Annotated in this window: 54 protein-coding genes and 1 pseudogene (1 of these 55 running past the window's edge); 23 read left to right on the top strand and 32 right to left on the bottom strand. The window is 69.6% G+C overall.

Going from position 1 to position 55043, the window contains the following annotated elements; translation table 11 throughout:
* The 6 genes in view from GT007_RS05420 to GT007_RS05395 are tightly spaced (at most 48 nt apart) and all read right to left on the bottom strand, a layout consistent with a single transcriptional unit that may run on beyond the window.
* Positions 1-546, bottom strand: partial view of an SDR family NAD(P)-dependent oxidoreductase gene (locus tag GT007_RS05420; protein WP_160120565.1) — the 5' portion only. It extends 207 nt beyond the left edge of the window; 546 of the gene's 753 nt are visible here — the first part of the coding sequence; its start codon is at positions 544-546; its stop codon lies beyond the left edge, outside the window.
* Positions 543-1892, bottom strand: a complete 1350-nt coding sequence (locus GT007_RS05415; protein WP_160120564.1) for a formimidoylglutamate deiminase — start codon at positions 1890-1892, stop codon at positions 543-545. Before GT007_RS05415 ends, GT007_RS05420 begins: the two co-directional genes overlap by 4 nt.
* Positions 1889-2620, bottom strand: coding sequence for an amino acid ABC transporter ATP-binding protein (locus GT007_RS05410; protein WP_160120563.1), 732 nt, complete (start codon positions 2618-2620; stop codon positions 1889-1891). The genes GT007_RS05415 and GT007_RS05410 overlap by 4 nt, the downstream gene beginning before the upstream one ends.
* A complete protein-coding gene (locus tag GT007_RS05405) occupies positions 2617-3267 on the bottom strand; it encodes an amino acid ABC transporter permease (RefSeq protein ID WP_160120562.1) in 651 nt (216 codons plus the stop codon). Before GT007_RS05405 ends, GT007_RS05410 begins: the two co-directional genes overlap by 4 nt.
* Positions 3267-3887, bottom strand: coding sequence for an amino acid ABC transporter permease (locus tag GT007_RS05400; protein ID WP_236571518.1), 621 nt, complete (start codon positions 3885-3887; stop codon positions 3267-3269). Before GT007_RS05400 ends, GT007_RS05405 begins: the two co-directional genes overlap by 1 nt.
* A 48-nt stretch (positions 3888-3935) precedes the next feature.
* A complete protein-coding gene (locus GT007_RS05395; RefSeq protein ID WP_160120561.1) occupies positions 3936-4766 on the bottom strand; it encodes a transporter substrate-binding domain-containing protein in 831 nt (276 codons plus the stop codon).
* 168 nt (positions 4767-4934) lie between these two features.
* Here GT007_RS05395 and GT007_RS05390 point away from each other — a divergent pair, with 168 nt between their 5' ends.
* The 8 genes from GT007_RS05390 to GT007_RS05355 all read left to right on the top strand — a co-directional run bounded on the left by GT007_RS05390 (position 4935) and on the right by GT007_RS05355 (position 13248).
* Entirely contained in the window at positions 4935-5897 is a 963-nt protein-coding gene (locus tag GT007_RS05390) for an isopenicillin N synthase family dioxygenase (protein WP_160120560.1), read from the top strand.
* On the top strand, positions 5897-6628 hold the full coding sequence (locus GT007_RS05385) for a UTRA domain-containing protein (RefSeq protein ID WP_160120559.1): 732 nt from the start codon (positions 5897-5899) through the stop codon (positions 6626-6628). Before GT007_RS05390 ends, GT007_RS05385 begins: the two co-directional genes overlap by 1 nt.
* Entirely contained in the window at positions 6625-8295 is a 1671-nt protein-coding gene (gene hutU / locus GT007_RS05380; RefSeq protein ID WP_160120558.1) for a urocanate hydratase, read from the top strand. Before GT007_RS05385 ends, hutU begins: the two co-directional genes overlap by 4 nt.
* A gap of 15 nt (positions 8296-8310) precedes the next feature.
* The gene (gene hutH, locus GT007_RS05375) at positions 8311-9804 is read left to right on the top strand and encodes a histidine ammonia-lyase (RefSeq protein WP_160120557.1); all 1494 of its coding nucleotides are present in this window, start codon (positions 8311-8313) and stop codon (positions 9802-9804) included.
* A 1-nt stretch (position 9805) separates the two neighbouring features.
* Positions 9806-11002: an imidazolonepropionase gene (gene hutI, locus GT007_RS05370; RefSeq protein WP_160120556.1), complete on the top strand. Its 1197-nt coding sequence runs from the start codon at positions 9806-9808 to the stop codon at positions 11000-11002.
* Entirely contained in the window at positions 11002-11430 is a 429-nt protein-coding gene (locus tag GT007_RS05365; protein ID WP_236571530.1) for a PaaI family thioesterase, read from the top strand. The genes hutI and GT007_RS05365 overlap by 1 nt, the downstream gene beginning before the upstream one ends.
* 47 nt (positions 11431-11477) lie before the next feature.
* Entirely contained in the window at positions 11478-12395 is a 918-nt protein-coding gene (locus GT007_RS05360) for a class I fructose-bisphosphate aldolase (protein WP_160120554.1), read from the top strand.
* A 94-nt stretch (positions 12396-12489) separates the two neighbouring features.
* On the top strand, positions 12490-13248 hold the full coding sequence (locus tag GT007_RS05355; RefSeq protein ID WP_160120553.1) for a 5-oxoprolinase subunit PxpA: 759 nt from the start codon (positions 12490-12492) through the stop codon (positions 13246-13248).
* On the opposite strand, the gene ybaL is transcribed toward GT007_RS05355, so the two are convergent.
* Together ybaL and GT007_RS05345 are read right to left on the bottom strand one after the other, a co-directional pair.
* Entirely contained in the window at positions 13245-14954 is a 1710-nt protein-coding gene (ybaL, locus tag GT007_RS05350; RefSeq protein ID WP_160120552.1) for a cation:proton antiporter domain-containing protein, read from the bottom strand. The genes GT007_RS05355 and ybaL overlap by 4 nt on opposite strands.
* Before the next feature lie 150 nt (positions 14955-15104).
* On the bottom strand, positions 15105-16463 hold the full coding sequence (locus tag GT007_RS05345; RefSeq protein WP_160120551.1) for an amidase: 1359 nt from the start codon (positions 16461-16463) through the stop codon (positions 15105-15107).
* 61 nt (positions 16464-16524) lie between these two features.
* On the opposite strand from GT007_RS05345, the gene GT007_RS05340 reads away from it, so the two are divergent.
* A complete protein-coding gene (locus tag GT007_RS05340; protein ID WP_160120550.1) occupies positions 16525-17358 on the top strand; it encodes a serine hydrolase in 834 nt (277 codons plus the stop codon).
* Here GT007_RS05340 and GT007_RS05335 read toward each other — a convergent pair.
* The gene (locus GT007_RS05335; protein WP_160120549.1) at positions 17355-18062 is read right to left on the bottom strand and encodes a hypothetical protein; all 708 of its coding nucleotides are present in this window, start codon (positions 18060-18062) and stop codon (positions 17355-17357) included. The genes GT007_RS05340 and GT007_RS05335 overlap by 4 nt on opposite strands.
* Positions 18063-18114: 52 nt before the next feature.
* A complete protein-coding gene (locus tag GT007_RS05330) occupies positions 18115-19518 on the bottom strand; it encodes an FAD-binding oxidoreductase (protein ID WP_160120548.1) in 1404 nt (467 codons plus the stop codon).
* 113 nt (positions 19519-19631) lie between these two features.
* On the opposite strand from GT007_RS05330, the gene GT007_RS05325 reads away from it, so the two are divergent.
* From GT007_RS05325 to GT007_RS05315, 3 genes are read left to right on the top strand one after another with little or no spacing between them, the layout of a single operon-like run.
* A complete protein-coding gene (locus GT007_RS05325; RefSeq protein WP_160120547.1) occupies positions 19632-21221 on the top strand; it encodes a GMC family oxidoreductase in 1590 nt (529 codons plus the stop codon).
* A gap of 11 nt (positions 21222-21232) precedes the next feature.
* Positions 21233-22399, top strand: a complete 1167-nt coding sequence (locus GT007_RS05320; RefSeq protein ID WP_160120546.1) for an acyl-CoA dehydrogenase family protein — start codon at positions 21233-21235, stop codon at positions 22397-22399.
* Between the two features lie 31 nt (positions 22400-22430).
* Positions 22431-23783 (top strand): ferredoxin reductase family protein, encoded by a 1353-nt coding sequence (locus GT007_RS05315; protein WP_160120545.1) that lies wholly within the window; start codon positions 22431-22433, stop codon positions 23781-23783.
* Positions 23784-23789: 6 nt separating this feature from the next.
* Here the strand turns inward: GT007_RS05315 and GT007_RS05310 are convergent, their stop codons facing one another.
* On the bottom strand, positions 23790-23993 hold the full coding sequence (locus GT007_RS05310; RefSeq protein ID WP_160120544.1) for a hypothetical protein: 204 nt from the start codon (positions 23991-23993) through the stop codon (positions 23790-23792).
* 137 nt (positions 23994-24130) lie between these two features.
* Here GT007_RS05310 and GT007_RS05305 point away from each other — a divergent pair, with 137 nt between their 5' ends.
* Positions 24131-25111, top strand: coding sequence for a TIM44-like domain-containing protein (locus GT007_RS05305; RefSeq protein ID WP_160120543.1), 981 nt, complete (start codon positions 24131-24133; stop codon positions 25109-25111).
* Between the two features lie 32 nt (positions 25112-25143).
* Positions 25144-26463, top strand: coding sequence for an aspartate aminotransferase family protein (locus GT007_RS05300; RefSeq protein WP_160120542.1), 1320 nt, complete (start codon positions 25144-25146; stop codon positions 26461-26463).
* Positions 26464-26470: 7 nt separating this feature from the next.
* Here GT007_RS05300 and GT007_RS05295 read toward each other — a convergent pair whose 3' ends face one another.
* From GT007_RS05295 to GT007_RS05285, 3 genes are all read right to left on the bottom strand, one after another.
* Complete coding sequence (locus GT007_RS05295; RefSeq protein ID WP_160120541.1) at positions 26471-26656, bottom strand: hypothetical protein; 186 nt, start codon at positions 26654-26656, stop codon at positions 26471-26473.
* Positions 26657-26899: 243 nt separating this feature from the next.
* On the bottom strand, positions 26900-28231 hold the full coding sequence (locus GT007_RS05290; protein WP_160120540.1) for an MATE family efflux transporter: 1332 nt from the start codon (positions 28229-28231) through the stop codon (positions 26900-26902).
* A complete protein-coding gene (locus GT007_RS05285) occupies positions 28228-29481 on the bottom strand; it encodes an NAD(P)/FAD-dependent oxidoreductase (protein ID WP_160120539.1) in 1254 nt (417 codons plus the stop codon). Before GT007_RS05285 ends, GT007_RS05290 begins: the two co-directional genes overlap by 4 nt.
* Before the next feature lie 123 nt (positions 29482-29604).
* On the opposite strand from GT007_RS05285, the gene GT007_RS05280 reads away from it, so the two are divergent.
* Positions 29605-30768 (top strand): Ldh family oxidoreductase, encoded by a 1164-nt coding sequence (locus GT007_RS05280; protein WP_201451800.1) that lies wholly within the window; start codon positions 29605-29607, stop codon positions 30766-30768.
* A 7-nt stretch (positions 30769-30775) separates the two neighbouring features.
* On the opposite strand, the gene argB is transcribed toward GT007_RS05280, so the two are convergent.
* From argB to rpmH, 6 genes are all read right to left on the bottom strand, one after another.
* Positions 30776-31660: an acetylglutamate kinase gene (argB, locus tag GT007_RS05275; protein ID WP_201451799.1), complete on the bottom strand. Its 885-nt coding sequence runs from the start codon at positions 31658-31660 to the stop codon at positions 30776-30778.
* 86 nt (positions 31661-31746) lie between these two features.
* On the bottom strand, positions 31747-32409 hold the full coding sequence (yihA, locus tag GT007_RS05270; protein ID WP_160120741.1) for a ribosome biogenesis GTP-binding protein YihA/YsxC: 663 nt from the start codon (positions 32407-32409) through the stop codon (positions 31747-31749).
* Between the two features lie 26 nt (positions 32410-32435).
* Positions 32436-34169, bottom strand: a complete 1734-nt coding sequence (gene yidC / locus GT007_RS05265) for a membrane protein insertase YidC (protein ID WP_160120537.1) — start codon at positions 34167-34169, stop codon at positions 32436-32438.
* Between the two features lie 8 nt (positions 34170-34177).
* Positions 34178-34438, bottom strand: coding sequence for a membrane protein insertion efficiency factor YidD (gene yidD, locus GT007_RS05260; protein WP_160120536.1), 261 nt, complete (start codon positions 34436-34438; stop codon positions 34178-34180).
* A complete protein-coding gene (gene rnpA / locus GT007_RS05255; protein ID WP_160120535.1) occupies positions 34435-34803 on the bottom strand; it encodes a ribonuclease P protein component in 369 nt (122 codons plus the stop codon). The genes yidD and rnpA overlap by 4 nt, the downstream gene beginning before the upstream one ends.
* A gap of 5 nt (positions 34804-34808) precedes the next feature.
* Entirely contained in the window at positions 34809-34943 is a 135-nt protein-coding gene (gene rpmH, locus GT007_RS05250; RefSeq protein WP_160120534.1) for a 50S ribosomal protein L34, read from the bottom strand.
* Between the two features lie 212 nt (positions 34944-35155).
* On the opposite strand from rpmH, the gene GT007_RS05245 reads away from it, so the two are divergent.
* Entirely contained in the window at positions 35156-35953 is a 798-nt protein-coding gene (locus tag GT007_RS05245) for a 3-hydroxybutyrate dehydrogenase (RefSeq protein WP_160120533.1), read from the top strand.
* A complete protein-coding gene (locus GT007_RS05240; RefSeq protein ID WP_201451798.1) occupies positions 35953-37017 on the top strand; it encodes a patatin-like phospholipase family protein in 1065 nt (354 codons plus the stop codon). The genes GT007_RS05245 and GT007_RS05240 overlap by 1 nt, the downstream gene beginning before the upstream one ends.
* Here the strand turns inward: GT007_RS05240 and GT007_RS05235 are convergent.
* The gene (locus tag GT007_RS05235; RefSeq protein WP_160120532.1) at positions 37014-37412 is read right to left on the bottom strand and encodes a winged helix-turn-helix transcriptional regulator; all 399 of its coding nucleotides are present in this window, start codon (positions 37410-37412) and stop codon (positions 37014-37016) included. The genes GT007_RS05240 and GT007_RS05235 overlap by 4 nt on opposite strands.
* 83 nt (positions 37413-37495) lie before the next feature.
* Here GT007_RS05235 and GT007_RS05230 point away from each other — a divergent pair, with 83 nt between their 5' ends.
* The 6 genes from GT007_RS05230 to GT007_RS05205 all read left to right on the top strand — a co-directional run bounded on the left by GT007_RS05230 (position 37496) and on the right by GT007_RS05205 (position 45343).
* Positions 37496-38266: an SDR family oxidoreductase gene (locus GT007_RS05230; RefSeq protein WP_160120531.1), complete on the top strand. Its 771-nt coding sequence runs from the start codon at positions 37496-37498 to the stop codon at positions 38264-38266.
* Positions 38267-38323: 57 nt separating this feature from the next.
* On the top strand, positions 38324-39835 hold the full coding sequence (locus tag GT007_RS05225; RefSeq protein WP_160120530.1) for an aldehyde dehydrogenase family protein: 1512 nt from the start codon (positions 38324-38326) through the stop codon (positions 39833-39835).
* 117 nt (positions 39836-39952) lie between these two features.
* Positions 39953-40834 (top strand): glycosyltransferase family 2 protein, encoded by an 882-nt coding sequence (locus GT007_RS05220; protein ID WP_160120529.1) that lies wholly within the window; start codon positions 39953-39955, stop codon positions 40832-40834.
* 35 nt (positions 40835-40869) lie between these two features.
* Positions 40870-41829 carry a Bug family tripartite tricarboxylate transporter substrate binding protein gene (locus GT007_RS05215; RefSeq protein WP_160120528.1) on the top strand — a complete coding sequence of 320 codons (960 nt, stop codon included), beginning with the start codon at positions 40870-40872 and terminating at the stop codon, positions 41827-41829.
* A gap of 62 nt (positions 41830-41891) precedes the next feature.
* Positions 41892-44207: a penicillin acylase family protein gene (locus GT007_RS05210; protein ID WP_160120527.1), complete on the top strand. Its 2316-nt coding sequence runs from the start codon at positions 41892-41894 to the stop codon at positions 44205-44207.
* The gene (locus tag GT007_RS05205) at positions 44204-45343 is read left to right on the top strand and encodes a benzoate/H(+) symporter BenE family transporter (RefSeq protein WP_160120526.1); all 1140 of its coding nucleotides are present in this window, start codon (positions 44204-44206) and stop codon (positions 45341-45343) included. Before GT007_RS05210 ends, GT007_RS05205 begins: the two co-directional genes overlap by 4 nt.
* A gap of 7 nt (positions 45344-45350) precedes the next feature.
* Here the strand turns inward: GT007_RS05205 and serS are convergent, their stop codons facing one another.
* From serS to glyA, 11 genes and pseudogenes are all read right to left on the bottom strand, one after another.
* Entirely contained in the window at positions 45351-46598 is a 1248-nt protein-coding gene (serS, locus tag GT007_RS05200) for a serine--tRNA ligase (RefSeq protein ID WP_160120525.1), read from the bottom strand.
* A 1-nt stretch (position 46599) separates the two neighbouring features.
* Entirely contained in the window at positions 46600-47364 is a 765-nt protein-coding gene (gene tatC / locus GT007_RS05195; protein ID WP_160120739.1) for a twin-arginine translocase subunit TatC, read from the bottom strand.
* Between the two features lie 54 nt (positions 47365-47418).
* Complete coding sequence (gene tatB / locus GT007_RS05190) at positions 47419-48042, bottom strand: Sec-independent protein translocase protein TatB (RefSeq protein WP_160120524.1); 624 nt, start codon at positions 48040-48042, stop codon at positions 47419-47421.
* An 89-nt stretch (positions 48043-48131) separates the two neighbouring features.
* Positions 48132-49184 (bottom strand): ABC transporter ATP-binding protein, encoded by a 1053-nt coding sequence (locus tag GT007_RS05185; protein WP_160120523.1) that lies wholly within the window; start codon positions 49182-49184, stop codon positions 48132-48134.
* Positions 49185-49231: 47 nt separating this feature from the next.
* Positions 49232-50443, bottom strand: a complete 1212-nt coding sequence (acdA, locus tag GT007_RS05180) for a 3-sulfinopropanoyl-CoA desulfinase (RefSeq protein WP_160120522.1) — start codon at positions 50441-50443, stop codon at positions 49232-49234.
* A 101-nt stretch (positions 50444-50544) separates the two neighbouring features.
* Positions 50545-50835, bottom strand: coding sequence for a hypothetical protein (locus GT007_RS05175; protein WP_160120521.1), 291 nt, complete (start codon positions 50833-50835; stop codon positions 50545-50547).
* A gap of 353 nt (positions 50836-51188) precedes the next feature.
* Positions 51189-52310 carry a 3,4-dihydroxy-2-butanone-4-phosphate synthase gene (gene ribB, locus GT007_RS05170; protein WP_160120520.1) on the bottom strand — a complete coding sequence of 374 codons (1122 nt, stop codon included), beginning with the start codon at positions 52308-52310 and terminating at the stop codon, positions 51189-51191.
* A complete protein-coding gene (locus GT007_RS05165; protein ID WP_160120519.1) occupies positions 52307-52915 on the bottom strand; it encodes a riboflavin synthase in 609 nt (202 codons plus the stop codon). The genes ribB and GT007_RS05165 overlap by 4 nt, the downstream gene beginning before the upstream one ends.
* On the bottom strand, positions 52915-53970 hold the full coding sequence (gene ribD, locus GT007_RS05160; protein WP_236571517.1) for a bifunctional diaminohydroxyphosphoribosylaminopyrimidine deaminase/5-amino-6-(5-phosphoribosylamino)uracil reductase RibD: 1056 nt from the start codon (positions 53968-53970) through the stop codon (positions 52915-52917). The genes GT007_RS05165 and ribD overlap by 1 nt, the downstream gene beginning before the upstream one ends.
* A gap of 51 nt (positions 53971-54021) precedes the next feature.
* The gene (gene nrdR / locus GT007_RS05155; RefSeq protein ID WP_160120518.1) at positions 54022-54474 is read right to left on the bottom strand and encodes a transcriptional regulator NrdR; all 453 of its coding nucleotides are present in this window, start codon (positions 54472-54474) and stop codon (positions 54022-54024) included.
* A gap of 12 nt (positions 54475-54486) precedes the next feature.
* Positions 54487-55043: pseudogene (gene glyA / locus GT007_RS05150) on the bottom strand (serine hydroxymethyltransferase); the annotation flags it as partial.

The following is a 55043-nucleotide window of genomic DNA, read 5'->3' as shown; positions in this document are numbered from 1 at the left end:
CACCAGCACGCCCTTGGGCGTCGCCTCATAGGCCAGGGCGCGGGTCATGCCGACGATGGCGGCCTTGGCCATGGCATAGGGCACGACCATGGGCGCGCCCTTCAACGCGATCTGGGAGGCGACATTGATGATCCGCCCAGCCCCGCGCGCCACCATGCCCGGATAGACCGCCTGGGCCATCAGAAACATGCCGCGCGCGTGCACGTTCATCACGCGCTCGTATTCCTCCTGGGAGAAATCCTCGAAGGGATGGCGGATGTTGATACCGGCGTTGTTGACCAGGATGTCGGGCGCGCCGATGGCCGCCGTCGCGGCCTCGACGAAAGCCTGGATGACCGGCGCATCCGCGCCCATGTCGCAGCTGGCGTGGAAAGCGCGGCGGCCCATCGCACGGATCGCCTCGGCCACCTTCTCGGCCTCGGCATCGTCCTCATAGTGGTTGAAGGCGATGTCCGCGCCGTTCTCGGCGAACAGCAGTGCGGTCGCCCGCCCGATGCCGCGGCTGCCGCCGGTGATGAACGCGATTTTCCCCGCCAACTGGCTCATGCCCAGATATCCCTCATCGCCTTGGTGTAGTCCGCGCGGATGGCGGGCATGGCGATGTGCCGTCCCTCCTCCACCAGCACGCGGCCCGCGACGGCGGTGGTCTTCACCACGCCACGCCCGGGGCCGAACACCCAGGCATCGAGCGCGGCATCGGCCGAGAGGTCAATCAGGTCTGGGTGGTCCGAATCCAGCTCGACCAGGTCGCAGCGCAAACCGGGGGCAATGGCGCCGATGGGCGCGCCCGCCGCGCGGGCACCGCCCGCCAGCGCGCGGCGATACAGCAGGCCGGCCGGGTGCGGCTCGGCATCCGTGGCCGCGACGCTGCGCTGTTCCAGCGCCAGGCGCTGGCTGGTTTCCAGCTGCCGCAGCTCCTGCGCCGGGTCCAGGCAGACCTGGCTGTCGCTGCCCACCCCCAGCGCGCCGCCCACGCCCAGCCATTCCGGCAGGCGGAAGGTGCCGTCGCCGAGCGAGGCTTCGGTGTGCGGGCACAGCCCGGCGATGGAGCCGGACTGGCCGAGGGCCACCACCTCCGCATCGTCCAGGTGCGTCGCGTGGATGAACACCCAGCGCGGGCCCACCAGCCCGTTTTCCAGCACCCATTCGGCGGGGCGCAGGCCGGTGGCGGCCACGCATTCCTCCACCTCACGGCGCTGCTCGGCGAGATGCATGTGGATGGGGCCGGCCCAAACGTCGCTCAGCTCCTGCAGCATCTCGGGCGTCACGGCGCGCAGGGAATGCGGCGCCACGCCCAGGCCCACGCGCGGGCCCTTATGGCGGTGCAGCGCCGCCATCATGCCCATGAACTGGTCCAGATCGTTCAGGAAGGGGCGCTGGCCGGGGTTGGGCTCCGCGCCGAAAATGCCGCCATGGCGGTACAGGCTGGGCAGCAGCGTCAGGCCGATGCCGGAACGCTCGGCGGCCGCGATGTGGCGCAGGCCCATTTCCTCCCGCGCGGCATAGGGCGTGCCGTCGGGCTGGTGGTGCAGATAGTGGAATTCGCAGAGGTGGGTATAGCCACGCTCCAGGCATTCCGCGTGCAGCATGGCGGCCACGGCCTCGGCGCTGTCGGGGTTCATGCGCGCCACTACGGCATACATGGCGATGCGCCAGGTCCAGAAACTGTCGGTGCCGGAACCGCGCCGGTCCGCCCGTCCCGCCATGGCGCGCTGGAAGGCGTGGGAGTGCAGGTTGGGCAGGCCCGGCACCACCAGGCCCATCCGCCGCGCATCGCCGGGCGCGGCCCCCGGGGTGACGGCGGTGATGGTCCCTGCCCCATCCGCCTCGATCAGCACGTCACGCGCCCAGCCTTCGGGCAACCATGCCTCGGCCGCGAAGAAAGAAGTCATCCCTGTGCCCACGCCACCCTGTCGAGATAGGTCTTGAGAAAGCCCTTCACGCGGGGTTCCGCGCCGGGGCCGAACATGTCCTTGGGCGGTGCCACCTGCACCACCTGGCCATGGTCCAGGAACATCACCCGCGTGGAAAGCCCCGCGATGAAGCCCATCTCGTGGCTGACCACCAGCATGGTGGTGCCGGCGCGCGCCAGGTCGCGGATCACGTCCAGCACCTCGGTGGTCAGCTCGGGGTCGAGGGCCGCGGTGGGCTCATCGAACAGCAGCACGCGCGGTTCCATGGCCAGCGTCCGGGCGATGGCCACGCGCTGCTGCTGGCCGCCCGACAGCCCCGCGGGCTTGCGCCCGGCCTGCGCCGCGAGACCGACCCGCGCCAGCGCCGCATCGGCCTTGGCGTCGGCCTCGCGCCTGGGCAGCTTGCGCACCAGCTTCAGGGCGAGCGCCACATTCTCTCGCGCGGTCAGGTGCGGCCACAGGCCGAAATGCTGGAACACCATGCCGATGGCGCCATCGCCCGGCGTGGCGGGTTTGCCCTCCACCAGCACCCGGCCGGAGGCGATGGGATCGAGCCCCGCGATGCAGCGCAGCAGCGAGGATTTGCCCGAACCCGAAGGCCCGATGATCCCGATAGCCTCGCCCGCTTCCACTGTCAGGTCGATGCCGCGCAGGATCTCGGCCTGGCCCACCTTGCGCCACAGGGCGCCGACTTCCAGCACGCTCATGCCGCAAGGGCCCTTTCGATGCGTTTTTCCACGCGGCGCGCGGCCCAGGCCGTGGCCTCGACCAGCGCCCAATAGCCCAGCGCCAGCACCAGCGTGGTTTCCACCACCGCGAAGCTGGCCGAACCCACCGCCTGCATGCGGAAGGTGAATTCCGGCACGGTGATGATGGACAGCACGGCGGTTTCCTTGATGAGGATGACGGCGAGGTTCGCCAGCGCCGGCAGCACGCCCAGCGCCATCACCGGCAGCATGATGCGCAGCACGGTCTGCGTGCGGGACAGGCCGAGCAGGCGCGCGGCCTCCAGCTGCGCCGGGGGCACGGCCATGAAGCCCGCGCGGAATACCTCGCTGAAATAGGCGGCGCCATAGACGGAGAGTGCGACGAAGCCCGCCACCGGCGGCGACAGGTCGATGCCGATGAACGGCCCGCCGAAATACAGCAGGAAGCACTGCACCAGGAAGGGCGTGCCGCGCACCACCTCCACCACCGCGACCAGGGGGGCGCTCAGCAGGCGCGGCGCGAAGAAGCGCGCGGCGCCGACCAGAAAGCCCAGCGCCATGCCCGCCGCGACCGCCGACAGCCAGATCGCCAGCGTGACCGGCAACCCGCGCGCGGCGGCCGACAGGCTCTCGTAGAACACGGCCATCAGGCGGCCCTCCCGCGCGTGAGGAAGGAGAGCGAGAGGTTGATGACGAGATAGATGATGCCGCACAGCATATAGGCTTCCAGCGGCTGGAAGGTGCTGGCGGCCAGGGCCTGGGCGCTGCGCGTCAGTTCCAATATGCCAACCACCGAGATCAGCGAGGACGCCTTGATGATCATGATCGCCTCACCCACGATGGCAGGGCGCATGGCCTGGATGGCGATGGGCAGGCGGATGCGCAGCAGGATCTGCGCGGGTGTCAGGCCCAGCAGCCGCGCGGCCTCGATGCCCGCATGCGGCACCAGCGCGAGGCCCCCGCGCAAAATCTCGGCCATATAGGCGGCGCAGCACAGCCCCATGGTGCCGATGCCCGCCACCACCGCCGGCAGGTCGATGCCCAGGAAGGGCAGCGCGAAATAGGCCAGCAGCAGTTGCACCAGCAGCGGCACGCCCCGGAAGAAGCTGACATACAGCAGCGCCCAGCGATGCCCCGCCATGCTGGCGGCCGCGATCGGCGCGCCCAGCAACAGCCCGATCAGGATCGCCCCCGCCGAGGCCCACAGCGTGGCCAGCGTGGCCCACAGCATGGGCGGCAGGGCTTCCTGCACGAATTCCCAGGTCAAGCGTGATTACCCCGGAGAAACCGGGCGGGTCGCCCCGCCCGGGCCAGATCAGACAGAGGCTTCGGCGACGCGCGCGGGCACGGTGAAGCTCTCGCCGAACCACTTGGTCTGCAGCGCGGCCAGGCGGCCGTCGCCGCGCATGGCGTCGATCACGCCATCCACCGCATCCATCAGCGGCGCGCTGTCGGCGTCCTTGCGGCTGATATAGCCGAAATAGACCGGCGCGCCGAAGGGCGGGCGCACCACGCTGAACACGCCGCGCCGCTGCTGCGCCGTATAGGCGATGTTGGGCAGGGAGTTCGCCACCGCCACCACGCGCCCCGCCGCGAGGTCCGCATAGGCCTCGGAGAAGCTCTGGTACTCGCGGATCTGGGTGTTGAAGTTGTTGCGCTGGATATAGGCCTGCAACTGCGCCAGCTGGGCGGTGGCCTGGGCGCAGCCCACGGTCTTGCCGTTGATGTCCTCGGGCTTGGCGATGCTGGCGTCATTGGCGCGCTTCAGCAGGGCCACGGTCGCGTCCGCCACCGGGGCGCTGAAGCGGTAGCGCTCCTGCCGGGCGCGGGTGATGGTGGCGGGGCCGGCCACCAGATCGTAACGCGCGGCCTCCAGCCCCGGCAGCACCGACGGCCAGGGCAGGTCGATGAAGCGGATGCGCAGGTTCAGCGCCTTGCCCACCTCCGCGAACAGCTCGACGTTCAGCCCCACCTGGGTGCCGCCCTGGGTGAAGTCGAAGGGCGCGAAATGCAGCTCGGTGGCGACCACCAGCTCACCGGCCTGGCGGGCCTTTTCCAAGGCATTGGCACGGGCCACGGCGGGGATGGCCAGGCCGGCGGCGGCGCCCAGCACCGCGGCGCGGCGGGTGATGGAAAATTCGGTCATTCAGCTCTCCCTGGGCGAGATGGCCCATTGCGTATCGGCGTGCGGTCCGTGGTCCCTGCATTCCGTCCCGCCAACCCGGCTTCTCCGGCTTTTGGTTGACATGACAGGTCATGACAGTAGTCTGACCCCCAGCGGGCCCGCAAGCCCGGATCGCATGGAGGTTGCAACATGCCCGACGGCGCCGTCCATCAATCCCTGCCGGTCATCGATGTATCCCCGCTCATGAATGCCTCGGATGCAGGCATTCGCGCCGTGGCGGCGGAAATCCATGCCGCCTGCACGGGCCCCGGCTTCTTCTACATCCGCGGCCATGGCGTGCCCGATGCCGTGATCGAGGCGGCGCGCGAGCAATCCCGCCGCTTCTTCCACCTGCCACCGGAAGTGAAAGCCCACACCCGCGCCAACCAGATGCACCGCGGCTGGCACGCCATGGGCGGCGCGGTGATGGAGGGCGCGAAGAAGGCCGACCTGAAGGAGTTCTTCTCCATGGGCCTGGACCTGCCCATGGACCACCCGGTGGTCGCGGCGGGCCAGAAGCTGCGCGGCCCCAACCAATGGCCCGCCGAGGTGCCGGAACTGCGCCCCGCCATGGAGGCCTATTACGCCGAGATGCTGCGCGTGGGCGGGCTGCTGATGCGCGCCATCGCGGTGTCGCTGGACTTGCCGCCGGATTTCTTCGCGCCGCACTACACCCTGCCCTTGCAGCGCACCCAGGCGATTTTCTACCCGCCCCAGGCACCCGACGACACGGACGGCTTCGGCGTGGCCCCGCACACGGATTTCGGCTGCATCACCCTGCTGTGGCAGGACGGCAGCGGCGGGCTGGAGGTGAAGGAACGCCAGACCGGCCAATGGATCCCGGCCCCGCCCTTGCCCGGCACTTTCGTGATCAATGTGGGCGACCTGCTGGGCCGCTGGTCCAATGACCGCTTCGCCAGCACGCCGCACCGGGTGGTGAACCGCTCCGGCCACGAGCGCATGTCGATCGCCACCTTCCACGACCCCAATTTCGACGCGCCGATCGACCCGCGCGCCCTGGGGGCTACCGAGCCCAAATACCCGCCCACCACCTCCGGCGGGCATATCCTGGAATGCTTCGACAAGGCGTTCTCCTATCGGAAGAAAGACTGATGCCCGACGGCGCGCAGCCCCTGTATGCGGCGGTGAAGGCGCATGTGCGGGCGCAGATCGCGGCGGGCACCTGGCCGCCGGGCTTCCGCATCCCGTCCGAGAACCAGCTGGGCCCCATGCTGGGCGTCAGCCGCATCACCGTGAACCGCGCCTTCGCGGAACTCGCCCGCGACGGGGTGCTGACTAAGGTGCCCGGCGTCGGCACCTTCGTCGCGCGCGCCAAGCCGCGCTTCGGGCTGGTCTCCATCCAGGACATCGCGCAGGAGATCGCGGCGCGCGGCATGGCCTGGTCCGCCCGGGTGCTGAAGCTGGGCAACATGCCGGTGCCGCGCGATGTGGCGGACGCCATGGGCCTGCCCGCCGGCAGCGCCATCCCCCACAGCGAGATCCTGCATTTGGGCGACAGCACGCCGATCCAGCTGGAGGAACGCTGGGTGCGCCCCGGCTATGCCCCCGGCTTCCTGGCGCAGGATTACGCCGCGACCACCACCTTCGCCCTGCTGGCGCGGGAAGGCCGGCCGATGGAAATGGAACAGACCATCACCGCCATCCTGCCCGATGCCGCGCTCTCCCGCCTGTTGCGCGTGGCGCGGCAGGAACCCTGCCTCGTCATCCGCCGCCGCACCTTCACGGATGGCGAGGTGATGACCTTCTCCCGCCTCATCCAGCCCGCCGCCCGCTTCGAACTGTCGGGCCGGGCCTCGCTTTCCCCTGACGGATCAGCCGCATGACCAACCCCCGCCTGCGCAATGCCCCCGCCATCCGCAGCCCGCGCGGCCTCTCGCTCAACGCCAAATCCTGGCAGACCGAGGCGCCCCTGCGCATGCTGATGAACAACCTGGACGACGAGGTGGCCGAGCGCCCGGGCGAACTCGTGGTCTATGGCGGCATCGGCCGCGCCGCGCGCGACTGGGACAGCTATGAGCGGATCGTGGCCACCCTGAAGCGGCTGGAGGGCAACCAGACCCTGCTGGTGCAGTCCGGCAAGCCAGTGGGCGTGTTCGAAACCCATGAGAACGCGCCCCGCGTGCTGATCGCCAACTCCAATTTGGTGCCGCACTGGGCGACCTGGGAGCATTTCAGCGAATTGGATCGCAAGGGGCTGATGATGTACGGCCAGATGACGGCCGGTTCCTGGATCTATATCGGCAGCCAGGGCATCGTGCAGGGCACCTACGAGACCTTCGTGGAGGCCGGGCGCCAGCATTTCGGCGGCGATCTGGCGGGGCGCTGGATCCTGACCGGGGGCCTCGGCGGCATGGGCGGCGCGCAGCCGCTGGCGGGCGTCTTCGCCGGGGCCAGCGTGCTGGCGGTGGAATGCCAGGCCAGCCGGATCGAGAAGCGGCTGGAGACGCGCTACCTCGACCACCGCGCCGATGACCTGGACACCGCCCTGGCCATGATCCGCGACGCCAATGCGCGGAAGAAGGCGATCAGCGTCGGCCTGCTGGGCAATGCCGCCGAGGTCTTCCCCGAGCTGGTCCGGCGCGGCGTGGTGCCCGATATCGTCACCGACCAGACCAGCGCGCATGACCCGGTGAACGGCTATCTGCCCGCCGGCTGGACCGTGGGCGAATGGGAAGCCAAGCGCGAGACCGACCCCAAGGCGGTCGCCGCCGCCGCCCGCAAGTCGATGGTCGCCCATGTGCAGGCCATGCTGGATTTCCAGAAGATGGGCTCGGCCGTGCTCGACTACGGCAACAACATCCGCCAGGTGGCCAAGGATGAGGGGCTGCTGAACGCCTTCGACTTCCCGGGCTTCGTGCCGGCCTATATCCGGCCGCTGTTCTGCCGAGGCATCGGGCCCTTCCGCTGGGCGGCGCTGTCGGGCGACCCGCAGGACATCCTGAAGACCGACGCCAAGGTGCGCGAACTGCTGCCCGAGAACACCCACCTGCACCGCTGGCTGGAGATGGCGCAGCAGCGCATCGCCTTCCAGGGCCTGCCGGCGCGCATCTGCTGGGTGGGGCTCGGCGACCGGCACCGCCTGGGCTTGGCCTTCAATGAGATGGTGGCGCGCGGCGAGATCGGCCCCATCGTCATCGGCCGCGACCATCTGGACAGCGGCTCCGTCGCCTCGCCCAATCGTGAGACGGAGGCGATGAAGGATGGCTCGGACGCTGTTTCCGACTGGCCGCTGCTGAATGCGCTGCTGAACACGGCCTCCGGCGCCACCTGGGTGTCGCTGCACCATGGCGGGGGCGTGGGCATGGGCTTTTCCCAGCATTCCGGCATGGTCATCGTGTGCGACGGCACCGAGGATGCCGCCCGCCGGTTGAAGAGAGTTCTCTGGAATGACCCGGCGACAGGTGTGATGCGTCACGCCGATGCGGGCTATGATATCGCCAAGCAATGCGCGCGGGAGCATGGGCTCGACCTGCCCGGCATCGCGCTCTGACTGAGTGAGGACAAGATGACCCCTGGTTCCATCGATCTCGCCACCATCCAGGCCATCGGGGAAGGCGCGCCACTGCGCATGGAGGGGAATTGGCGCCAGGATGTGGAGGCCAGCCACGCCACGCTGGCCGCCGCCTTGGCCACCGGCGCCGCGCTGTATGGCGTGAACACCGGCTTCGGCAAGCTGGCGCAGACGCGCATCCCCGACGACGCCCTGGCCGAGCTGCAGCTGAACCTGCTGCGCAGCCACGCGGCCGGCGTGGGCAAGAAGCTGGCGCCGCGCATCGTGCGGCTGGTGCTGGCGCTGAAGGCGATGTCGCTGGCGCGCGGGGCCTCTGGCGTGCGGCCCATCGTCATCGACTATCTGACGCATATGCTGAACAGCGACGTGCTGCCGGTGATCCCGGCGCGCGGCTCCGTGGGGGCGTCGGGCGATCTGGCGCCGCTCGCCCATCTCTCCCTGGTGCTGGTGGGTGAGGGGCGCGCCCTGTTCCGCGGCGTGGAGGTTCCGGGCGGCGAGGCGCTGGCCCGCATCGGGCTGCAACCGCTGGTGCTGGGCCCGAAGGAGGGGCTGGCGCTGCTGAACGGCACTCAGGTCTCCACGGCCATTGCGCTGGACGGGCTGTTCCGCACCCGCCGGCTGTTCGCCACCGCCCTGGTCGCCGCCGCCCTTTCGACCGAGGGTGTGCGCGGTTCCGACACCCCCTTCGACGCGCGCATCCATGAGTTGCGCGGCCATCGCGGGCAGATCCGGGTCGCGGCCGCGCTGCGCGGGCTGATAGCCGGCAGCGCCATCCGCGACAGCCACCGCGAGGACGACCCGCGCGTGCAGGACCCCTACTCCATCCGCTGCACGCCGCAGGTGCTGGGGGCGGCGCTGGATGCGCTGGACCACGCCGGCACGGTGCTGGAGCGCGAGGCGAACGCCGTGACCGACAACCCGCTGGTGATCGGCGGGGATGTGCTCTCGGGCGGCAATTTCCATGCGGAGCCGGTGGGGTTCGTGGCCGATTTCATGGCGCTCGCCCTGGCCGAGACCGGCGCCATCGCCGAGCGCCGCATCGCGCTGCTGATCGACCCCGCGCTGTCGGGCCTGCCGCCCTTCCTGGTGCGGGAGGGAGGCATCAATTCCGGCTTCATGATCGCGCAGGTGACCGCCGCAGCCCTGACGGCCGAGAACCGCCACCTGGCCAACCCGCGCGTGACCGACAGCCTGCCGACCTCCGCCAACCAGGAGGACCATGTGAGCATGGCCACGGGCGCCGCGCTGCGCCTGCGGCCCATGTATCGCAACCTGGCCGATATCCTGGCGGTGGAGCTGCTCTGCGCCGCCCAGGGGGTGGAATTCCACCGGCCGCTGAAAAGCTCTCCGGCGCTGGAGGCAGCCCATGCGCTGGTGCGCGGCGTGGCGCCCTTCTGGGAGAAGGACCGGCTGATGGCGCCCGATATCGCCGCTGTCTCCGCCCTCATCCGCGCCGGGCGCTTCGCTGAGCTGCTGGGCCAATACTGAGATGTTCGACGCCGTCTGGACCAACCTGCACGCGGCCACCATGGCCGATGAGCGCCTGGGCATCATCGAGGACGCGGCGATCGCCGTGAAGGGCGAGACCATCGCCTGGATCGGCCCGCGCGCCGCGCTGCCCGGCCCGGGCGCCGTCACCTATGACGCCGGGGGCGCCTGGGTGCTGCCGGGGCTGGTGGATTGCCACACCCATCTGGTCTTCGGTGGCGACCGGGCGGCGGAATACGAGATGCGGCTGGCGGGCGCGACCTATGAGGAGCTGTCGCGGGCGGGGGCGGGTATCCTCTCCACCGTGCGCGCCACCCGCGCGGCCAGCGAGGGCGCGCTGCTGGCCGCCGCCCTGCCCCGCCTGGACGGGCTGCTGGCCGAGGGCGTGACCACCGTCGAGATCAAGTCCGGCTACGGGCTGGATGCGGAGAACGAGGCCAAGCAGCTGCGCGTGGCCCGCGCGCTGGGCCAGGAGCGGCGGGTGGAGATCGTGACCTCCCTGCTCGCGGCGCATGCGGTGCCGCCGGAATATGCCGGGCGCCGGGCCGAATACGCCCGGCTGGTGGCCGACAGCATCATCCCCGCCATCGCCGCCGAAGGGCTGGCCGACGCGGTGGATGCCTTCGCGGACAGCATCGGCTTCACCAATGTGGAAACCGAGTGGGTCTTCGCCGCCGCCGCCCGCGCGGGGCTGCCGGTGAAGCTGCACGCCGATCAGTTGACCGACCAGCAGGGTGCCGCCTTCGCCGCCCGGCACAAGGCGCTGAGCGCCGACCATCTGGAACGCTCCAACGCCCAGGGGCTGGCCGAGATGGCGCAAGCGGGCACGGTGGCGGTGCTGCTGCCCGGCGCCACCTTCACCCTGCGGGAAACCGCCCACCCGGATGTGGCCGCCATGCGCGCGGCCGGGGTGCGGATGGCGCTGAGCACGGACATGAACCCCGGCTCCTCTCCCGCGCGGTCGCTGCTGCTGATGCTGAACATGGGCTGCGCCCTGTTCCGGCTGACGGTGAACGAGGCGCTGCTGGGCGTGACCCGCCACGCCGCCGCCGCGCTGGGGCTGCATGACCGCGGCGTGCTGGCGGTGGGAAAACGCGCCGACATGGCGCTGTACCGCATCAACCGCCCGGCCGACCTGGTCTATTGGATGGGCACCAACCCCTGCGAGGGCCGGGTGCTGGCGGGCCGCCCCGCGTGATGGACTTGGCGCGGCTGACCGAGACCGTCCGCTGGGGCGTGCCGCTGGCGGGGCAATGGGGTGTGGAGGTGATCCACGCCGAGGAAGGTGTGGCGCATCTGCGCCTGCCGGCCGATGCCAGCCTGCTGCGGCCGGGCAACACCGTCTCCGGCCCCGCGCTGATGGGGCTGGCGGATGTGGCGATGTGGGCCGCGCTGCTGACCACCACGGCCGGGCAGGACAACAGCGTCACCTCCAGCATGAATGTGAACTTCCTGCGCCCCGCCGGCCCCGGCCCGCTGGTGGCCGAGGCACGGGTGGTGAAGGGCGGAAAGCGCATGCTGTACGGGGAAATCCTGATCCGCGCCGAAAATAGTGACGATGTGGCAGTGCATTGCACCACCCATTGGGTTGTAATCGCGAAACCCCCGGCTTCCGCAGCCATCTAGGCTTTGCTAAGCACCCTGGCCGAGGTTGGACACAGGGAACCGCACAGATGAAGCTCACCCGTAAGGTCAAGGAAATCCTCTCCTGGTATGAGAGCGACAATCCCGGGACCAAGGCGAACCTCGCCCGCATCCTGATGACCGGCAAGCTGGGCGGCACGGGCCGCATGGTCATCCTGCCGGTGGACCAGGGTTTCGAGCACGGCCCCGCCCGCAGCTTCGCGCCGAACCCCGCCGCCTATGACCCGCACTATCACTTCGAGCTGGCCATCGAGGCCGGGCTGAACGCCTATGCCGCGCCGCTGGGCGCGCTGGAGGCCTCCGCCGCTTCCTATGCCGGCTGCATCCCGACCATCCTGAAGGTCAACCACTCCAACAGCCTGGCCACGCTGAAGGACCAGGCCGTGACGGCCACCGTGGCCGACGCCCTGCGCCTGGGCTGCTCCGCCATCGGCTTCACCATCTACCCGAGCAGCGAATACCAGTTCGAGATGATGGAAGAGCTGCGCGAGCTAGCCGCCGAGGCCAAGGCCGCGGGCCTGGCCGTGGTGGTGTGGTCCTATCCGCGCGGCCCGATGCTGGACAAGACCGGCGAGACGGCGCTGGACATCGCGGCCTATGCCGCGCACATCGCCGCCCTGGTCGGCGCGCACATCATCAAGGTGAAGCCGCCCACGGCCGCCATCTCGCTGGATGCCGCGAAGAAGACCTACGCCTCCTACCCGGTCGAGGACGACGCGGCTGCCCGCTTCGCCCACATCGTGAAGGCCTGCTTCAACGGCCGTCGCCTGGTGGTGTTCTCGGGCGGTGAGGCCAAGGGCGCCGATGCGCTGCTGAACGAGGTGCGCGCCATCCATGCCGGCGGCGGCAATGGCTCCATCGTCGGCCGCAACGCCTTCCAGCGCCCGAAGGAAGAGGCGCTGAAGCTGCTGTCCGACATCATCGACATCTACAAGTCGAAGGTCTGAAGGACTTTTCCTTTCCAGGAAAAGCGCGGCGCGGGGGGCAACCTCCGCGCCGTTTTCTTTGCTACGCTTCGCATCCGCGAGAAGGAGCAGGCGCATGCAGGTGGACATCAACTGCGACATGGGTGAGGGCTTCGGCCATTGGCGCCTGGGCGAGACCGACGATGCCGCGCTGATGCCCCACATCACCTCCGCCAACATCGCCACCGGCTTTCACGCGGGCGATCCGGCGCTGATGGACGCGACCGTGCGGCTGGCGGTGGGGCACGGGGTGGCGATCGGCGCGCATCCGGGCTTCGACGACCTGCGCGGCTTCGGCCGCCGCCGCATCAACGCGGGGGCGGAGGAGATGGTCAACGACATCCTCTACCAGCTCGGCGCGCTGCGGGAATTCGCCACCCGGCACGGCGGCGCCATCGCCCATGTGAAGCCGCACGGCGCGCTGTACATGGAGCTGGCGCAGAATGAGGCAATGTCCCTCGCCCTGGTGCGCGCCCTGCGGAAGGTGGCGCCCACCGCCTTCCTGTTCTGCATGGATATCTCCGTCACCGCCCGCATCGCGCGGGAGGAAGGCCAGCCGGTGATCCGGGAATTCTTCGCCGACCGCGACTATGACAACAGCGGCGCCATCGTCTTCGCCCGCCAGGTGGGCCGGCCGGACCCGCAGGCGGTGGCGGCCAAGGTGCTGCGCGCCTGCCAGCACGGCGTGGTGCGCACGGTCGAAGGCGACGACCGCCCCATCGCCTTCGAGAGCATCTGCTTCCATTCGGACACGCCCGGGTCGCTGGCCATCGCCCAGCACCTGCGCCCGGCGCTGGAAGGCGCGGGCATCAAGGTGACAGCGCCCGGGGGTTAGTGCCCGCCCTTCTGCTTCGGTGCGAAGCGCGTCAGCACATGCCGCGTCATGCCCTTCGCCAGCTCCTCCTCGCCGAAGAACACCGTGCCGGTGTTCTCGCTGCGCAGCAGTTCGGATTCCTCCTCGCTGTGGGTGCGCAGCACGATCTCGATGCCCGGGTTCAGCTTGCGCGCGGTGTCGGCCATCTGCCGCACGCCCAGCGTGTCCGGGGTGGCCACCACCAGCATCGCCGCCTGGGCGATATGGGCCTGGATCAGCACCGCCGGGTCCGCCGCATTGCCCGACACGGCGGCCAGGCCCCGATGGCGCAGATCCTCCACCATCTCGCGGTTCTGCTCAGCCACCACATAGGGGATGCCGCGCTCATCCAGCGCCGCCGCGATGCGCCGGCCCACCCGGCCATAGCCCACCAGCACCACCTGCCCTTCCAGGTATTTGCGCTCCGTCGTCATGGGCAGCTGGGCATAGGGGTCGGTGCGGCGTTCCAGCCGGCGGGCGGTGCGGGAGCGCTTGATGATCCAGCGCCGCGCGGGCTCGATGGCCGCGAACAGCACCGGGTTCAGCGCGATGGAGATCAGGGCGCCGGCCAGGATCAGGCTCATGCCCTCGGCGGGCAGGATGCCGAGCGAGACGCCGAGCCCGGCCATGATGAAGGAGAATTCGCCGATCTGCGCCAGGCTGGCCGAGACGATCATCGCCGTGCTGAGCGGGTAGCGCAGCATGATCACCAGCCCCAGCGCCGCGATGGACTTGCCGATCATGATGATGCCGACCACCGCCAGCACATGCAGCGGCTGCTCGATCAGGATGGCGGGCTTGAACAGCATGCCGACGGAGACGAAGAACAGCACCGAGAAGGCATCGCGCAGCGGCAGCGATTCCTCGGCGGCGCGGTGCGCGAATTCGGATTCGCGCATCACCATCCCCGCGAAGAACGCCCCCAGCGCGAAGGAGACATGGAACAGCTCCGCCGCGCCCACCGCGATGCCGATGGCGGCCGCGACCACGGCCAGGGTGAACAATTCGCGCGACCCGGTGCGCGCCACCTGCCACAGCAGCCAGGGCAGCAGCCGCCGCCCCGCGACCAGCATCAGCGCGATGAAGGCCGCGACCTGCAGCAGCGTCTTCACGATGGTCAGCCACAGCGCGTCGCCCGAGGGCGCGGCCACGACCGTGCCGCCCAGCACCCCCGCCAGCGGGGGCAGCAGCACCAGCACCAGGACGGTCGCCAGGTCCTCCACCACCAGCCAGCCCACGGCGATGCGGCCGTTCATGCTTTCCAGCACGCCCCGCGCCTCCAGCGCCTTCAGCAGCACCACGGTGCTGGCGCAGGACAGGGACAGGCCGAAAACCAGCCCCGCCCCCCAGCTCCAGCCCCACCACAGGCCGGTCGCCATGCCGAGCGCCGTGGCCAGCGTCATCTGCACCACCGCCCCGGGCACCGCGATGCGCTTCACCGCCAGCAAATCCTTCAGGGAGAAATGCAGCCCCACCCCGAACATCAGCAGCATCACGCCGATTTCCGAAAGCTGGCCCGCCAGCCCCACATCGGCCACGAAGCCCGGCGTGCCGGGCCCGATGATGATGCCGGCCAGCAGATAGCCGACCAGGGCCGGCACTTTCAGGCGCTCCGCGATGAAGCCCAGCAGCAGGGCGATGCCGAAACCGGCGGCCAGCGTGGTGATCAGGGAGATGTTGTGGTCCATCCGGCCGCCTTCGATGCGATGTGGCTCGCCGCCGCACGGATCACATGGCAGGGCGCCCGCCTGGGATGGCGGGCGCGGCAGACACCGCAGGCAAAGCTAAACTTTCCGTAAGCTAAGGGAGCGCCCGCGGTGTTTCAAGCGGCCAGCCCGTTACACCACCACGGCCGGGGTGTGGGTATACAGCCAGCGGGCATAGGCGATGGCGCGCGCATCCTCACCCGGCTGGCACACCACCTGCGCGCCCATGGGCAGCCCGCCCACCGCCAGCAACGGCATGGTCACGGCCGGCGCGCCCAGGGCCGAGGTGCCCGCGTTGCACGCGGCATCCCCGGTGGGGCGCGGGTTGTCGTCGGCATCGGGCGCCAGGGGGTCCCAGACCGGCGCGGGGCCAGGGCAGGACGGCGCGATCAGCATGTCCACCACCGGCGCCAGCGCCGCATGGGCCGCGCGCATCGCCTGCCGCTCCACCAGCGCCACGTGATAATCCTCGGCGGTGTAGGTCATGCTGATATCCAGCCGCGCCAGGGTGCGGGCGGCCAGCTTGTCGCGCGGCAGGTTGCACAGGCTCCAGCGGTTCTCGAAGCTGGTGATCCGCCCGCCCACGGCATTCGCGTGACTCAGGCGCTTCTCGAAGGCCGCCAGCAGCGGGTGTTCCTCCGGCCACAGCACCTCGACCGACAGGGAGCGCACCAACTGCTCGAACGCATCGCGCGCGGCGGCGGGGATGCGGTCCCAGATCTCGGTGCGCATCACGCCGATGCGGATGGGGCGCTGCGGCTCGGGCACGGTGAAGGGGCCTTGCAGGCCGGGGTGGCCCGGGTCGCCGCCCACGCGGCGGCTGATCTCACGCGCCACCAGCCAGGCATCCTCGGCGCAATTGGCGTGGGGGCCGGCGGTGGATTGGCTGGTGCCCTGGCGCTCACCACGATGGATGGCGCCCTGGCTGGGCTTCAGCGCCCAGTTCCCGCAATAGGCCGCGGGGCGGATGATGCTGCCGCCCACCTGGGTGCCGATGGCCACCGGCACGAAACCCGCGGCCACCGCCGCCGCACTGCCCGAGGAACTGCCGCCCGGCGTGTGCCGGGGGTTCCAGGGGTTGGTGGTGGGGCCGGGCTCGCTCTGGCCCAGCTCGGTCGTCACGGCCTTGGCCAGGATGACCGCCCCGGCCTCCCGCAATGCCTGGATCATGGCGCTGTCGCGCTTGGGGAAATTGCCCGCATAGGCGGCGCAGCCCATCTGGGTGGGCATGTCGCGCGTCTCGATCAGGTCCTTGATCGCGATGGGCATGCCGTCAATGGCCGAGAGCGGGCGGCCCGCCGCGCGGCGCGCGGTCGCGGCGTCGGCCACGGCGCGGGCGTCCTCGACATTCATGGCGGTGAAGGCGCGGACGACAGGCTCGCGCTCCGCGATGCGCTCCAGGCAATCCTCCAGGAAGGCGCGGGGCGTCAGCGTGCCCTCCGGCACCACGTCATGGAAGGTCACGCCCCGCCAGGATGGATGGTAGCTCATGCTCTCGACGCCTCCGCTGCTTCGGGCCTAGCCTTGTCCGGACATGACGGGAGCGCAAGCCATGGACCGGTTCGAGAGCATCGCCGCCGCACAGCCCTTCACCCTGACCTATCGCATCGAGGCGCTGGACGGCAGCGGCCGGGGCTGGGGCCGGGGCGAGGCGATCGTCCAGCCCTCCGCCAGCACGCGGAAGGTGGCGATCATGATGTGCGCGCTGGCCGGCGCCCGGGCCGGGCGGCTGGATCTGTCGAAGAAGCTGACCATCACCGCCGACCTGCAGGCCAACATCACCAGCGGCACCTACCAGTACATGACCCCGGGCACGGAATACTCGCTGCGCGATGCCATCGTGAACATGATCATCACCAGCGACAATGTCAGCACGCAGCTGGTGCTGAAGGAGGTGGGGGTGGATACCGTCACCGCCTGGGCGCATGGCATCGGCATGGCGAACACCCGGCTGCGCGGGCTGGTACCCAACCCCGACCTGCCCTGGAACCACCCGCCCGAGGCCACCGCCACCACCACCCCGGCCGACCAGGTGCGGCTGCTGCGCGCCATCCTGCGCGGTGCGGAGGACGCCATCGAGGCGGAGGCGATGGGCCTGACGCCCGACCTCTGCGCCGAGGGGCTGGAGATCATGAGCTGGCAGCGGCTGCGGGGGATGATCCCCTTCCTGCTGCCCTGGGGCACGCGCATCGCCAACAAGACCGGCCGCAGCAAGCGCGGGCGCAGCGATGTGGGCGTGGTATGGAAGGAGGGCAAGCCGCTGTTCGCCATCGCGGCCTACGCCGATTGGCTGCCGGATACGCTGCCCGACGGGCTGCCGGGGCAGTCGGGCGCGTATTTGGCGATCGCGAAGCTGGCGCGGGCGGCGTGGGAGGAGCTGGGTTAGACCGAATACGGCCAATCCACCTTCAGCACGTTCAGATAATACGACTTCAACGCCCCCGGGGAGCCGAGCAACTTGTAGTCCCCGGTATCGGTGAAGGCGACATAGCTGCGGTGGCCGATCACGCCATTGTTGCGGATGTTCTGATAGATGGGGTTGTCCGTCTTCCAGTCGTCATTGGCGCCGTGTTCCAGCTTGATGGTCAGGCTGGCATTGAAGCGCAGGAACAGGCGCTCGGCCTCCGGGTTCGTCCATTTGGCGCCGTGGCCCGAGCCATCGCGGGTGAACTCGATCTTCTCATAGCCATGGCCCTCGGCGGCCCAGACGGACATCAGGTCGTAGTCGCCCACGATCAGCTCGCCATTGGCGCGGCGCACCACATCGTTGCCCACCTTCAGGCCCTGCTTGTCCTCCTCCGGCTTGCCGGTGACGCCGATGCCCAGATTGCCCGCCCGCAGGGTGGACACCCCCGGGTTGCGCACCACCACCACGATCCGCCATTCCAGGCAGATGGTGCGGAAGGTGGAGACATCCCCCGGCACGATGTTCGTCAGCCGGGCGATGTGGTGGTCATAGGCCGAGACGGTCATGTCGTCGGCGTCGCGGACCAGCGTGTGATGCTTGATCCGCCCGACATTCGCCCGCTCCGAGCCCTTGAGCCCGTTGGAGATCATGAAGCTGTCGTAGTGGATGGGGATGCGTGCCATGCGCCATGGCTAGCGAATGACGGCGGCGCAGCGCAATTGCGCAAATGAGGGATCACCCGGGCGGCAGCACCTTGCCCGGGTTCATCAGCCCCGTGGGGTCGATGGCCCCCTTGATGGCCCGCATCAGGGAGACGGCGACGGGGTTCTTCAGCGTGCTCATCCCCTTCAGCTTGGTCAGGCCGATGCCATGCTCGGCCGAGAAGCTGCCGCCCGTCCGCACCGCCAGCTCGTTCACCGCCTCGGCGAAGCCGCCGGCCTGGCGCAGCCATTCCTCGCGCGGCATGCCGGCCGGGCCATGCAGGCTGATATGGATGTTGCCGTCGCCCAGATGGCCCATGGCCCCCACCCGCATCCCCGGCCAGCGGGCCTCGGACAGGGCCAGCACCGCGTCCAGGAACTCCGGCACGGCGGAAACCGGCACGGCCGTGTCGGTCGGTACGGCGGGGCCGGTGGAGCGCGAGGCCTCCGGCGCGCTTTCGCGGATGCGCCAGATCATGGTGCGGGCCTCCTCGCTTTCGGCCAGCATCACGTCGATGGCCTCGCCGGCATCCAGCGCCTCGGCCAGGGCGGATTCCATCAATTCGCGCACCGGGGCGGCGGGGTGCGGGGAGCCCGCCTCGATGATGACGCACCAGGGCGTGGTCATCGGCACTGGCATTCGCAGGCCGGGCACATAGCCCACGGTCAGTTCCACAAGATGGCTGTCCATCAGCTCGAACGCGACCAGATCGGCGCCGGAATCCTGCATGCGGCTGAGCAGGCGCAGCGCGTGATGCGGCGAGGGCACGGAGAGGAAGGCTGTCTCCCGCGTGCGCAGGGCCGGGAACAGCTTCAGGGAGGCCCCGGTGATCAACCCCAGCGTGCCCTCCGCCCCCAGGAACAGGTGGCGCAGGGCATAGCCGGTGTTGTCCTTGCGGATGCGGCGCATGTCGTCCAGCACGCGGCCGTCGGGCAGCACCACCTCCAGCCCCAGCACCAGGTCGCGAGCGTTGCCGTAGCGCAGCGTGTTGATGCCGCCCGCATTGGTGGACAGCGCGCCGCCGATCTGCGCCGAACCCTGTGCCCCGAAGCTGAGGGGGAAATGCCGCCCGGCCTCCCGTGCCGCCTCCTGCACAGCCTGCACGGTGATGCCGGCATCCACGGCGATGGACATGTCCACCGGGTCCAACGCGCGGATGCGGCGCATGCGCTCCAGGGAGACGATGAGGATCGGGGCATTGCCGGGAATGGGCAGCGCGCCGCCGGAAAGCCCGGTGCGGCCGCCATTGGGCACCACATGCATGCCGTGCTCGGCGGCCAGGCGCAGCACGCCGGCGGCCTGTTCCACCGTGGCCGGGCGCACCACGGCGGCGGGCATGGCGCCCTGCTGGCCGCGCCAGTCGGTGGCATAGGGGGCGATGTCGGCCGCCTCGGTCAGGCAGTTCGCCTCACCGAGAAGTGCCCTGAAACCGTTCATTCTTGCGTCTCCTCCACCTGTTTCTCCGGCCTCGCGGACAGAGCGTCAACCTGCGGATGATGGATTGACCGCCGTCCCAACTCCCGGGACCATGCGCGAAACGGGAGCGAAACATGCAGGCGGATACCGATTTCATCGTGATCGGCGCGGGCTCGGCGGGGTGTGCCGTGGCGGGGCGGCTGGCGGAGATCCCGGGTGCCACCGTGACCCTTCTGGAGGCCGGCGGGCGGGACAATAACCCGTGGCTGCACATCCCGGTCGGCTACGCCAAGACCATGTATCACCCCACCATCTCCTGGAATTTCATGACCGAGCCGGAGCCGGAGCTGCACGGCCGGCGCATCCCCTGGCCGCGCGGGCGTGTGCTGGGCGGCACCAGCGCCATCAACGGCCTCGTTTATCTGCGCGGCCAGGTGGAGGATTTCGAGCATTGGCGCCAGATGGATTGCCGGGGCTGGGGGTTCGAGGACGTGCTGCCCTTCTTCCGCCAGGCGGAGGACAATGAGCGCGGTGCGGACGCCATCCATGGCGCGGGCGGCCCGCTGGCCGTCAGCGACCTGCGCGACAGCAACCCCATCTCCGCCGCCTTCATCGAGGCCGCGGTGGAAATTGGCCTGCCCCGCACACGGGATTTCAACGGCATCGTCCAGGAAGGTGCCGGCTGGTACCAGACCACCACCCGCAATGGGCGGCGCTGCTCCAGCTTCACCGCCTATCTGCGCCCTGCCCGACCCAATGTGCGGGTGGAGACCGGCGCCCAGACCCGCCGCCTGCTGATCGAGGACGGTCGCTGCGTCGGCGTGGAATACAACCAGGGCGGCCAGGTGAAGCAGCTGCGCGCGAGGCGGGAGGTGGTGCTCTCGGGCGGGGCCATTCATTCGCCGCAGATCCTGATGCTGTCGGGCATCGGCGATGCCGAGCAGTTGCGGGCCCATGGCATTCCCGTGCTGCGCCACGCCCCGGGGGTGGGGCGCAACCTGCAGGACCATTTCCAGGCCCGGCTGCTGTTCCGCGCGACCCAGAAGGTCACGCTGAACGATGTGCTGGCCAGCCCCTTCGGCAAGTTCAAGGCCGGGCTGGAATACATCCTGAAGCGCACCGGCCCGCTGACCTATGCCGCCGCCACCTCCGGCCTGTTCGCGAAGGTGCTGCCGCAATCGGCGACGCCGGACGTGCAGTTCCACTTCATCCCCTTCAGCGCGGAGAAGATGAGCGACGGGCTGCACAAATTCCCGGGCTTCACCATGAGCGTGTGCCAGCTGCGCCCCGAAAGCCGGGGCACGATCACCCTCGCCTCCGGCCGGGTGGAGGACGCGCCGCTGATCCACGCCAATTACCTGACGGCGCAGACGGACCGCGACTGCATGGTGGCCGGGCTGCAACTGGGCCGGCGCCTGGCGGCGACCAACGCGCTGAGGCCCTGGATCGCGGAGGAATTCCTCCCCGGCCCCGCCGCCGCCAGCGACGAGGACCTGCTGGAATTCTGCCGCCAGCACGGCAACACCATCTACCACCCCTCCGGCACCTGCCGCATGGGCGAGGATGACGGCGCCGTGGTGAACAGCCAGCTGAAGGTGCATGGCATCGAGGGGCTGCGGGTGGCCGACGCCTCCATCATGCCCACCGTGCTGTCGGGCAACACCAATGCCGGTTCCATCATGATCGGCGAGAAATGCGCGGCGATGATCAAGACCGCGGCCTGAGGAACGACACCATGGATTTCGAGCTTTCCGACGAGCAGCAGGCCATCCGCGACGGCGTGGCCGCGCTGTGCCAACGTTTCACCGACGCCTATTGGCTGGAGCGGGAGGAGAGCCACAGTTTCCCGCATGATTTCTACGCGGCGGTCGCGGAGGCCGGTTTCCTCGGCATCTGCATCCCGGAGGAATATGGCGGCAGCGGCCTCGGCATCACCGAGGCCGCGATCATGATGGAAACCATCGCGGCCTCCGGCGCCGGGATGTCCGGGGCCTCGGCCGTGCACATGAACATCTTCGGGCTGAACCCGGTGGTGGTGTTCGGCACGGCGGAGCAGAAGGCGCGCTTCCTGCCGCCTTTGGTCGCGGGCCAGGAAAAGGCGTGTTTCGGCGTGACGGAGCCCACCACGGGGCTGGACACCACCAAGCTGAAGACCCGCGCGGAGCGCCGCGGCGACAAGTACATCGTGAACGGCCAGAAGGTGTGGATCAGCACCGCGCAGGTGGCCGACCGCATCCTGCTGCTGGCCCGCACCACGCCCATCGAGCAATGCCGCAAGCCCACCGAGGGGCTGTCACTGTTCTACACCGCGCTGGACCGCACCCGTGCCTCGGTGCGGGAGATCCCGAAAATGGGCCGCGCCGCCGTCGATTCCAACGAGATCTTCTTCGAGGATTACGAGATCCCGCTGGAGGACCGGATCGGCGAGGAAGGCCAGGGTTTCCGCATGATCCTGCATGGGCTGAACCCGGAGCGCGTGCTGATCGCGGCGGAGGCAGTGGGCATCGGCCGGGCCGCGCTGTCTCGCGCCACCGAATACGCCAAGGAGCGCCAGGTGTTCGGCCGCCCGATCGGCCAGAACCAGGGCGTGCAGCACCCGCTGGCGCAGGATTGGATGGCGCTGGAGGCCGCCTGGCTGATGGTGCTGAAGGCCGGAAACCGTTACGATCGCGGCATGGAATGCGGTGCGGAAGCGAATTCGGCGAAATACCTCGCCGCCGAGGCCGGGCTGAAAGCCTGCCAGAACGCGGTGATGACCCATGGCGGCTTCGGCTATGCCCGCGAATACCATGTGGAGCGGCTGCTGCGGGAGGCGCATATCCCCTGGATCGCGCCCGTCAGCCCCAATCTGATTTCCTGCTTCATCGCGGAAAAGGTGCTGGGGCTGCCGAAAAGCTACTAACCCGCGCGGCACTGACGCGAGGATCGGACCGATGAGGCGGATACAACTGGCCCTCTGCTGGGGCATCGCCCTGCTCAGCGGCCTCTGGCTGCTGGCCAATCCCGGCGTGCTGGCGCCTGGCGGCTTCTTCGCCCTGCGCGGTTTCATGGTGCAGTACAGCGGCGTGCTGGCGATGGGCTGCATGAGCCTGGCCATGATCCTGGCCACGCGGCCGCGCTGGCTGGAGGGGCGGTTCGGCGGGCTCGACAAGCTGTACCGCCTGCACAAATGGCTCGGGATCGGCGGGCTGGCGCTGGGGAGTGCGCACTGGCTGTGGGCGCAGGGGCCGAAATGGGCCGTGGGCCTGGGCTGGCTGGCTCGGCCGCAGCGCGGCCCCAGGCCCGCCGTGGACAATGCGGCCGAGCAGTTCCTGCTCTCTCTGCGCGGTGCGGCCGAGGGCGTGGGGGAATGGGCCTTCTATGCCTCGGTGCTGCTGATCGCGGTGGCCCTGGTCCAGCGCATCCCCTACCACCTGTTCTACAGGACGCACCGCATTCTCGCGGCCGTATATCTGGTGCTGGTGTTTCACAGTGCCGTGCTGCTGCAATTCGACAATTGGGCCGGCCCGCTGGGCGTGCTGATGGCCGCGCTGCTGGCCTATGGCACCGTGGCCGCCGTGCTGGTGCTGCTGCGCCGCGTGGGCGCGGACCGGAAGGTGGAAGGGCGCATCGCCAGCCTGCATTACTACGCGCCGCTGCATGTGCTGGAGGGCGAGGTGGATGTCCCCGCCGGCTGGCCGGGGCACAAGGCCGGCCAATTCGCCTTCGTGACCTCCGACACCTCCGAGGGCGCGCATCCCTATACCATCGCCTCCGCCTGGGACCCGGCCGAGCACCGCCTGCGCTTCATCGCCAAGGAGCTGGGCGACCACACGAGCCGCCTGAATACGACATTGCGCGTGGGCCAGCCCGTGCGGGTCGAAGGCCCCTATGGCTGCTTCACCTTCGAGGATGACCGCCCGTGCCAGATCTGGGTGGGGGCCGGCATCGGCATCACGCCCTTCATCGCCCGCATGCAGTTTCTGGCGCAGAGGCGGAAGGCTGGTGGCGCGGCGCCACGGCAGATCATCGACCTGTTCCACTCCACCACCGACTACAGCGAGGAAGCCATTACCAAGATGCGCGCCGATGCCGAGGCCGCGGATGTCCGCCTGCATGTGCTGCACGATGCCCGCGACGGCCGGCTGAGCGGCGAACGCATCCGCAACGCCGTGCCGGAATGGCGCGAGGCCAGCATCTGGTTCTGCGGACCGGTGGGCTTCGGCGAGGTGCTGCGGAAGGATTTCGCCCGCCACGGCCTGCCGGTCACGCAGCAGTTCCAACAGGAACTGTTCGCGATGCGCTGAGCGGCGTCAGTCCACCACCACCGTGCGGATCACCACCTGGTTGTCGGCGCGGTGGGTCAGCGGCTCATAGATCTGTTGCAGCAGCAGATAGGTATAGAGTGCGTTGTTCGCGTGCGGGTCGAGTGTCGCGGCATCCACGCTGGTGGCCAGGCGGAAGACACGGGCCGGTGTCTGGGCGGGGGCGGTTCCGGCCAGCACGGTCAAAGCCAAGGCTGAAAGCCATCCTGTCAGGCGCATAGGGCGGGTCCTCCTGAATAAAATCTTCTGGGTTGTGGCACCCCATCGCAATCGGGCATGAGAGTTCTTACATGACGTCCATCTCGATAAAGACCCGGAGCCAGTCACCCATGCGTTCCCCTGCCCGTTTCATGGCCATCGCCGCGGCGGCCCTGCTTGCGCTCGCGCCCGCTCTCGCCGATGCGCGGCCAGGTGGCGGCATTTCCTCCGGCAGCCGTGGCAGCCGCACCTTCTCCGCGCCGCCCGCCACCAACACGGCCCCGCGCACGGCCCCCACCTTCGAGCGCACGCAGCAGCCGCCCCCGCCGGTGTCGCGCCCCGATGTGGCGCCCACCGCACCCCGGCCCATGCCCGGCGTGGCGCAGCCCGCCCGGCCCGGCTTCTTTCAGCGCAACCCGTTCATGGGCGGGCTGATGGCCGGCATGCTGGGCGCTGGCCTGTTCGGCCTGCTGGCGGGGTCCGGATTCTTCTCGGGCCTCGGCAGCCTGGCCGGGATCATGGGCTTCCTGTTGCAGATCGGCCTGATCATCGGGCTGGTGATGCTGGTGCGCGCCTTCCTGCAGCGCCGCCCGCAGCAGGAACCCGCCCTGGCCGGCATGCCGCGCCAGAACATGGCGCCGGAACCGGTCATGCCGCGCTCCTCCGGCGGCGCCGGCGCCGCCCCGCGTGGCAATGTCGATGAGATCGGGATCGGCCCGCAGGACCTGGCGAGCTTCGAGGCCGCGCTGGTCGAGGTGAACCGCGCCTGGACCGCGCAGGACCTCAGCGCCCTGCAGCGCATCTCCACGCCCGAGATGGTGCAGTATTTCCGCGACGACTACGCGGCGCTCGCCGCGCGCGGCTGGCGCAACGAGACCCGCGACGTGAAGCTGGAACAAGGCGATGTGGCCGAATCCTGGCGCGAGGGCGCGCGGGACTACTGCACCGTCGCCATGCGCTTCAGCCTGATCGACGTGACGCGCCGCCAGGGCGATGGCGCGGTGGTGGAGGGCGATCCGAACCGCCGCACCACGGCGACCGAGCTGTGGACCTTCATGCGCACGCAGGGCGGCCCGTGGACTCTCTCGGCCATTCAGCAGGCGGCCGCTTGACCGCACGCGCCTGACGGGGCGAGGTTGTGGGCATGAGCCCGCTCGACCACGCCTCCCCCGTGAATTCCACCCTGGAAGAAGCCCTCGCCGACGCGCATGCCCGCTACGGCGCGGCGCGGCCGCAAAGCGCCGCGATCCACGCCAAGGCGCGGGAATACATGCCCGGCGGCAACACCCGCTCCGTGCTGTTCTACACCCCCTTCCCCACCGCCATGGCGCGTGGCGAGGCCGCCCGGCTGTGGGATGTGGACGGGCGCGAATACACGGACCTGCTGGGCGAATACACCGCGGGCCTGTTCGGCCATTCCGAAAAGCGCATCCTGGATGCGGTGAAGGCCGCGCTGGACAACGGCATCAACCTCGCCTCGGTCGGTGAGCGCGAGGGGCAGCTGGCCGCCATCCTATGCGCGCGCTTTCCGTCGCTCGACCTGGTGCGCTTCACCAACAGCGGCACCGAGGCCAACATGATGGCGCTGGCCGCCGCGCGGGGCTTCACCGGCCTGTCCGACGTGATGGTGGCGCGCGGTGGCTATCATGGCGGCGTGATGACCTTCGCCAGCGAGAAGAACGCGGTGAACGTGCCGCTGCCGCTGCATTTCATGGATTACAACGACCCGGAAGGCGCCGCCGCCGCCATCCGCGCCCTGAAGGGCAAGCTGGGCGCGGTGCTGGTGGAGCCCATGCTGGGCTCGGGCGGCTGCATCCCGGCCAGCCGCGCCTTCCTGGCCGCCCTGCGGGACGCCTGCACCGAAACCGGCGCGCTGCTGATCTTCGATGAGGTGATGAGCTCCCGCCACTCCGAGGGCGGCTTGCAGAAGCTGCACGGCATCACGCCGGACCTGACGACGCTGGGCAAATACATGGCTGGCGGCATGAGCTTCGGCGCCTTCGGCGGCCGGGCGGACATCATGGGCGTGTTCGACGGCCACAAGCCCGGCACGCTGCCCCATGCCGGCACCTTCAACAACAATGTGTGGTCCATGGCCGCCGGCTGCGTGGCGATGGGCGAGATCTTCAAGGGCGAGGCCGTGACCGCCCTGCACGCGCGCGGAGAGGCCCTGCGCACCGCGCTGAACGAAGCCTGCGCCGGTGTCCCGATGCAGTTCACCGGCATCGGCAGCATGATGTGCGTGCATTTCCGCACCGGCGAGATCACCCGCCCCTACAAGGCCGAACCCGCCGAGGAGAAGCTGCGGGAGCTGTTCTTCTTCGACATGCTGGAGGCCGGTTTCTATCTGGCCCGGCGCGGCATGGCGGCCCTCAGCCTGCCGGTGAGCGATGCGGATTGTGCCCGCTTCACGGCCGCGGTGCGGGAATTCGTGGCCCTGCGCAAGGGGCTGATGGCGGGCTGACCGTCCCTCAGACCAAGGCCAGCGCGACCAGCGCCACCCCACCGAACAGCACCAGCAGGGCGCGGGTCAGCGCCCACAGGTCCCCCCATTGCTCGGCGCGGCTGGCTTGGCGCACGGCCGCATGGGAAGCGCCCTTGCGCAGATAGGAGGCCTGGCGTGCGAATGCCGGCTGGGACGGGGCTCTGTGAGCCATGGCTACCCTCCGCTGGGAAAGGGGACAGAACGGAACGGGTCGGGAATGATCTGTTCTGATCGAAACAAAGCCATGCCCCACTCGCAATCACCAAAACTTGTGATTGCGCTGCGGTTGCGAACACATCCGCGTGATGTGGATTTTCTGCGGTCAAAACAGATGATTGTCCGCGAGCCATAGGGTGGCTCAACTCAAGCACAAAATCTTTTTGCGGATTTCGTCTCTATTTTGAGGCATTCCGCCTCAGGAAACGGAAAGCCGAGGCGCCCACTCGCGCGGCTGCACCGCCGCCGCCGCGATCAGACCATAGGCGGTGATCCCCGCCGCGACGGCTAGGAAATGCCCGACCAGCCCCATGCCCAGCCCCTGGCCCAGAAAGGCCCCGCCCAGCACCGCCAGCCCCAGCCGCGACAGCCCCGCGGCCACCGGCCAGCGCATGCGCCCCGCCCCCATCGCCGCGAAATACATCGCCATGCCCAGACCGAACCCGGCGAAGGCCGGCCCGATGCAGGACAGCGCCAGCTCCGCGATCGCCTTTACCTCGGGGTCGGAGGCGAAGACGCCCGCGAAACCGCCCGGGAAGATGGCCACCGCCCCACCCACCAAGGCGCAGACGGCGAAGGCCATGCCGCCGCCCACCCAGGCGGTGCGGCGCGCCAGCTCCCAATCCCCGCCGCCCACGGCGCGCCCCACCAGCGCCGTCAGCGCCGAGCCCACCCCGAAGGCGAGCGGGATCATCAGGAACTCCAGCCGCGCCGAGACGCCATAAGCCGCGACCGCCGCCGGCCCGTAGCCCTTCAGCTGCGCCGTGACCAGGATGGTGGTGAGGTTTGACACCGCCGCCAGCGCGCAGGCCACCGCCCCCACGGACAGGATGCGCCGGAACAGCGCCCCCTGGAACGGCACCGACAGGTTGGGCCGGAACCCGGCGCCGCCGCGCCAGACCATCACGCTCTGGGCGATGGCCGCGGCCCACATCGCCACGCCGAAGCCGATGCCCAAGCCAGGCAGCCCCAGGCCCAGCGGCAGCGCCAGCACCCAGCCCAGCAGCGGCGAGAGCATCCAGGCCAGCGTGTTCACCCGTGCCGCGATACCGTGCCGCCCGCCGCCCCGCAGCACCGAGGCGAGCGTATTGGCCAGCCAGGCCGGCACCGCCCCCAGCCCGAAATACACCATGGCGAAGGGCGCGCCGTATTCGGCCGCCGCCGCGCCGCCGATGGCGCCCAGGATCAGATGGGGCAGCACCACCATGGCCAGGATGAAGCCCCCGGCGAAGCACAGCGCGATGGTCAGCGCGTGCTTGACCATGGCGCTCGCCTCATCCTCTCGCCGCGCGCCCAGGGCGCGGGCGATGGCCGAGACCACGCCCCCGCCCATCGCCCCCGCGCTCATCTGCCCCAGCAGCAGGGCGAAGGGCAGCACCGTGGCATAGCCCGCCAGCGGCCCGCGCCCCAGCCGGGCGGCGATGAAGGTCTCGACCAGCAGGGCGAAGGCCTGCATCAGCGACAGCATGGTGGTGGGCGCCGCGAGCTTCAGCACCCCGCGCGCGATCTCGGCGGTACTGGGTCGGCTCATGTGAAGCGCTCCGGGGCGAAGGCGGAAAGCGGGGTGTTGGGGGCCGGGCCCAGCATGGCGCGGGCCAGCAGCGCGCCGGTGGGTGCTGAGCCCGTCAGCCCCAGATGCCCATGGCCGAAAGCGCACCACAGCCCCGGCCAGCGCGCCACCGGGCCGATCACCGGCAGGCTGTCCGGCAGGCAGGGGCGATGTCCCATCCAGAAGCCCTCCGCGCCCTCGGTGCTGGCGGCGGGGAAGACGCGCCGGATGTCCTCCAGCAGATAGGCGGCGCGGCGCGGGTCGGGCGCGCGGTCCAGCCCGCCGAACTCCACGGTGCCGGCCACGCGCACGCCCATCTCCATGGGCGAGATGAAGGCCTTGCGGTCCGCCGCCACCACGATGCGCGGCAGATCGAGCCCCGATTTCGGCAGCACCACATGATAGCCGCGCTGGCTTTCCAGCGGGATGCGGTAGCCGAGCGGGCGCAGCAGTTGCGCGGACCAGGCCCCGGCCGCCAGCACCACGCGATCGGCCGGCAGCGGCCCGGCATCGGTGGCAACGCCCGTGACATGGCCGTTTTCGGTGATCAGCGCGCGCACGGCGCCCTTCAGGATGCGGCCGTCCATGCGCTCCACCCCGCGCGCGAACACCTCCGCATGGCGGCGGGGGTTGGTGCTGGCGCCGAGGTCGCGCATCAGCACCCCCAGCTGATAGCGGGGCGACAGGCCGGGCTGGAATGCGTGCAGCTCGGCGCCGCGCAGGTATTCCAGCCTCTGGCCGTGCTTCTGCCGCAACGCCCAGCCCCCGGCATCCTTGGCCAGGTGGGCGTCGTCGAAATACAGGTGCAGCTGGCCGGTCTCCCGCAGCAGGTCCAGCGCGCCCTCCTCGGCCAGCATGGCGCGGTGCTGCTCCACAGCGCCCGCTTGCAGCAGGGCCAGGGCATCGGCGATCTCGGCCACGCGCGCGGGGCGGGCGCTGGCCAGAAAGCGCGACAGCCAGGGGATCAGGCGCGGGAAATAACTGGGCGGGATGCGCAGCGCGCCATCGGGGCGCAACAGCATGCCCGGCACCTGCTTCAGCACCCCCGGCATGGCCAGCGGCGCCACGGAGCTGGAGGAAATCGCCCCCGCATTGCCCGAGGACGCGCCGGAGCCCGGTTCCTCCGGGTCCAGCACGGTCACGGCCGCGCCCGCGCGGGCCAGGTGCCAGGCGACCGCCAGCCCCACCACGCCGGCGCCCACCACGATGATCCGGGACGTTTCCGTTTCCATTGCCTGCATCGTTCATCCTGACATCACATGTCGCAACCGGCAGGTTTGCGGGCCACGTCATGCGTTGCATGCATGGTTGACGCCTGTCCGGACAAGCCTGAAGCTGCGTGGAGAGGAAACACCATGCGCATCGAGCCGGACAACGCTGCCAGCAGCGCCACGACCCGGCTGCGCGATACCGGATCAAAACCACACATGCTGCATGCCACCGCCGCTTCCGTCCGCGCCCAATGCCTCGCGGTGCTCACCGCCTGGGGCATGCCGGAGGACCTGGCCCGAACCACCGCCGACGTGATGACCGAGACCGACCTGATGGCGGTCGACAGCCACGGCATCAGCATGCTGATGAACTATGAGGAGATGATGCAGAAGGGCCAGCTGCGCATCGCCAACCGCCCGAAGGAGCTGCGGCGGCTGGGCGCCACGGCCTTCCTCTCGGGCGAGGATGGGCTGGGGCACCCGGTCTCGGTCCAGGCGATGGAGCTGGCGGTGGAGCTGGGCGGCACGCATGGCGTGGGCGTGGTCGGCGTGGTGAACAGCCACCATTTCGGCGCCGCCGGCGCCTATGCCCGCATCGCCTCGGCCAAGGGGATGATCGGGCTGGTCACGTCTTCCACGCGCGGCGTCATCATGGTGCCGACCGGCGCGTCGGAGCCGGTGCTGGGCACCAACCCGATCGCCTTTTCGGCGCCGTCCCGCCGCCACAACGACTTCGTGCTGGACATGGCGACCACGACCGTCGCGGGCAACAAGGTCAAGGTCTATCACCTCAACGACAAGCCGGTGCCCGAGGGCTGGGTGGTGGACGGCGCGGGCAACGCCGTGACCGACCCGCATGAGGGGTTCGAATACACCTTCCGCCGCAAGGAAGGCGGCATCACGCCGCTGGGCGGCACCGGGGCGATGGGCAGCCACAAAGGCTACGGGCTTGCGATGCTGGCCCATATCCTGGGCGGCTGCCTGGTGGGGGCCAGCTTCTCGCCCATCCGCAACCGCGTGCAGCGCGATGGCGACCCCAACAATATCGGCCACTTCTTCCTGGCCCTGCGCCCGGACGTGTTCCGCCCCGAGGGCGAGTTCGAGGATGACCTGGACGCGGTGATCGACGAATTGCACGGCGCGGCCCGGGCCAAGGCCGAAGTGCCGGTGAAGGTCGCGGGGGAGCCCGAGGACGAGGCCAAGGCGCAGCGCTTGGCGAAGGGCATCCCCATCCCGCCCGCGCTGGACGAACTGATCAAGGGCATCGCCCAGCGCGCCGGGGCAGCCTATGTGCTGACCCCGGCGTGAGGCCGCCTCAGGCGCGGATCAGCGTGCCCGCGCCGCCATCCGTGAACAGCTCGCGCAGCACGGCGTGCTGCACGCGCCCGTCCAGGATCACGGCGCCCTTCACCCCACGCTCGATCGCGTAGATGCAGGTTTCCACCTTGGGGATCATGCCGCCCGAGATCATGCCGCTGGCGATGCCGGCGCGCACTTCGGCCACCGTCATCTCCGGGATCAGGGTCTTGTTCTCGTCCAGCACGCCGGGCACGTCGGTCAGCAGCAGCAGGCGCTCGGCGCTGAGCGCCCCGGCCACCGCACCGGCCACGGTATCGGCGTTGATGTTGTAGGTCTGGCCATCGGGGCCGGCACCCACCGGGGCCACCACGGGCACGATGTCCGCGTCGATCAGCAGGCGCAGCACCTTGGTGTCCACCTGCTCCGGCTCACCCACCAAACCGAGGTCCAACACGCGCTCGATGTTGCTGTCCGGGTCCTTCACCGTGCGGGTCACGCGGCGGGCGCGGATCAGGTTGCCGTCCTTGCCGCTGATGCCGACCGCCAGGGCGCCGGCGCGGGTGATGGCATTGGCGACCTGCTTGTTGACGGTGCCGGCCAGCACCATCTCCACCACCTCGACCATCGCCTCATCGGTCACGCGCAGGCCCTGCACGAAGGTGGACTGCACGTTCAGTCGCTTCAGCATGGAGTTGATCTGCGGGCCGCCGCCATGGACCACCACGGGGTTGATGCCCACCTGTTCCAGCAGCGCGATGTCGCGGCCGAAGGACAGGGCCGTCTCCTCCTGGCCCATCGCGTGGCCGCCGTACTTCACCACCACGATCTGGTCGTCATAGCGCTTCAGATACGGCAGGGCTCCGGCGATGATGTCCATCTGGTCCGGGGTGGGCTCGAGCATGGCTGGCTTTCCGATGCGTTCAGATACTTGGCCCATGGGTTTGGCCGCCCGGCGCGCGGGGGTCAAGCAGCGGCCGGGCTACAAATTCAGCCGAGGGTGAGGGAGAAGATCTCGGCCCGCACTTCGTCGATACCCGTGCCCTTCTCGCTGCTGGTGGTGAGCACCAGCGGGTGGGCGGCGGTGTATTTGCGCACCAGCTTCTGCGCTTCCTCCTGGCGCTGCTTCAGCCAGAAGGGTTTGGCGTCATCGGCCTTGGTCAGCACGATCTGGAAGGACACCGCGGCCGTGTTCAACAGCTGCATGGCCATGTGGTCGGAGGCCTTGGTCTCGATCCGCGCATCCAGCAGCAGCAGCACCCGGCGCAGGCTGGGCCGGCCGCGCAGGTAGTCGAACATCAACCCCTGCCAGTCCTGCTTCACCGATTTCGGCGCCTGGGCGTAGCCATAGCCCGGCATGTCCACCAGGCCGATCGTGTCGCCCAGGTTGAAGAAGTTGAGCTGCCGCGTGCGCCCCGGCGTGTGGGAAACGCGCGCGAGCGCGTTCTGCCCCGTCAGCGCGTTCATCAATGAGGATTTGCCCACATTGGACCGCCCGCAGAAGGCAACCTCCGGCAGCGTCACCGGCGGCAGCTGATCGATGCGCTGCGAGGCGTAGTAGAACTCGCAGCGCTGGGCGAACAGCACCCGCCCGGCTTCGATCAGCAGTGCCCGCTCGGCCTCGTCCCGCGCATCGAGCAGGCCGAGGGGCATCCGGGTGGTGGGAGGGATGCTTCCGCTCACGCCGCCGCCGAACGCTTCTTCAGCCGGTCGCCGCGCATGATCCACCACTGCTGCGCGACCGAAAGCAGGTTGTTCCAGGCCCAGTAGATGATCAGCCCCGCCGGGAAGCTGGCCAGCATGAAGGTGAAGATCACCGGCATCCAGGCGAAGATCTTGGCCTGCACCGGGTCGGGCGGCTGCGGGTTCAGCTTCTGCTGGATCCACATGGTCACGCCCATGATCAGCGCCCAGGCGGGCATATGCGCGAAGCTGGGCACATCCCAGGGGATATAGCCGAAGGCGGTGAACAGGTTGGTGGGGTCCGGCGCCGAGAGGTCATGGATCCAGCCATAGAAGGGGGCGTGACGCATCTCGATGGTGACGAACAGCACCTTGTACAGGGAGAAGAAGACCGGGATCTGCAGCAGGATGGGCAGGCAGCCGGAGGCGGGATTCACCTTCTCCGACTTGTACAGGCCCATCATCTCCTTCTGGAGCTGCGCGGGGTCGTCCTTATAGCGCTCCTTCATCTCCTGCATCTTCGGGCCGAGCGCCTTCATCTTCGCCATCGAGTGATAGGCGCGATTGGCGAGCGGGAAGAAGGCCAGCTTCAGGGCGAAGGTGAAGATCAGGATGGCGATGCCGAAATTGCCGGTCGCCTTGAAGATCCAGTCGATCGCGTAGAAGAACGGCTTGGTGATGAAGTAGAACCAGCCGAAATCCACCGCCTTGTCGAAATCGCGGATGTTCAGGCTGGACTGATAGCTGTCGAGCAGCGCCACTTCCTTGGCGCCCGCGAACAGGCGCGTGGCCAGTTCGGCCGTGGCACCCGGGGCGATCTGCTGGGCCGCGGGCGGGGCCATGTCGGCCTGCCAGCGGTCCACGCCCGCATCGGTGATGTGGCGCAGCGCATGGGTCAGGCGGGTGCCGTTCTCGGCCGGCATCAGCGCCGTCAGCCAGTACTTGTCGGTGAAGCCGGCCCAGCCGTCGCTGCTCTCGATCTGGCTGGCCAGCCCGGCGGTGCCCTCGCCGGCCTTCTTGCCGTTGGCGTAGGTGATCTCGGTCAGGCGGCCGTTCAGCACGCCCACATAGCCCTCATGCAGCACGTAATAGCCCGCGACATGGGGCGTGCGCTCACGCCGGATGCGGGCCCAGGGCAGCACGGAAACGGGCTCCGCGGCCGCGTTGCGCACGGACTGGCGCACGGTGACCATATAGTTCGCGTCCAGCGCCATCACGGCCTGGAAGGTCTGGCCCTGGCCGTTCTCCCAGGTGAAGGTCACGTCGCGGCCGGGGGCCAGCGGGCCGCCGCTGACGGTCCAGTCGGTCTCGGAATCGGGCACGCGGGTGCGGCCGTCGGCGGCGGTCCAGCCCCACTGGGCGAAATAGCCCTCCGGGCGGCCACGCGGCGCCAGCAGCTGCACCGGCAGGGAGTTGCGGTCCACCGTCTCGCGGTAGGTGGTCAGGATCAGCGTATCCAGCACCAGGCCACGGGCCGAGACGCTGCCGGACAGGCGCGGGTTCTCGATCGTGACGCGCTCGGCCTGCGCGCGCGCCGGGGTGGCGCTGGCCACCGTGTCACCCGGGGTGGCGGCGGCCGTGGGGGCTGGCGTGGCGGCCGGGCTCGCCGGGGCGCTGGCCGTGGTGGGCTGCGGCGCGGGGGCCGGCGTGTGGCTGCGGTTCCACACCTCGAACATCAGCATGATGCCGACAGAGATGGCGATGGCCGCCAGCAGGCGCTTCTGGTCCATGGGGGCGTTCAGGTCCGGGCTGGCGGTACAGGGTCGTAGCCGCCGCGATTCCAGGGGTTGCAGCGCAGGATGCGCCAGGCGGTCAGGGCCGAGCCCTTGAGCGCGCCGTGCGTGTCCAACGCCTCTAGCGCGTATTCGGAGCAGCTGGGCCAATGCCGGCAATGGGCGCCGATAAAGGGCCGCAGCGTGTACTGGTAGGTGCGCACGGCGCCTTTCAGCGCCAGCACCCCCGGGTTGCGGAACCCGGGGTTCAGGCGGGCCAGGCTCATGACTGGTTCCGCTTCACGCCCAGCTTGTTCAGGGCCAGGACCAGATCGGCGCGGATGGCGGCGAAGCCCGCCTCACGGATCGGTTCCCGCGCCACCAGCACGATATCGTGGCCAGGGGCGGGGTTGGCGCTCAGCTCCAGCCGGGCGGCCTCACGCATGCGGCGCTTGGCGCGGTTGCGCACCACGGCATTGCCCAGCTTCTTGGTGGCGGTGAAGCCGAGGCGGGCATTGCCCGTGGCCTCGTCACCGCCGCCTTCCAGCACCTGCACCAGCAACGCGCCCCGCCCCAGCTTGCGGCCCTTACCGGCCACCCGCAGGAATTCGGCGCGTCGCTTCAGGCGCGTCAGCCGGGCCAGGCCGGCCATCGGCTTTAGGCGGAGAGCTTGCTACGGCCCTTGGCGCGGCGCGTGGCCACAACCTTGCGGCCACCCACGGTCGCCATGCGGGCGCGGAAGCCATGACGGCGCTTGCGGACGAGCTTGGAGGGTTGGTACGTGCGCTTCACAGCGGAAACTCCTGAACGGCGAGAACAAACAATATCGCCGGATGCGCTTTGGGCGCCCCGGGGGATGAGGGCGTATAGGAAGTGCCGGGGGTGCGCGTCAACCGGGTGAATTCCGCGAACCGCCACTCCATATGGCATCCTGTTGCCGCGATGCAGCGTTGAGCGTATGCCAATCGCTCAAATCACACCAATTTCAGGGGCTGAAAGCGCTTATGTCTGATCGCTTCCTTTCGGGCCAGGGTGCCCTTGTCACGGGTTCCACCTCGGGAATCGGGCTGGGGATCGCCAAGGCCCTGGCCACCGCCGGCGCCCGCGTGATGCTGAACGGCTTCGGCAAGCCCGAGGAAATCGCCGCCGCCCGCGCCGAGATCGGCGCCCTCATGGGCGTGGCCGAGGCCCCCTACTCCGCCGCCGACATGTCCAAGCCCGCCTCCATCCGCGAGATGATCGCCGATGCTGAGAAGGCGCTGGGCACGCTGGACATCCTGGTGAACAACGCGGGCATCCAGTTCGTCTCGCCCGTGCAGGATTTCCCGGACGAGAAGTGGGACGCGATCATCGCGATCAACATGTCCAGCAACTTCCACGCCATTAAGGCGGCGCTGCCGGCCATGCTGGCGCGCAAGCGCGGGCGCATCATCAACGTGGCCTCCGCCCACGGCCTGGTCGCCAGCCCCTTCAAATCCGCCTATGTCACCGCCAAGCACGGCGTGGTGGGGCTGACCAAGACCGTCGCGATCGAGATCGCGGAAAGCCCGGTCACCTGCAACGCCATCTGCCCCGGCTTCGTCCGCACCCCGCTGGCCGAAGCCCAGGTGAAGCCGCTGGCCGAGAAGTTCGGCATCAGCGAGGAACAGGCGCTGAAGGAAAAGCTGCTGGTCCACCAGCCCAACAAGCGCTGGGTCGAGGTCGAGGACGTGGCCGAGATGGCGCTCTATCTGTGCCGCCCGCAGGCCGGCAGCGTGAACGGTTCCGCGCTCTCCATCGATGGCGGGTGGGTCGCCAACTGATGGATGTCCTGCCGCGGCAGCCGCCCGCCCCCGCGATTCTGGCGCGGGAAACCCGGCGCATCAACCTGGCCCTGCAAGGTGGCGGCACCCATGGCGCCTTCACCTGGGGCGCGCTGGACCGGCTGCTGGAGGAAGAGTGGCTGGATTTCGATGGCATGTCCGGCACCTCCGCCGGGGCCATCAACGCGGCGCTGTTCGCCCAGGGCATGTGTGAGGGCGGGCGCATGGGCGCGCGCAACCTGATGGACCGCTTCTGGCGGGACTTGGGCACGCGCTTCGCCGTGTCTCCCTTGCAGACCAACCCGATCGAGCGCGCGATCTGGGGCTGGGACATGACCTACAGCTTCGCCTGGAACGCCTTCGATACGCTGACGCGCGTGGCCTCGCCCTATCAGTTCAATCCCTTCCCCATCGAGTTCAACCCGCTGCGGCGCGCGCTGGAATCGGTGCTGGACCTGGAACGCCTGCGCAACGACAGCAACGCGATCCGGCTGTTCATCAGCGCCACCAACGTGCGCACCGGCAAGCCCAAGGTGTTCCGGCGGGAGGAACTGACGGTGGACGCGCTGCTCGCCTCCGCCTGCCTGCCCAACATCTTCAAGGCGGTGGAAATCGACGGCGAGGCGTATTGGGATGGCGGCTATCTGGGCAACCCCGCCCTGTGGCCGCTGTATCATGAGCGCATGGCGGCCGACATCATCCTGGTGCAGCTGAACCCGCTGTACCGGCCGGAGCTGCCGACCTCGGTCAGCGACATCATGAACCGGCTGAACGAGATCAGCTTCAACGCCAGCCTGATGAGCGAGATCCGCGCCATCGACTTCGTGCAGCGGCTGCTGGAATCGGGGCGGCTGGAACAGCCGCGCTATCGCCGCATCTTCCTGCACAGCATCGAGGATGAGGAGCGCATGCGCGCCTTCAAGCTCAGCACGAAGTTCAACGGCGACTGGTCCTTCCTCAGCACGCTGCGCGACTACGGCTATCAGGCGGCCGACACCTTCGTCTCCCAGTTCGGGGACAAGATCGGGCGCGAGAACACGCTGGACAACGAGCGCTACCTCTAGCCCGCTCGCGCCGCGTCGAAATCCAGGCGCGCCTGTTCGACGCGGCGCAGGTTTTCCTCCGCCCAGATCCACACGCCGCAAAAGGCCGCGCCCAGGCTGCGGCCGAGTTCGGTCAGCGCGTAATCGACGCGTGGCGGCACCACGGGGTGGACGGTGCGCGTCACCATCCCGTCCCGCTCCATCTGCCGCAGCGTCTGGGTCAGCATCTTCTGGCTGATGCCGGTCAGCGCGCGCGACAGCTCGGTGAAGCGCATCACGCCGCGCTGTTCCAGCTCCTCCAGCGCCAGCATCGTCCATTTGTCGGCCACACGGCCGATCAGCTCATTGACCAGCGCCTGGACCTTCGGGTCGATCTGGTCGGGCGGCGTGGGCTGCCGCGTCTCTCCACTCTCCATCAGGTAAGTATAGATATTTCAGGTGCCTTCTTTCAAGTGGAGAGCGGCAGGCGGATATGGGGGTGGCACACAGGAGAACCCCCATGAAACCCACGGGCAACACCATCCTCGTCACCGGCGGCGGTTCGGGCATCGGCGCGGCGCTGGCGCAGCGGCTGCATGATGCGGGCAACACCGTGATCGTGGCCGGGCGGCAGCTGGAGGCCCTGCAACGGGCCTGCGCGGGGCGCGCCGGCATGCATGCCGTGGCGCTGGACATCGACAGCGCCGCCGCGATCGACGCCTTCGCGGCCGGGCTGGTCGCCGCGCACCCGGCGTTGAACGTGGTGCTCAACAACGCCGGCATCATGCGCTTCGAGGCGCTGGACACCCGCCGCGACCTGGCGGATGCGGAGGCGACCATCACCACCAACCTGCTCGGCCCCATCCGGCTGACCAATGCGCTGGTGGACCATCTGGCGGCCCAGCCCGATGCCGCGCTGATCAACGTGACCTCGGGCCTGGCCTTCGTGCCGCTGCTGAGCACCCCCACCTACAACGCCACCAAGGCCGCGATGCATTCCTACACCATCGCGCTGCGGGAAGTGCTGAAGGGCAAGGTCGAGGTGATCGAGCTGGCGCCGCCCGCCGTGCAGACGGGCCTGACGCCCGGCCAGGAAAGCCGCCCGGGCTACATGCCGCTGGCGGAGTTCATCGATGAGGTGATGGCCCTGCTCTCCCGCCAGCCCACCCCGCCGGAGATCCTGGTCGAGCGCGTGCGCTTCCTGCGCGACGCGGAGGCCGAGGGGCGCTTCGACGCGACGGTCAAACAGCTCAACGCCTTCGCGTCCCAGGCGCGGACCGGCCAGGGCTAGGTTGCAGCGGGGCGCCCGCCGGCGCATCCTCCGGCCCCTGATTCCGGAGGAAAAGCCATGCTGGACACCCCCCACCCCACCCCGCTTGCCCCCACGACCGACCCCTTCGCGTTGGCCAAGGCCTTGTCGGGCAAGCATTTCATCGGCGGGCGCTATGTGCCCGCCGTCTCCGGCAAGACCTTCCCGGTGGTGAACCCCGCGACCGGTGAGCAGGTCGCGGCCGCCGCCGAGGGCGATGCCGCGGACGTTGACGCCGCCGTGACCAACGCGGCCGAGGCCCAGAAGGCCTGGGCGAAGATGCCCGCCCGCAAGCGCGGCGCGCTGGTCTATCAGGCGGCCGCGCTGATCCGCGAGCATGTGGAGGAGCTGTCCCGCCTGGTGGCGCTCGAAACCGGCAAGGCGCTGCGCACCGAAAGCCGGGTCGAGGCGAACAATGTCGCCGATATCTTCGAGTTCTTCGGGGGCCTCGGCGGCGAGATCAAGGGCGAGACCGTGCCCTTCGGCCCCGACGTGCTGAACATCACGGTGCGGGAGCCGCTGGGCGTGGTGGGGGCCATCATCCCCTGGAACATCCCCATGATGCTGATGGCGCTGAAGGCCGCACCCGCGCTGGTGGCGGGCAATGCCATCGTGGTGAAGTCGGCCGAGGAAGCGCCGCTGGCGGTGCTGCGCATCGTCGAGCTGGTGAACCGCGTGCTGCCGCCCGGCGTGTTCAACATCCTCTCGGGCCAGGGTGCCGAATGCGGCGCGCCGCTGGTCGAGCACAAGCTGGTCCGCAAGGTGACGTTCACGGGCTCGGTCGAGACCGGCAAGATCATCTCCCGCGCCGCGGCCGAGAAGCTGATCCCGGTCACGCTGGAACTCGGCGGCAAGTCGCCCATGATCGTCTTCGCGGATTGCGACTTCGAGAAGACGGTGGCCGGCGCGCTGACCTCCATGCGCTTCACCCGCCAGGGGCAGAGCTGCACGGCCGCCAGCCGCATCTTCGTGCAGCGCCCGATCTTCGAGAAGTTCGTGGCCGAGATGGCCAAGCGCGTGGACGCCATGGTGATGGGCGACCCGCTGGACGAGAAGACGGACATCGGCACCATCATCTCCCCGGGCCAGTTCGAGAAGGTGAAGGGCTTCATCGCCGAGGGCCAGGCCACCGCCGGCGCCACCGGCCGCGCGTGCTCGGCCATGCCGTCCGACAGCGCGCTGAAGAAGGGGCTGTTCATCCAGCCGCACATCTTCACGGGCCTGTCCAAGGACAGCCGGCTGGTGCGCGAGGAGATCTTCGGCCCTGTCACCGTCGTCTTTCCCTTCGACGACGCCGACAGCGTGCTGGCCGAGGCCAATGACAGCGAATTCGGCCTGGCCGCGACCGTCTGGACCAACGACCTGAAGATCGCGCTGCGCTTCGCCCATGCGCTGGAGGCAGGGTTGGTGCAGGTGAACCAGAACCTCGTGGTGCAGCCGAACCTGTCCTATGGCGGGGTGAAGAACTCTGGCCTCGGCAAGGAAGCCTCGCTGGAATCCATGCTGGAGCACTTCACCCACAAGAAGACCATCATGGTGAACATGGCCTGAGGCCGCCGCCTTCCGGCCCGCCGCGCTGGCGGGCCGGGGGGCGTTCATGAATAGCCAGTCATGATGGCGGATGCGGGCTAGCTCCCCCATGGCCGGTCGATTATCCCCAAGCCGTTCATGTCCGACCCCGGTTCCTCCCTCACCAGCGTCGTCATCGTCGCCTTCAATTCCGCGGCGGTGCTGCCCGGCTGCCTGGCCTCCATCCCGGCCGGGGTTCCGGTGGTGCTGGTGGACAATGCCTGCACCGATGACAGCGTGGCGGTGGCCCTGGCGCTGCGGCCCGATCTGACGCTGGTGCGCGCGCCGACCAACCTGGGCTTCGGGCGCGGCGCCAATCGCGGTTTCGAGCGTGTCTCCACCCCCTTCGGCCTGCTGCTGAACGCCGATGCGCGGCTGACCCCGGGCGTGCTGACGGCGCTGGAGGAAGCAGCGGCGCGCTACCCCGATGCCGGCATGCTGGCGCCCGAGATCTTCGGCGACGACGGCGCGTTGCAATTCGGCCACGCGACGCCCTTCACGCCCCCGCGCGGCCGGGCCATGCCCATGCCGGCCGGGGATTGCTGCCTGGACTATGTGGGCGGCTCGGCCATGTTCTTCCGCATGGAGGCTTTCCGCGCCGTGGCGGGCTTCGACCCCGCCATCTTCCTGTATGGCGAGGACGACGACATCTGCCTGCGCCTCGTGGCGCGCGGCTGGGCGCTGGTGCATGTGGCGGGGTGCCGCATCCAGCATGCCGGGGGGCGGTCCAGCGCGCCCTCTCCCCGGCTGGAATGGTGCAAGGCCTTTCACCAGGGCTGGTCGCGGCTGCATGTGCAGGCCAAGCACCGGGGGCTGCGCTCGGCCTGGGCGCTGTTCCTGATGCTGTGGCCGGAACTGCGCCTGAAGGCCGCGCTGCGCGTGCGGGACCCGCGCCGGGTGAAATGGCATGGCCGCGCCGCCGGCATGCTGGCCTGGGCGCGCGGGCGCCAGGCGGTGCAGCTGGGTCTGGACCCCGGCTGACAGGCAAGGCAGGCTTTCACGAAACGGAGGAAGCCATGCAAAGACGCAGTATCCTGGGGGCGGCGCTTGCCCTGCCCGCCATCGCCCACGCCCAGTCCTGGCGGCCCAGCCGCCCCATCACGCTGGTGGTGCCCTTCGCCGCCGGCTCGGGCACCGATGCGGTGGCGCGGCTGACGGCGGGCTGGCTGTCGCAGGAACTGGGCGGCGCGCAGGTGGTGGTGGAAAACCGCGCCGGCGCCAATGCCACCATCGCCGCCGTGGCGGTGGCGCGCGCGGCCCCCGATGGCCACACCCTGTTCATGACCACCAACACCAGCCACGCCGCCAACCCCGCCCTGCTGCGCCGGCTGGATTACGACCCGGTGGCCGATTTCTCGCCGATCTGCCGGATGGGCAATCTGCCCTTCTGGCTGGTGGTGCGCGGCGACGGCCCCTATCGCGCCCTGGCCGACCTGATCGCCGCCGCCCGCGCGCGGCCGGATGGCGTCAGCTATGCCTCGGGCAATTCCACCGGCATCGTGGGCTCGGCCACCATCGCGCGACTGACGGGCACGCAGATGCTGCATGTGCCCTATCGCAGCACGCCCCCCGCCATGTCCGACATCATGGGCGGGCGCGTAGACTGGATGCTGGTGGACCTGGCGGCGAGTCTCGGCCTGGTGCGCGACGGCAAGCTGCGGGTGCTGGGCATGACGACCAAGGAACGTTCCGCCCTGATGCCCGACATCCCGGCCCTGGCGGAGGTGGGCGCGCCCGGCTTCGACCTGACCAGCTGGAACGCCATCTTCGGCCCCGCCCGCATGGCGCCCGAGATCATCGCCACCGTCAACGGCGCGCTGCGCGCCATCGTGGCCCGGGCGGAAAGCCGCGCCCGGCTGGCCGATCTCGGTTTCGATGCCTTCACCTCCACCCCGCAGGAGCTCGGCGCCTTCGTGGTGGCGGAGATCCAGCGCTGGGGCGAGATGGTACGCGGCGCGGGCATCGAGCCCGAATGATCCCATAAACTTCTGCGGCGGCCCGGTAGCCGTGGGCCGCCGCGTCGCGTATCACGCGCAGCATGCGCCGCCACTCATCCCGGTTTCGTTGGCTGCGCCTGGCCATTTTCTGGCTGGGGCTGCCCGTGCTCGCGCTGGCGGCGGCGATCTGGATCACCCTGCCCGATGAGAATGAGCGGCTGAGCCTGCCCGGCCTGTCGGCGCCGGTGACCATCACCATGGACAATGCCGGGGTGCCGCGCATCCAGGCCGCGACCGAGACCGACGCCGCCATGGCCATGGGCTGGCTGCACGCACGCGACCGCATGTTCCAGATGGAGCTGATGCGCCGCACCGGCCAGGGCCGCCTGTCGGAACTGCTGGGCGAGGGTGGGCTGCGGCTGGACCGCTTCATGCGCACCGTGGGCCTGGGCGACCGGGCCGAGGCCGACCTGCCGGGCCTGTCCCTGGCGACCCGCACCCTGCTGGAGGCCTATGCCGCCGGGGTGAATGCCCGCATCGCCCAGCGCGGCCGCTTCATCGCCCCCGAATTCCTGTGGTTCGGCACGCCCGAGCCCTGGCGCCCCGCCGACAGCCTGATCTGGGGCAAGCTGATGGGGCTGTGGCTGTCGGGCAATTGGCGCACCGAGATCGAGCGCGCCGACTGGCTGCAACGCATCGGCGCCCGCAGGCTGTGGGAGTTGGTGGCCCCCGACGCCACCTCGGGCGAGCCCGACCGCCAGGCGGCGGCGCTGCCGGGGCTGGGCAGCCTGCTGGCCGCCCTGCCGCAATTCCCGCGGGAGATTCCGCACCCCGATTCCGCCAGCAATGCCTGGGCGCTGGATGCCGCGCGCTCCGGCACCGGGGGCGCGCTGCTGGCTTCCGACCCGCATCTGGGCTTCTCGGCGCCCATCCTGTGGTATCTGGCGCGGGTGGAGCTGCCGGGCGGACGCTTCCGGGGCGGGGCCACGGCACCCGGCGTGCCGATGTTCGTGATCGGCCGCAACGAATCCCTCGCCTGGGGCTTCACCACCACCCACGCCGACACGCAGGACGTGTTCGTCGAGCGCGTGGTCGATGACCTGCGCTATGAGACCGAAAGCGGCCCCCGCCCCTTCCTCACGCGGCGCGAACTGATCCGCGTGCGCGGCGGCGACCCTGTCTCCATCACCGTGCGCGAGACCCGGCACGGCCCCGTCATGTCCGACCTGGACGAGATCCCGCGCCGCGACGGCCGGGTGCTGGCGGTGGCCATGGCCAACCTCGCGCCCAGGGACCGCACCGCCGATGCGCTGGCACGCCTGAACGCCGCGCGCGGGGTGGAGGATGCGGGCCAGGCGGCGGCGCTGTTCATGTCGCCCTCCCAGAACCTGATGGTGGCGGACCGGGCGGGGGCGATCGGCATGTTCGTCACCGGCCGCATTCCTCGCCGGCGCATGGGCGATGGCGCGCTGCCCATGCCCGGCCATGACGGGCTGGCGGATTGGGACGGCTTCCACCCGCCCGAGACTATGCCGCGCAATATCGCCCCTGCCTCCGGCAGGCTGGTGAACGCCAACAACCGCCCCGCGCCGCCGGACCAGGGGGTCTTCCTGGCGCGCGATTTCCCCGATGACAGCCGCTTCCGCCGCATCCACGAATTGCTGGACGGCACGCGCCGGCCGGACGCGGCGGTGATGGCGGGCATCCAGCTCGACACCACCTCGGTGCTGGCGCGCGCCAGCCTGCCGCTGCTGCGCGGGCTGAGCCTGACCGGCCCCGCCGCCATCGCGCAGGACATGCTGAAGGCCTGGGAAGGCGATATGGCCACCCCCCTGCCGCAGCCGCTGATCTGGAACGGCTGGTCGCGCCATTTCCTGACCCTAGTGCTGCTGGAAGCCGAAGCCCCGGTCGAGGCCGCGACGCCCGAACTGCTGGCGCGCATCCTGTCAGGTGACGCGGCCTTCCTGTGCCGGCCCAGCTGCGCCGATCAGGCCGGCCGCGCCCTGACCACCACCATGACGGAGCTTTCCGCCACCTATGGCCGCGACCCGGGCGCCTGGCGCTGGGGCGATGCGCATCAGGCGCTGCTGGAACATCCGGTGCTGCGCGTGATCCCCGGCATCTCCTGGCTGATGCGGCTGACGGTGCCCACGGGCGGTGACGGCAACACCGTCTCTCGCGGGGGGATGCGGGCGCTGCCGGGCCTGCCCTTCGCGCATGTGCACGGGGCCGGGCTGCGGCTGGTGGCGGATATGGCCACGCCGGACGGCCTCTATGCCATCATCGCCACCGGGCAGTCGGGCCACCCGTTCAGCCGGCACTGGGCCGATCTGCTGCATCGCTGGCGCGATGGAGAGATGTTGCGCCTCGGCCGCCAGCCCAGCCGTATTTCCAGCCGGATCGACCTGACGCCATGATGCAGCCTGTGATTCTGGGGCTGCTTGCGGCCTTTGTGGGGTTCTCCTCCTCCTTCGCGGTGGTGCTGCAGGGCTTCGCCGCCATGGGCGCGGGTCCGGAGCAGGCGGCTTCGGCCCTGTTCGCCGTGGCGCTGGGCATGGGCGTGCTGGGCGCGGCGTGCAGCCTGATCTGGCGCATGCCCATCTCCATCGCCTGGTCCACGCCGGGGGCGGCGCTGCTGGCCGCCAGCGTGGCGCCCGCCGGGGGTTTTCCCGCCGCCGTGGGGGCGTTCCTGTTCGCCTCGGCGCTGGTGATCGCGGCGGGCTTCGTGAAGCCGCTGCTGAAGCTGGTGCAGGCCATCCCGGCGCCGATCGCCAATGCCATGCTGGCCGGCGTGCTGCTGGACCTGTGCCTGGCCCCGGCACGGGCGGTGGGCGCTCTGCCGGCCCTGGCGCTGCCGGTGGTGCTGCTGTGGCTGGTGATGCTGCGGGTGGCGCGCATCTGGGCCGTGCCCGCCGCCGTGGCGCTGACCGCGGTGATGATCACGGTCTTCACCCCCCTGCCCCAGGGCGCCTTCGAGCATGCGGGGCTGCATATCCTGTTCGTGGCGCCGCGCTTCGACCTCTCGACCATGATCGGCGTGGGGCTGCCGCTGTTCCTGGTCACCATGGCCTCTCAGAACGTGCCGGGCATCGCGGTGCTGCAGGCCAATGGCTATCGCCCGCCCGCGGCGCCGGTGTTCGTGGCGACGGGCGTGGTCAGCGCGCTGGGGGCCTTCATCGGCGGGCATCTGGTGAATTTCGCGGCCATCACGGCGGCGCTGTGCGCCGGCCCCGAATCCCACCCCGACCCGGCGAAGCGCTGGATCGCGGGGCTGGTCTGCGGGCTGGGCTATATCGCGCTGGCCTTCGGCGCCGGGCACGCCGTGGCCGCCGTGGCCGCAGCACCCCCGGTGCTGATCCAGGGCGTCGCGGGGCTGGCCCTGCTGGGGGCGCTGCTCTCGGCCCTGCAAGGCTCCATGCTCAGCGAGCAAGGGCGGCTGCCGGCGGTGCTGACCTTCGTCACCTGCGCCTCGGGGCTGAGTTTCTTCGGGATCGGCGCGGCGTTCTGGGGGCTGGCCACCGGGCTGATCGCCAGCCGGATCCTGCGGCAGTAGCCAGGCCTCAGCCTAGCTTCTCCAGCCCACCCATATAGGGCCGCAGCACCGGCGGGATGATGACGGACCCGTCCGGCTGCTGCCAGGTTTCCATCACCGCGATCAGCGCCCGGCCCACCGCCACGCCCGACCCGTTCAGGGAGTGGATGAACACCGTCTCCTTGCCGCGCTTGAAGCGGGTGTTCATGCGCCGGCCCTGGAAATCGCGCGTGTTGGAGCAGGAGGAAACCTCCCGCCACGCCTGCTGCCCGGGCAGCCACACTTCCAGGTCATAGGTGCGGGCGGCGCCGAAGCCGGTGTCGCCGCTGCACAGGAACACCCGCCGCCAGGACAGGCCGAGTTCCGTCAGCACGCGCTCCGCGCAGTGGGTCATGCGCTCGTGCTCGGCCTCGCTGTCCTCGGGGCGGCAGATGGAGACCATCTCCACCTTCTGGAACTGGTGCTGGCGCAGCATGCCGCGGGTGTCGCGCCCGGCGCTTCCGGCCTCGGACCGGAAGCAGGGCGTCAGCGCCGTGTAGCGCAGCGGCTCATGCGGCTCGGGGATGATCTCGCCCATGTTCAGGGCCGTCAGCGGCACCTCGGCGGTGGGGATCAGCCAGCGGCCGTCGGTGGTCTTGAACAGATCCTCGGAGAATTTGGGCAGCTTGTCGGTGCCATAGGCCGCGGCGTCGTTCACCATCAGCGGCACGGCGCATTCGGTGTAGCCATGGCTGCCCGTGTGCAGGTCCAGCATGAACTGGCCCAGCGCGCGTTCCATCCGCGCCAACGCGCCCTTCAGCACCACGAAGCGGGCGCCGGCGATGCGGCTCGCGGCCTCGAAATCCATCAGGCCGAGCGCCTCGCCCAGCTGGTAATGCTCCTTGGCGCCCTCGATCCGCACGGGTTCGCCATGCTGGTGCAGCACCACATTGGCGGTCTCGTCGGCGCCGTCCGGCACCTCGGCGTCCAGGATGTTGGGCAGGCTGGCCAGCATGAATTCCAGCTTGGGGCCCAGCTCGTCCGTCGCCTCGATCAGGTTGCGCAGCTCGCGCGCCTCATCCTCCAGCGCGGTGGTGTCCTCGCCCCCGCGCTTCTTCTGGCCGATCTCCTTGGCCAGGGCGTTGCGGCGGGACAGGGCTTCCTGCTGGCGGGTCTGGAAGGCGCGGCGCTCCGTGTCCAGCGCCAGGATGGCGGGGGTAGCCGGGGCCATGCCCCGGCGGGCCAGCGCGGCGTCGAAAGCGGCCGGGTTGGCGCGAATGGCGCGGATATCGTGCATCTTATTCTTCCGGCTGCGGCTTCGGCACCATCCAGCTCGCGGCGAGGATGGAGATCTCGTAGAGCAGGATCAGCGGCAAAGCCAAACCCACCTGGCTGATGATGTCAGGCGGGGTGATGACGGCGGCGATGATGAACATGCCCACCACGGCGTAACGGCGGCCCTTGCGCAGCGTGTCCACCTGCAGGATGCCCACCTTGCACAGCAGCGTCAGCGCCACGGGCATCTGGAAGGCCAGCCCGAAGGCCAGGATCATCTGCATGACCAGCGAGAGGTATTCGCTGACCTTGGCTTCCAGCTGGATGGGAATGCCGCCGGAGCCCGGGGGCGTCTCGAAGCTGATGAAGAACTTCCAGGCCAGCGGGAAGATGAAGTAGTAGGCCAGCGCCGCGCCCGACACGAACAGCACCGGGGAAGCCAGCAGGAAGGGGCGGATCGCCCGCTTCTCGCTGCGGTACAGGCCGGGGGCGATGAACAGCCACAGCTGGGTGGCCCACATCGGGAAGCTGAAGAACACCGCGCCGAAGAAGGCCACCTTCAGGTAGGTGAAGAAGGCCTCATACAGCTGGGTGAAGATCATGCGCCGGTCGGGGCCGGCGCCGCCCGCCAGGCGCGCCTGCTCGGCCAGGATGTCGGCCAGCGGCTGGGCCAGGAAGCCGTAGATCTGGCCAGAGAAGTAGTAGCACAGGCCGAAGGCGATACCGAAGGTGACCACCGAATAGAGCAGGCGCGTGCGCAGCTCCATCAGGTGCTCCATCAGGGGCATGGGCTTGTCGTCGATCGGGTCTTCGGCCGGCTCGGTTGCCACGCGTGTCTCTTCTCAGGCTTGGGTGTTGGCCGGGCGGGGTTCCGCCGGGGTGGTGGCGTCGGGGGCCGTGGCTTCGGGCGGGATCACGGCGGGGGGTTCCTCGGCGGGAAGCTCCTCAGCCTTCGGCTCCTCCTTCGGCGCCAGCAATTCGGCGGGCGTCAGCGTCGCGGGCGGCAGGAAGTCCGGCGCGCCTTCCGTCGTGGCGGCCGTGGCCGGCGGCGGGGGCGGGATATAGGGGGCCAGCGTCGCGGGCGGGATGAAATCCGGCGCGCCCGCCGTGGTCGCGGCGGTCGCGGGCGGCGTCCAGGCCGGGGTGGTGCTGCCCGACAGCCCATCCATGGCGCCACGGATGGTGCCGTCGCCGTCCACCGTCTTCTCCACCATCCCCTTCAGATCGAAGCGGCGGATGTCGCTGATAGTGTTGCGCACTTCGTGGATCTTGTCGCGAACGTCCGTCAGGTTCGCTTCGCGCACCAGCTCATCCGCCTGGGATTGGAATTCCCGCAGCGATTTCTTCGCCTTCTGAATACCGGAGGCGATGCCCTTGATGGCGTTCGGCAGCTCCTTGGGACCGATGACGACAACGGCCACCACCCCAATGAGCGCGATTTCGGACCAAGCCAGGTCGAACAACATTGTCCCTCTCGCGGCGGGGGATGGCCCCGCTTTTCCGGTATGGGTTGGTTAGCAGCAAGGCCATGATCTAGGAAGCCATGCGCCCGAAGTCATCCCGCCAAGTCCGGTGGGAAAACGAAGGCGCGCTCGGGATCGGCGATCAGCCCCACCACATCGTCGCGTTTCAGCCCGGTGCCGGGGGGCAGCCGGGCGTGCAGGTGCAGCACCTCGCCCGAGGGCGCGGTCAGCGCCAGATGCGCCATGGTGGTGGCCCCCAGCAGGCGGCTGGCCTCCACCCGGGCAGGCACGGCGCCGGCGGTGCCGGGGGGCAGCAGGCGCAACCCCTCCGGCCGCACCAGCAGCGTGGCGGGGCCATCGGGCAGCGCGGCCTTCAGCACGCCCAGCGCGCTGTGGGCCACGCCATCGCGCATCTCGGCCGGGATCTGGTTCACCTCGCCCAGGAATCGGGCGACGAAGGGGGAGGCCGGGCGCAGATACAGCTCCTCCGGCGAGCCGATCTGTTCCACCAGCCCATGGCGCAGCAGGGCGATACGGTCGGCCAGGAACATGGCCTCCTCCGCGTCATGGGTCACGATCAGGGCGGGGATGCCGGCCTGTTGCAGCACATGCAGCGTGTCGTCGCGCACTTCCTCCCGCAGGCGGGCGTCGAGGCTGGCGAAGGCCTCGTCCAGCAGCAGGGCGGCGGGGCGCGGGGCCAGCGCGCGGGCCAGGGCCACGCGCTGCTGCTGCCCGCCCGAAAGCTGGTGCGGCCAGGCGGCGGATTTCTCCGTCAGGCGCACCCGGGCCAGCGCCTCGGCCACCCGGGCATCGCGTTCGCCGCGCGACAGGCCGGTCAGGCCGAAGCCCACATTCTCGGCCACCGTCAGATGCGGGAACAGCGCGTAGTCCTGGAATACGAAGCCCACATGGCGCTGCTCGGGCGGCAATTCGCGGCCCGGCTCGGCCAGCACCCGGCCATCGAGGGTGATGCGGCCGCGCTGCACCGCCTCCAGCCCCGCCACCAGGCGCAACAGCGTGGTCTTGCCATCGCCCGAGGGGCCGAGGATGCACAGGATCTCGCCCGGCTTCACCTCCAGGCTGATGCCGCGCAGGATCTCGCGCGGCCCGAAGGCGTGGTGAATGTCCTCTAGGCGCAGGGTCATGCGCGCTTTTCGCCCAGAGCGGGCGCGCGCGCCAGCACCCCGCGCCGCTATTCCGCCGCCGCGCGCAGGGGCGCGATGGCGGCGTCGCCCCGGGTCTGCGGCAGTTTCCAGCCCAGCAGCTTCGAGGCCACCAGCGTGCGCAGCACCTGCGCCGTGCCGCCGCCGATGGTAAACATGCGCACGTCGCGCGCCATGCGCTCCACCGGGCAGTTCCGCGAATAGCCGCGCGCGCCGAACATCTGCAACGCATCGTTCACGATCTTGATCGCGGCCTCGGAGGCGAAGATCTTCGCCTGCGCCGCCAGCTCCGGGTCGGGGAACAGGCTGCCATTCGGCCCGCGGGAGGCCGCGGCCGCATGCAGCATGAGGCGCGAGGCCGTGAGCTGCGTGCCCATATCGGCCAGCATCCATTGCAGGCCCTGGAATTCGCCGATCGGGCGGCCGAACTGCTCGCGTTCCTTCACCCAGGCCAGGGCATGGTCCAGCGCGCCGGCGGCGATGCCCATGGCCACCGTGCCCGCGCCCACGCGCTGGGAGTTGTAGGCGTTGATGAGCTGCGCGAAGCCGCGCTGGAAGCCGCCCGGGGCGCGCAGCACCATCTCGTCGGGCACTTCCAGATCGGTGAAGGTCAGCTCGCCCTCGGGCATGCCGCACAGGCCCATGGTGGGTTCGCGGCGGGTCATCTCCAGCCCCTTCTGGCCGCGTTCCGCCAGGAAGCCGCCAATGCCCAGGAAGTGGCCGTTTTCGTCATGCGCGCGCGCGAAGATCAGATGCACCTTGGAAATCGAGGCGCCGGTGATCCAGTGCTTCACGCCATTGATCACCCAGCGGTCGCCGCGCTTGTCGGCGCGGGTGCGCATGCCGGTGGCGTCGCTGCCGGCCTCGGGTTCGGTGATGCAGATGGCGGGCTTGTCGCCGGCCAGCACCAGATCGGCCGCCCAACGCTTCTGGGCATCGCTGCCGAAGGCCATGATGGTGGAGATGGCGCCCATATTGCCCTCCACCACGATGCGCGCGGTGACGGTGCAGTGCTTGGCCATTTCCTCGACCACCACGCAGACATCCAGGAAGTCCCTGCCCTGCCCGCCCCATTCGCGCGGGATGGACATGCCCATGAAACTCGCCTCGGCCAGCTTGCCTACGATGTCCCAAGGGTATTCACGGCTCTGGTCGATCTCAGCCGCGCGCGGGGCGACATGGGTGCGGGCGAATTCGGCGGCGCGGGCGCGCAGGCCCTGGTCGATGGCGGGAATGGTCATGGACGTCTCTCAATCTTCTTGACGCCCATTGGACCCCAATAAAGGGTAAGGCGGCAAGGGGGGCATGGAACCCCCTTGCCGCCTCGCTCAGCCAGCCGGGCTTACGCGCCGGAGGACTGGGAGCCGAGTTGCGGCGCCGTGTGGCCAGCCTGCTGCGTCGGCCGGGCTTCGGCCTGGGCATGCAGCGGAGTGGCGGGAGCCACGGCGCGGGTTTCGGTGGGCATGCCGCTGTTGCCAGTGTTCGCGATCACAACCGGGCCGCCGCCGACAATATTGTTGCTGGCGACACGCGGATACTCATTGGTCCACTCACCCTCCGCCCGGGCATTGTTGACGAAACCGCCCAGAATCAGGGTGGAGGCGAACAGCGTGATCTTGATGGCGTTCTTCATGGTTCTAGTCCTCTATTGTGCGGATCCAGCACCGAGGCGCCCCATGGCGCCCCGCGATCTCTGCATGGGCTTTCGGTTGATCACCACGAAGGGATACATGGATATTTGGTAATGTTTTGTCCATCTTCGCAATTGTAAGATTTTGCATCAGCGAAGCGGTGCGTGCCGACATGGGTTACGACGCGGCGGCGGGCACGTCAGATGCACCCGGCCACGCATATCGCACGGCCGGCTCGGAGATTTTCGTCGGTCTGGACGCGCCATCGCGCTAAAGCCCCGGGCGGCACAGCCTGCCCGGGACGGAGCCCGCCACTAGGGCGTCAGGCTCAGGGCCCGCCTTCCGGCGTGCTACGTCAGGGCGCGCCTTCCGGCGCGACTGGCCGGGTCTCCAGCACCTTCAGCCCATAGCCCTCAAGCCCCACCACGGGGCGGGGGTTGTTGGACAGGCGGATGATCTCCGTCAGGCCCAGATCGGCCAGGATCTGCGCGCCGATGCCATAGTCGCGCAGCGCGGGGCTCGGCACGCGCTCCCGCCGGCCGCGCACCTGGGTGCTGATGCCGTCCGGGCGGTAATCCCGCAGCAGCACCACCACGCCACGGCCCTCGGCCTCGATCACGCGCATGGCGGCGTGCAGTTCGCGGGTGCCGGCACCCTCCACCAGGTCATGCAGCAGGTTGGCGGCGTGCATGCGCGTCAGCACCGGCTCGGGGCCGGAGATGTCGCCCTTGATCAGCGCCACATGCTCGCCCGGCTCCAGCTTGGTGGAATAGACGATGACCTTCCACGCGCCGCCGACGGCATGGGTGATCTCGCCCTCCTCCACGCGCGTCACCAGCCGCTCCGTGCGGCGGCGATAGCCGATCAGGTCCGCGATGGTCCCGAGCTTCAGGCCATGCTTCTGCGCGAAGCTCACCAGGTCCGGCAGGCGGGCCATGGTGCCGTCCTCGTTCATGATCTCGCAGATCACGCCGGAGGGGTTGAGGCCCGCAAGGCGCGCGAAATCCACGGCCGCTTCGGTGTGGCCGGCGCGCACCAGCGTGCCGCCCTCACGCGCCACCAGCGGGAAGACATGGCCCGGGGTCACGATGTCGTCGCGCCCGGCCTCGGGGTTCACGGCCACCGCCACGGTCTTGGCGCGGTCGGCGGCCGAGATGCCCGTGGTCACCCCCTCCCGCGCCTCGATCGAGACGGTGAAGGCGGTCTGGTGCCGGGTGCCGTTGCGCTGGGCCATCAGCGGCAGGCCCAGCTGCTCCACCCGATGGCGGGTCATCGCCAGGCAGATCAGGCCACGCGCGTGCTTGGCCATGAAGTTGATGGCGTCCGGTGTGGCGAACTGCGCGGGGATGACCAGGTCACCCTCATTTTCGCGGTCCTCGTCATCCACCAGGATGAACATGCGGCCCTGCCGGGCCTCATCGAGCAGTTCCTCGGTGGGGGCGAGGAATTCATGCAGGCTGCTCGTCACGGTCTTCATACGCGGAACTCCAGCTGCCGGGCGACATAGCGCGCCAGCGTATCGGCCTCGAAATTCACCGGATCACCCGGCTGCAAGATCCCGAATGTGGTGTGGGCGGCGGTATGGGGAATGATGTTCACCCCGAATTCCTCGCCCTCCACCTCATTCACCGTCAGCGAGACGCCATCCAGCGCCACGCTGCCCTTCTGCGCCACATAGCGGGCGAAGCCCTCCGGCGCGCGGAAGCGCCAGCGGACGGAGGCGTTCTCGGGCGTGGCCGACACCACGCGCGCCACGCCATCCACATGGCCGCTGACGATATGCCCGCCCAATTCATCGCCCAGGCGCAGGCTGCGTTCCAGGTTCACCCGGCTGCCGGGGCGCCAGCGGCCGAGCGTGGTCTTCGACAGGGTCTCGGCACTGGCATCGACCAGGAACTCGTCATCGGCCAGCCGCACCACCGTCAGGCACACGCCGGAACAGCAGATGGAGGCACCGAGCGCGGTTTCCGGTTTCGCCAGGAATTCCGGCGCCACGCCGATCACCACGCGCATGTCGTGCCCGCCGCCGATCGGCTGCACCTCTCGCACCGTGCCCAGCGCGGTCACAATCCCCGTGAACATCAGGGCTCCTCCTCGAACTCGCTCAACAGATCAGGGCCCAGAACACGGGTGGCCACACGCCGGTATCTGGGCATGGAAGCCAGGGCGTCCACCCCGAAAGCCGCGACGGCGGGCAATCCATCGCCCCCCATCACGGCCGGAGCATGGAACCACATCACGCGCTGCACCAGCCCAGCCCCCAGCAAAGCGCCCGCCAGGCTGGCCCCGCCCTCGCAGAACACGCGGGTGACGCCGCGCTGGGCCAGGGCGCCGAGCGCCGCCCGGGGCTCCAGCCCACCGCCCGGCTGCATGGGGGCCTGGATGATCTCGACGCCGGCTTCCAGATAGGGCGCCAGCCGGTCCGGCCGGTGGCCGGTGCGGGTGACGATCCAGGTGGGGGTTTCGCGCGCGGTCGTCACCAGCCGCGCGCCCAGCGGCGTGCGCAGCCGGGCATCGAACAGCACGCGCGGAATGTTCGGCAGGCCCAGGTCGCGGATGGTCAGGTCCGGGTCGTCGGCCAGCACCGTGCCGCTGCCCACCAGCATCACGTCATGGCGGGCGCGGGCGGCGTGCGCCTCCCGCCTCGCGGCGGGGCCGGTGATCCAGCGGCTTTCGCCGCGCGCGGTGGCGATGCGCCCATCCAGCGTGCCGGCCAATTTCAGCGTGACCAGCGGCAGGCCTAGCGTGACCCGGCGCAGGAAGCCTTCCTGGAAGCGCCTGGCCTCGGCCTCCAGCACGCCTTCCTCCACCTCCACCCCGGCCTCGCGCAGGCGCTGGAAGCCACGGCCGTCCACGCGGGTGTCGGGGTCGCGCATGGCGACCACCACGCGCGCGACCCCCGCGCGCACCAGCGCGTCGCAACAGGGCGGCGTGCGCCCCCAATGGCTGCAGGGTTCGAGGGTGACATAGGCGGTGGCGCCCCGGGCGGCATCGCCCGCGCGGGCCAGGGCATCCACCTCGGCATGCGGGCGGCCGCCGGGCTGGGTCCAGCCGCGGGCGACCACCTGCCCATCCTTTACCAGCACACAGCCCACGGCGGGGTTGGGCCAGGTGCGGCCCAGGCCGCGAGACGCCATCTGCAAAGCGGCCCGCATATGGGCCAGGTCAGTCTCCGACGCCACGGGGCGTCACGGCTTGTCGAGTTGCCCGAGGAAGGCCTGGAAATCCTTCGCCTCGGTGAAGTTGCGATACACCGAGGCGAAGCGGACATAGGCGATTTCGTCGATGTTCCGCAGCGCTTCCATCACGATCTCCCCCACCCGGCGGGAGGGGATCTCGGATTCGGCCTCGGTTTCCAGCCGGCGCTGGATGCCGTTCACGATGCGCTCGATGCGCTCCTCATCCACCGGGCGCTTGCGCATGGCGATGCGGATGGAGCGCGCAAGCTTTTCCCGGTCGAAGGGCACGCGACGGCCATCGGTCTTGATGACCGTGATCTCGCGCAGCTGCACGCGCTCGAAGGTGGTGAAGCGCGCGCCGCAGGCGGGGCAGAACCGGCGGCGGCGGATAGCCGCGGCGTCCTCCGCCGGGCGGCTGTCCTTCACCTGGGTTTCGTCATGGCCGCAATAGGGGCAGCGCATCAGTCGCCTTTCTCAATAAACCGGAAAGCGCCGGCACAGCTCCTGGACCTCAGCGCCGATGGCGGCCTCGATGGCCGCGTTGCCGTCGGGGTTGTTGGCCCCCGCCAGCCCTTCCAGCACGCGCCCGATCATCTGCCCGATCTGGCGGAACTCCGCCTCGCCAAAACCCCGCGTCGTGGCGGCGGGCGAGCCCAGCCGCACGCCCGACGTCACCATCGGCTTCTCCGGGTCGAAGGGGATCGCGTTCTTGTTGCAGGTCAGGTGCGCCCGGCCCAGCGCGCCCTCGGCCGCCTTGCCCGTCACGCCCTTCGGCCGCAGATCCACCAGCATCAGGTGGTTGTCCGTGCCACCCGTCACGATGCCGAAGCCCAGCCCCTTCAGCGTGTCCGCCAGCACGGCGGCATTGGTCACCACCTGCTTCGCATAGGCGCGGAATTCGGGCCGCAGCGCCTCACCGAAGGCCACCGCCTTGGCCGCGATCACATGCATCAACGGCCCGCCCTGCAGCCCGGGGAAGATCGCGGAGTTGATCTTCTTCGCCAGCGCCTCGTCATTGGTCAGGATCAGGC

The sequence above is a fragment of the Rhodovarius lipocyclicus genome (assembly GCF_009900765.1).
In the GTDB taxonomy this organism is placed as follows: Bacteria; Pseudomonadota; Alphaproteobacteria; order Acetobacterales; family Acetobacteraceae; genus Rhodovarius; species Rhodovarius lipocyclicus.
The sequence above is the reverse complement of the archived record's forward strand: the minus strand, read 5'-3'. Positions and strand labels throughout refer to the sequence as shown.

Bases quoted from the DNA above. Each gene is read 5' to 3' on its own strand.
- GT007_RS05300 (WP_160120542.1), top strand. From the start codon at position 25,144: ATGAGCCCGCTCGACCACGCCTCCCCCGTGAATTCCACCCTGGAAGAA.
- GT007_RS05335 (WP_160120549.1), bottom strand. From the start codon at position 18,062: ATGGCACGCATCCCCATCCACTACGACAGCTTCATGATCTCCAACGGG.
- GT007_RS05345 (WP_160120551.1), bottom strand. From the start codon at position 16,463: ATGAGCTACCATCCATCCTGGCGGGGCGTGACCTTCCATGACGTGGTG.
- argB (WP_201451799.1), bottom strand. From the start codon at position 31,660: ATGCTCGAGCCCACCCCGGACCAGATGGACATCATCGCCGGAGCCCTG.
- GT007_RS05315 (WP_160120545.1), top strand. From the start codon at position 22,431: ATGAGGCGGATACAACTGGCCCTCTGCTGGGGCATCGCCCTGCTCAGC.
- ribD (WP_236571517.1), bottom strand. From the start codon at position 53,970: ATGGCGTCTCGCGGCCTGGGCCGCACCTGGCCCAACCCCGCCGTGGGC.
- GT007_RS05175 (WP_160120521.1), bottom strand. From the start codon at position 50,835: ATGAAGAACGCCATCAAGATCACGCTGTTCGCCTCCACCCTGATTCTG.
- GT007_RS05305 (WP_160120543.1), top strand. From the start codon at position 24,131: ATGCGTTCCCCTGCCCGTTTCATGGCCATCGCCGCGGCGGCCCTGCTT.
- GT007_RS05295 (WP_160120541.1), bottom strand. From the start codon at position 26,656: ATGGCTCACAGAGCCCCGTCCCAGCCGGCATTCGCACGCCAGGCCTCC.
- GT007_RS05355 (WP_160120553.1), top strand. From the start codon at position 12,490: ATGCAGGTGGACATCAACTGCGACATGGGTGAGGGCTTCGGCCATTGG.
- hutU (WP_160120558.1), top strand. From the start codon at position 6,625: ATGACCAACCCCCGCCTGCGCAATGCCCCCGCCATCCGCAGCCCGCGC.
- GT007_RS05390 (WP_160120560.1), top strand. From the start codon at position 4,935: ATGCCCGACGGCGCCGTCCATCAATCCCTGCCGGTCATCGATGTATCC.
- GT007_RS05240 (WP_201451798.1), top strand. From the start codon at position 35,953: ATGGATGTCCTGCCGCGGCAGCCGCCCGCCCCCGCGATTCTGGCGCGG.
- tatB (WP_160120524.1), bottom strand. From the start codon at position 48,042: ATGTTGTTCGACCTGGCTTGGTCCGAAATCGCGCTCATTGGGGTGGTG.
- GT007_RS05230 (WP_160120531.1), top strand. From the start codon at position 37,496: ATGAAACCCACGGGCAACACCATCCTCGTCACCGGCGGCGGTTCGGGC.
- GT007_RS05360 (WP_160120554.1), top strand. From the start codon at position 11,478: ATGAAGCTCACCCGTAAGGTCAAGGAAATCCTCTCCTGGTATGAGAGC.
- GT007_RS05405 (WP_160120562.1), bottom strand. From the start codon at position 3,267: ATGGCCGTGTTCTACGAGAGCCTGTCGGCCGCCGCGCGCGGGTTGCCG.
- GT007_RS05320 (WP_160120546.1), top strand. From the start codon at position 21,233: ATGGATTTCGAGCTTTCCGACGAGCAGCAGGCCATCCGCGACGGCGTG.
- ybaL (WP_160120552.1), bottom strand. From the start codon at position 14,954: ATGGACCACAACATCTCCCTGATCACCACGCTGGCCGCCGGTTTCGGC.
- acdA (WP_160120522.1), bottom strand. From the start codon at position 50,443: ATGACCATTCCCGCCATCGACCAGGGCCTGCGCGCCCGCGCCGCCGAA.
- hutH (WP_160120557.1), top strand. From the start codon at position 8,311: ATGACCCCTGGTTCCATCGATCTCGCCACCATCCAGGCCATCGGGGAA.
- GT007_RS05410 (WP_160120563.1), bottom strand. From the start codon at position 2,620: ATGAGCGTGCTGGAAGTCGGCGCCCTGTGGCGCAAGGTGGGCCAGGCC.
- GT007_RS05330 (WP_160120548.1), bottom strand. From the start codon at position 19,518: ATGAACGGTTTCAGGGCACTTCTCGGTGAGGCGAACTGCCTGACCGAG.
- yidD (WP_160120536.1), bottom strand. From the start codon at position 34,438: ATGAGCCTGGCCCGCCTGAACCCCGGGTTCCGCAACCCGGGGGTGCTG.
- GT007_RS05365 (WP_236571530.1), top strand. From the start codon at position 11,002: ATGGACTTGGCGCGGCTGACCGAGACCGTCCGCTGGGGCGTGCCGCTG.
- GT007_RS05385 (WP_160120559.1), top strand. From the start codon at position 5,897: ATGCCCGACGGCGCGCAGCCCCTGTATGCGGCGGTGAAGGCGCATGTG.
- GT007_RS05185 (WP_160120523.1), bottom strand. From the start codon at position 49,184: ATGACCCTGCGCCTAGAGGACATTCACCACGCCTTCGGGCCGCGCGAG.
- yihA (WP_160120741.1), bottom strand. From the start codon at position 32,409: ATGCCCCTCGGCCTGCTCGATGCGCGGGACGAGGCCGAGCGGGCACTG.
- hutI (WP_160120556.1), top strand. From the start codon at position 9,806: ATGTTCGACGCCGTCTGGACCAACCTGCACGCGGCCACCATGGCCGAT.
- ribB (WP_160120520.1), bottom strand. From the start codon at position 52,310: ATGAAGACCGTGACGAGCAGCCTGCATGAATTCCTCGCCCCCACCGAG.
- GT007_RS05220 (WP_160120529.1), top strand. From the start codon at position 39,953: ATGTCCGACCCCGGTTCCTCCCTCACCAGCGTCGTCATCGTCGCCTTC.
- GT007_RS05285 (WP_160120539.1), bottom strand. From the start codon at position 29,481: ATGGAAACGGAAACGTCCCGGATCATCGTGGTGGGCGCCGGCGTGGTG.
- GT007_RS05340 (WP_160120550.1), top strand. From the start codon at position 16,525: ATGGACCGGTTCGAGAGCATCGCCGCCGCACAGCCCTTCACCCTGACC.
- serS (WP_160120525.1), bottom strand. From the start codon at position 46,598: ATGCACGATATCCGCGCCATTCGCGCCAACCCGGCCGCTTTCGACGCC.
- rnpA (WP_160120535.1), bottom strand. From the start codon at position 34,803: ATGGCCGGCCTGGCCCGGCTGACGCGCCTGAAGCGACGCGCCGAATTC.
- GT007_RS05215 (WP_160120528.1), top strand. From the start codon at position 40,870: ATGCAAAGACGCAGTATCCTGGGGGCGGCGCTTGCCCTGCCCGCCATC.
- GT007_RS05415 (WP_160120564.1), bottom strand. From the start codon at position 1,892: ATGACTTCTTTCTTCGCGGCCGAGGCATGGTTGCCCGAAGGCTGGGCG.
- yidC (WP_160120537.1), bottom strand. From the start codon at position 34,169: ATGGACCAGAAGCGCCTGCTGGCGGCCATCGCCATCTCTGTCGGCATC.
- GT007_RS05395 (WP_160120561.1), bottom strand. From the start codon at position 4,766: ATGACCGAATTTTCCATCACCCGCCGCGCCGCGGTGCTGGGCGCCGCC.
- tatC (WP_160120739.1), bottom strand. From the start codon at position 47,364: ATGCCCCTGATGGAGCACCTGATGGAGCTGCGCACGCGCCTGCTCTAT.
- GT007_RS05225 (WP_160120530.1), top strand. From the start codon at position 38,324: ATGCTGGACACCCCCCACCCCACCCCGCTTGCCCCCACGACCGACCCC.
- GT007_RS05205 (WP_160120526.1), top strand. From the start codon at position 44,204: ATGATGCAGCCTGTGATTCTGGGGCTGCTTGCGGCCTTTGTGGGGTTC.
- GT007_RS05290 (WP_160120540.1), bottom strand. From the start codon at position 28,231: ATGAGCCGACCCAGTACCGCCGAGATCGCGCGCGGGGTGCTGAAGCTC.
- GT007_RS05210 (WP_160120527.1), top strand. From the start codon at position 41,892: ATGCGCCGCCACTCATCCCGGTTTCGTTGGCTGCGCCTGGCCATTTTC.
- GT007_RS05165 (WP_160120519.1), bottom strand. From the start codon at position 52,915: ATGTTCACGGGGATTGTGACCGCGCTGGGCACGGTGCGAGAGGTGCAG.
- GT007_RS05245 (WP_160120533.1), top strand. From the start codon at position 35,156: ATGTCTGATCGCTTCCTTTCGGGCCAGGGTGCCCTTGTCACGGGTTCC.
- GT007_RS05280 (WP_201451800.1), top strand. From the start codon at position 29,605: ATGCGCATCGAGCCGGACAACGCTGCCAGCAGCGCCACGACCCGGCTG.
- GT007_RS05235 (WP_160120532.1), bottom strand. From the start codon at position 37,412: ATGGAGAGTGGAGAGACGCGGCAGCCCACGCCGCCCGACCAGATCGAC.
- nrdR (WP_160120518.1), bottom strand. From the start codon at position 54,474: ATGCGCTGCCCCTATTGCGGCCATGACGAAACCCAGGTGAAGGACAGC.
- GT007_RS05325 (WP_160120547.1), top strand. From the start codon at position 19,632: ATGCAGGCGGATACCGATTTCATCGTGATCGGCGCGGGCTCGGCGGGG.